Origin of the sequence: Rhodococcus sp. 06-462-5, from assembly GCF_002258315.1 — a bacterium.
Classification (GTDB): Bacteria; Actinomycetota; Actinomycetes; order Mycobacteriales; family Mycobacteriaceae; genus Rhodococcoides.
Window position 1 is genome coordinate 230,686 of the sequence record NZ_NOYD01000038.1, and the last position, 57,671, is coordinate 288,356.

Here is a 57,671-nt window from a genome sequence, read left to right on the forward strand (position 1 = left end):
ATCGAGGAAGCAGCGGGGGTGCTCAAGCATCGCAAGCGCAAGGAAAAGGCCGTCCGCAAGCTCGATGCGATGCAGGCCAACCTGGCGCGGTTGACCGACCTCACGACCGAATTGCGTCGCCAACTCAAGCCTCTCGGTAGGCAGGCCGAGGTTGCGCGTCGCGCACAGACCGTCCAGGCCGACCTGCGCGACGCCCGGTTGCGACTGGTGGCCGACGACCTGGTGGCCAGGCGCGAGGAGTTCGCGAACCAGACCCAGGACGAGGAAGCGGCGCGCGAGCAGTACGCGATGGTGCAGGACGCCCTCGAAGCCGGCTCGGTGGCACTCGGCGAACACGAGCAGGCCGTAGCTCGGCTGACTCCGAGTGCCGAGGCGGCCGGGCAGACGTGGTTTCGTCTGTCGGCCCTGGCCGAACGCGTGAACGCGACGGTTCGCATCGCGCACGAACGAGCTCGACATCTCGACGCCGTGCAATCCACAGGTCGGGGACAAGACCCGGACGAGCTCGAAGCGCAGGCCGAGCGGGTCGCCGAGGAAGAGATGGAACTCGTCGAAGCCGTGGAGATGGCCCGCGAAACCCTCGAGGCCGCACGAGAGCAGCTGGCCGAGCGCGAGGCTGCGGCGTCGGCCGCCGAGCGTGCCCACCTCGCCGCAGTGCGCGCGGTGGCCGACCGCCGCGAAGGGTTCGCGCGCTTGTCCGGCCGCGTCGACACCTTCCGAACCAAGGTCGAGTCGATCGACGCCGAGGTGGCGCGCTTGTCGGTGGCCATCGACGAGGCCCGAGAGCGGGGCGAATCTGCTCAGCGTGAGTTCGAGAGTGTGCAGGATCAGATCGGCACCCTCGATGCGAGTGAACTGAGCCTCGACACCCACTACGAACGAGCGGTCGCCGCGCTGCGACATGCCGACGCTCGAGTGACCGAACTGCAGGCCGAAGAACGCATCGCGGGCAAGAAGGTGGCGTCGTTCGAGGCGAGGATCGAAGCGCTCACGATGGGTCTCGAACGCAAGGACGGTGCCGGGTGGCTGGTGGAGAACCAGCAGGACGGTCTGTCGGGACTGCTCGCGGGCCATCTCACGGTCGTGCCGGGATACGAGATCGCGGTGGCAGTGGCCATGGGTCCGGCCGCCGATGCCGCACACGCCGAATCGTTCGATGCTGCGCGTGATGCCGTGCTGGCGCTGCGTGCCGCCGACGGTGGCCGCGCGGCCATCGTGCACGGCAATGTCGTTGCAGCGCAATCCGTTCCACGTCCCGAACTCCCGAGTGGCGCTCGATGGGTGCTGGACCTGATCGAGTATCCGGACCGATTGGCCGGGGCCATGACGGCCCTGCTCGACGGTGTGGTCGCCGTCGACTCGCTCGACGCTGCCCACCGTCTGGTCTCCGATTCCGGTGAACTGCGTGCAGTGACCAAGGACGGCGACGTCGTCGAAGCCGGTTGGGTCACCGGCGGCTCGGACCGTCGCCCGAGCACCCTCGAGGTGCAGTCGGCCATCGACACGTCGACGGTGGAGTTGGCGGCGGCAGTGCGCCGCGCGGAGGAGCTCGACGCGGCGTTGGCAGGCGCGTTGGAAGAACAACGGGATCGGCGCGAATCGGCCGAGCAAGCGCTCGCAGCGCTCAACGAATCCGACGCCGCGATGGCCGCGGTGTACGAGCAGTTGGGCCGATTGGGGCAACTGGCGCGTTCGGCTCATGCGGAGTCGGCGCGACTGACGACGCAGCGTAGCTCCGCCGAGGCCAGTCGAGAGGAAGCGATTGCGCGGCTTGCCGAGCTCGAGGAAAACCTGCGAACGGCCGAGGACGAGCAATCCGGTTTCGCGGGCGACGGTGAGAGCGGTGACGCTGCGACCACCATGGAACGGGAGATGGCGGCAGCGGCGTTGACCGAAGTGCGCGCAGTGGAGGTCGAAGCGCGGCTGAACGTGAGGACCGCCGAAGAGCGCGCACAGTCCCTGCGAGGCCGGGCAGATTCGCTTCGACGGGCGGCGCGAGCAGAGCGTGAGGCCAGGGCGCGAGCCGAGCGGGAGAGCGCAGCGCGTCGGCATGCGGCCGCAATCGCGGCGGCAGTCGGAGAATCGGGCGAAGAAGTCGCCGCGCGGTTGGCCACGGTTGTGGCGGCCGCTGCACGTAGACGCGACGAGCTTTCTGCCGAACGAGCAACGCGCACAATCGAACTCGACAAGGTCAAAGAGCAGGTTCGAGCCCTGCAGGGTCAGCTGGCGTCGATCACCGACGCCGTGCACCGGGACGAAGTGGCCCGTGCACAGGCAGCGCTGCGGATCGAACAACTCGAGACGACGATTCTCGAGCAGCACGGCATCGGCCTCGACGATCTGGTGGCCGAGTACGGGCCCGATGTGGCGCTGCCGCCCACCGAACTCGAGATGGCCGAGTACGAGGCGGCCAAGGAGCGGGGTGAGCAGGTGGTGGCACCGGCCCCGATGCCGTTCGACCGCGCCACTCAGGAGCAGCGCGCCAAACGCGCCGAGCGTGACCTCGCCACACTCGGCAAGGTGAACCCGCTCGCCCTCGAAGAGTTCGCGGCCCTCGAGGAGCGCTACAACTTCCTGTCGACCCAGCTCGAAGACGTCAAATCCGCGCGCAAGGATCTGCTCGGCGTGGTCGCCGACGTCGACGAACGGATCCTGCAGGTCTTCACCGAGGCCTGGCTCGACGTCGAGCGAGAATTCACCGGGGTGTTCGCCAAGCTCTTCCCCGGCGGTGAAGGACGACTGATCCTGACCGACCCGTCGGACATGCTCACCACCGGAATCGAGGTCGAGGCACGCCCGCCCGGCAAGAAGGTCAAGCGGCTCTCGCTGCTCTCCGGAGGCGAGAAATCGCTGACCGCGGTGGCCATGCTGGTGGCCATCTTCCGCGCCCGACCGTCACCGTTCTACGTCATGGACGAGGTCGAGGCCGCACTGGACGACACCAATCTGCGTCGACTGATCGGACTGTTCGAGCAGCTCCGCGAGAAGTCGCAGCTGATCGTGATCACGCACCAGAAGCCGACGATGGAAGTGGCCGACGCGCTGTACGGCGTCAGCATGCGCGGCGACGGCATCACCACGGTCATCTCGCAGCGGCTGAACCGAGAACGCGTCGCGGTGGACGCGACCGAGCCGGACGCAACCGAGTCGGAGGCGGCACCTGTCGCCGAACCCGACACCGCCTCCTGAGTTCGTCCTTACGGAGCTACTGCTTCGGGTAGAGCTGCTCGGCGTAGGACGGTCCGTAGTATTCCCGCAGTTCCTCCACCGTCTCGGGAGCCTGCGGAATCAGCGCCTTCGTCAGCGTGGCGACATCGGGGAGAGCGTCGGCGTCCCACGTCTCGGGCTGCCACAGCTTGGATCGCATGAATGCCTTCGCGCAGTGATGGAACACCTCCTCGATGTCGACGACCAGGCACATGATCGGGCGATGACCCTTGACCCGGAGCTCGTCGAAGAACGGGGCCTCGGTGACCAGAGATGCTCGACCGTTGATGCGGAGGGTGTCGCCGCGGCCGGGGACGAAGAAGTTCAGCCCGACGAACGGGTTCTCGAGGATGTTGCGATAGCCGTCCATCCGGCGGTTGCCCGGCCGCTCGGCGAGAGCGATCGTGGCGTCGTCGAGGACGTGCACCAGACTGCCGGCCGGATCGCCCTTGGGCGAGACGTCGCATCGCCCGCTCGCGTCGGAGGTCCCGAGGAGGCAGAACGGTGAGGCAGCAAGCCACTGCACGTCCAGAGGGTGCAGGGTGCATCGGTCCTTGTTGGCGGCTCGGAAGCTCGGCTCTCCGAACATCTCGGTCAGTTCGGCGGCGTCGCGCACCGTGGTCCACTCCATGACCGTGAATGCTATCGACACGGGCTACCGGGCGGGAAGCGCATTTTCACAGTCGATGCACCACCGGTGACGATCGGCCGCGATCGCCTGAGAGGATGTTCGTTGTGAGTAACCAAGCGTGGATCATCGTCGCGGCGATCGCTGCCGTCCTGCTCGTCGTCCTCGTCGTCGGGTTGGTGCTTTCCCGTCGCCGGAGAGTGTCCCTCAAGTCGGACGAGGCAGCGCGAATCGAGGACGCGGCCACCAAGGACAGATCCGGTGGCTACACCGCGGGCAGCGGTTTCTCGTTCAGTCAGGGAACGGCGACAGCCGAGCCCGTGATCCCCAAGGCCCCCAAGCCGGCCGAGCCGATCGCTGATGTCCCCGTCGAGTCCACCCCGGTCGAGCCGCCGCCGGTGGTTCCCACGGCCGAACCGGTCGAAACGGAGTCGGTCTGGACCGAGCCGGAAGTGCTCGAACCCGAGGCCCCGGCCACCGATGTCACCGTCGCCGAGCCTGTTGCGCCCGAGCCCCCGGTAGCCGACACAGTCGCTCCTGCGCCTCGCCGCTTGGACACCATCGACCCCACCGAGGGACGGCTCGACCGTCTCCGTGGCCGGCTCGCACGATCTCAGTCCGCGGTGGGCAAGAGCCTGCTGGGCCTGCTCGGCGGCGGTGACCTGGACGAGGATTCGTGGGAAGAGGTCGAGGACACTCTGCTGATCGCCGATATCGGTTCGGCGACCACCGCGGAGATCATGCGGACGCTGCGTGAGCAGATGGCGGCCCGCAGTATTCGCACCGAGGCCGACGCCCGGGCCCTGCTGCGCGAGATTCTCGTGGCGCAGCTGCACCCCGAGTTCGACCGGTCGATTCGTGCACTGCCACACGACGGCGCGCCCGCCGTGTTGTTGGTGGTGGGAGTCAACGGCACCGGCAAGACCACGACCACGGGCAAACTGGCTCGCGTGCTGGTCGCGGACGGGCGGCGGGTGTTGCTCGGTGCCGCCGACACGTTCCGCGCTGCTGCGGCCGATCAGCTGCAGACCTGGGCCGAGCGAGTGGGTGCCGAGGTGGTTCGCGGCAAGGAGGCAGCGGATCCCGCCGCTGTCGCCTTCGACGCGGTGAGCAAGGGGATCGAGAACGGCGTCGACGTGGTTCTGATCGACACCGCGGGACGATTGCACACCAAATCGGGTCTGATGGACGAACTGAGCAAGGTCAAGCGTGTCATCGAGAAGCGGGCCCACGTCGACGACGTTCTGCTCGTTCTCGACGCAACCGTGGGCCAGAACGGTCTGACACAGGCCCGTGTCTTCGCCGAGATCGTGAACATCACGGGAGTCGTGCTGACCAAGCTCGACGGAACCGCGAAGGGTGGCATCGTATTTCAGGTGCAGCGTGAACTCGGAGTGCCCGTCAAGCTCGTCGGTCTCGGCGAAGGCGCCGACGATCTGGCACCGTTCGAGCCCGGGGCTTTCGTCGACGCTCTGCTGGGCTGATGGCGATTCTCGGGTAGTTCGTAAACCGGGGCAAAAGCAAAACGCCAGCACGAAACCTTTTTGCAACAGAATTCGGTCATGCGTTCACATGTCCGAAACACGCGAGTGTCACGGATGAAACCTCGTGAAACCACTCTTCTTGCGTAACGGCGCGCCAACCGGTGTGCAGGAGAATGGAGGGTGTACGTGAGTCCCGAGGATATGTTGGCCAACTCCGGCAACGCCGCGTGGATGCTGATGGCAGCATCGCTGGTACTGCTGATGACGCCGGGCTTGGCGTTCTTCTACGGCGGTATGTCGCAGTCGAAGTCCGTGTTGAACATGATGATGATGTCGTTCGGAGCAATGGCCGTCGTCTCGATCATCTACTTCCTGTGGGGCTGGTCGATGTCCTACGGCACCCAGGACATCGGCGGCGTCTTCGCCAACCCGTTCGAGTTCTTCGGACTCAAGGATTCGATCACCGATGCGGACGGCAACTACATCGCCGGCGCATGGGGTTACGCCAACGTCATCGACGTGGCATTCCAGGTCACCTTCGCCATCATCACGGTGGCACTGATCAGCGGCTCGATCGCTGGCCGCGTCAAGTACGGCACCTGGCTCGCCTTCTCCGGCATCTGGGTCACCCTGGCCTACTTCCCGCTGGCCCACATGGTCTGGGGCGGCGGACTGCTCTCCGGATCCGAGAACGGCCTTGCGGCAATGATCTTCGGCACCACCGACGACGGTGAAGGTGGACTCGTCGCCAACGTCGCACCGATCGACTTCGCCGGTGGCACGGTGGTGCACATCAACGCCGGTATCGCGGGCCTGATTCTGGCGATCATCATCGGCAAGCGTGCCGGCTTCGGCAAGGTCGCGTACCGCCCGCACAACCTTCCGTTCGTCATGCTCGGCGCAGCTCTGCTGTGGTTCGGCTGGTTCGGGTTCAACGCCGGTTCCGCTTTCGCAGCAGACGGCATCGCCGGTGTGGCGTGGGTCAACACCACCGCAGCCACGGCAGCCGCAATCGTGGGCTGGCTCATCACCGAGCGCATTCGCGACGGACACGCCACCAGCCTCGGCGCTGCCTCGGGCATCGTTGCAGGTCTGGTCGCCATCACCCCGGCCGCGGGCGCACTCACGCCGGTCGGTGCCATGATCCTCGGCGTCATCGCCGGTGTGCTCTCCGCGCTGGCTGTCGGCCTGAAGTTCAAGTTCGGCTACGACGACTCGCTCGACGTCGTGGGCGTTCACCTGGTCGCAGGCCTGTGGGGAACGATCGGAATCGGCTTCCTCGCATCCGAGACCGGCCTGTTCTACGGCGGTGACTACAAGCAGCTCGTCGTGCAGATCGTCATCGCACTGTTCGCGCTGATCTTCACCGCCATCGTCACGGCGGTCATCGCGTTCGCGCTCAAGCCTCTCGGCTGGCGTGTGTCGGACGAGGAGGAGGCGAACGGCATCGACGAAGCCGAGCACGCCGAGACTGCATATGATTTCGCCTGACAAGGTAGAGATAGACGTGAACGCTGCACCGTACGACAACGGGCACTCGAGGTCTTGTGAAGGGAAGCAAAAATGAAGCTGATCACGGCAATCGTCAAACCGTTCACCCTGGAGGACGTCAAGACGGGGCTGGAGCAGGCCGGCGTACTCGGAATGACAGTCAGTGAAGTTCAGGGTTACGGCCGCCAGAAGGGCCACACCGAGGTGTACCGAGGTGCCGAGTACTCGGTCGACTTCGTTCCGAAGGTCCGTGTCGAGGTAGTCGTCGACGACGCCGCTGTGGAGAAGGTCGTCGAGGTCATCGTCGAGGCTGCACGCACCGGCAAGATCGGTGACGGCAAGGTCTGGGTTTCCCCGGTCGACTCGGTCATCCGAGTCCGCACCGGAGAACGTGGCGCTGATGCACTCTGACCCCAAAGGGTCTCGGGCCGTGGGCCCCGGTTCTGGCGCGAAAGCGTCAGGATCGGGGCCTTCGGTCTCCACGGGCTCCGCATCGAAGGGCACGAGCGATGCTGCAGCAGATCTCGCTCGGGCCAGAAAACAACTACTCGACGGCGGAACACGCAATCGTCGCCTCGATGCACCCTCGCTCCGGCAGGCTCTGGTCGATCTCCACGAGTTCTGGCTGACCACCAAAGGCGCCGAGCTCGGGATCAAACCGGACTCCGGCTTCGCGATCGTCGCCGTCGGCGGTCTCGCTCGTCGTGAACTGCTGCCGTATTCGGATCTGGACCTGATCCTGTTGCACGACGATCTCGAACCACGGATCGTCTCCGATGTCGCCGACAAGCTCTGGTACCCACTGTGGGACGCGCACATCAAGCTCGACCACAGCGTGCGAACGGTGCCGCAGGCCCTGCAGGTCGCGGCAGCCGACATGACGGCATCTCTCGGAATGCTCGAGGCGCGTCACATCGCAGGCGACGTCGAACTGAGCAATCTTCTCATCGGCGGCGTACGTCGCCAGTGGCGCAACGGTATTCGAGGGCGTTTCGACGAGTTGATCGAGCAGACCCGCGGACGCTGGTCGCGCAGCGGTGAGATCGCACACCGCGCCGAACCCGATCTCAAGAGCGGCCGTGGGGGACTGCGCGACGTCCAGTTGCTCGACGCCCTCTCCATCGCGCAATTGACCGACGGTATGCCCGGGCTCGGACCCGAATCGCCCGGTGGCGGTCTGGCGTTCGCACACGGACGCCTGTTGGACGTGCGTACCGAACTGCACCGCGTCGCCGGTCGAGCACGGGATCAACTGCGGGCACAGGACGCCGACGAGATCGGTGCCGCGCTGCGAATAGGTGACCGCTTCGATCTCGCTCGCGTACTGAGCGATTCGGCCCGCACCATCAGCTACTCGGTCGACGTCGGGCTGCGTACCGCCGGCAATTCGCTTCCGAGACGCGGCCTTTCGAGACTGCGTCGAGTCCCGGTCAGACGGCCGCTCGACGAGGGCGTCGTCGAACACGGCGGCGAGGTCGTTCTCGCGCGCGACGCTCGACCGAACAAGGATCCAGGCCTGATCATGCGCGTGGCCGCCGCCTCGGCGCAGACCGGCATGCCGATGTCCGCCTCGACCCTGAACCGCCTGTCCGACAGTGCGCCCGAGCTTCGCGAACCGTGGCCCAAGGAAGCCCTCAACGATCTGCTCGTGTTGCTCGGATCGGGTCGCAAAGCGATCGCGGCAATCGAAGCGCTCGACCGAACCGGACTGTGGGGCAGGCTCATTCCGGAGTGGGGCGCGGTACGCGATCTACCGCCACGAGATGCCGTGCACACGTGGACGGTCGATCGGCATCTGGTCGAAACCGCCGCCTACGCAAGCGCATTGACCACTCGAGTTGCGCGTCCGGACCTGTTGGTGCTCGGCGCGCTGATCCACGACATCGGCAAAGGGCGCGGCGGCGACCACAGCGTCGTCGGAGCCGATCTGGCCATCCAGATCGGCAACAGGCTCGGACTGTGGCCCTCCGACGTGGCACTGCTGACGGCAATGGTCAGATACCACCTGCTGCTGCCGGAAACCGCCACCAGACGCGACCTCGACGACCCCGCAACCGTGCAGACCGTCGTCGACGCACTCGGTGCCGACACCATTCTGCTCGAGCTGCTTCACGCACTGGCAGAGGCGGATTCGCTCGCCACCGGGCCCGGGGTGTGGGGTGACTGGAAGGCTTCGCTCATCCGCGAGCTCGTGCGTCGCTGCAGATTGGTGATGGCCGGGGAGAGTCTGCCCTCCCCGGATCCACTCGACCCGGCGCATATCGAACTCGCCGCGCGGGGAGGCGTCCACGTCGACATCGCGCCGACCGACGGGCTGCACACCTTCGTCGTCACCGTCATTGCCCCCGACACACCCGGGCTGCTCTCCGACGCCGCGGGGGTCCTCGCACTCCATTCGCTGCGCGTGCTCTCGGCCTCCCTCGGAAGTCACGAGGGGTCGGCGATCAACTCGTTCGACGTCGCGCCGCTCTTCGGGTCCCCGCCGCAGGCCGGTCTGCTGCGGCAGGAAATCATCCGCGCCCAGGCAGGCGAACTCGACCTCGTGGCCGTGCTCGACGCCAAGGAGCGTGACGCCAGAGCCGAAACCGTCGAGGACGACTCGGAGGATTCGGCAGTCCCGGTTCTTTACGCCCAAGCTCCGCCTCGGGTGCTCTGGTTCGACGACAACGAACCAGGTCAGGTTGTGCTCGAACTACGAGCAGAGGACCGGCTCGGTCTGCTCTGCCGATTGGCCAGTGCAATCGAACAGCAGGGACTCGACATCCGGTGGGCACGCGTGTCGACCCTCGGCAGCTCGGTGGTCGACTCCTTCTGCATCGACCTGGCGGGAGCAGACAGCAGGGCGGTGCGCGAGGACCTCGAGCGAGCGATCCTCGCGGTCGTACCTGCCCCGGAACCGCCCAAGCCCCCGGAAAAGCCGGAAGGCACCTGACCGCGAGTCGGAATGCGACAGCAGACCGACTCGCGCTGGTGACTTCTCACGAACTTCCGGCCGATGGGACTGCCGCCGATGCCGATTTGTTACATTCGTCCCCAACGCAGAAACGACACTCTCCGCCGTTCCTGCAAGCTCCACACTGCTCGAACCACGTCGTTCCTGCAGGCTCCACACTGCTCGAACCACGTCGTTCCTGCAGGCTCCACACTGCTCGAACCACGTCGTTCCTGCAGGCTCCACTCCTGGTCATTCGAGAGGCACGAACTGTGGGATCCCACCGACGGTCGACCGTCCACATACCGACCGACATCGCAGCGCGTCCCACGCGCGGCAGGCACCGCGCCGTACCGGACAACTCCGACCTCGGTCGGCGGGCGGCGACCATCGTTGCCGCGACCGGAGCGATCGTCGTCGGCGCAACGTCGATGGGTGCCGGCACCGCTGCGGCCGCGCCGGTCCCGGAGGCACCCGCAGCCGGACTCCCGTTCGCCGTACCGGAGGGCCTGCTGCCCGCAGGATTCGAACTGCCCCAGTTCGAGCTCCCGCAGTTCCTACCCCCACAGTTCGCACCCCCGCCTGCGCCGTCACAGCCCGCACCGCCCGAGGCCGCGCCTGCCGAAGCGGCGCCTGCTGCAGAAACCGCACCGGCACCGACCTCCGACCCACTGGCCGCATTCGGAGTCACCGATCCCGGTGCCGCCGCCCAGCAATGGCTCGACGACGTCGGCCTGGGGCAGTTGGGTACGGAGTCTCCACTGGAGAGCCTGCGCTCGCTGAAGAAGGGCACAGTGCAGCCCGTGGCAGGAGTGTTGACGTCCAACTTCGGCTCGCGATGGGGCACCCAGCACAGCGGCCTCGACATCGCGGCACCCATCGGAACGCCCATCTACGCCGCTGCCGATGGCACCGTGTCCGACGCAGGACCGGCATCCGGCTTCGGTCTCTGGGTCAAGGTGCGGCACGACGACGGCACCGAGACGGTCTACGGACACGTCAACGACTTCTCCGTTCATCCCGGCCAGCGCGTGTCGGCCGGTGAGCAGATCGCCACCGTCGGTAACCGTGGCCAGTCGACAGGCCCACACCTGCACTTCGAGGTGCACGATCCCTCCGGCGTCAAGGTCGACCCCGCGCAGTGGCTCGCGACCCGGGGTGTGGCAGTGACGTGGAACGATTCCGCGCGCAACGCCTGACCGGTCGGCATCGACCCGTTCGACACGACAGTCGAACGCCCCAGCGACGGCGCGGCGTGCTGCCGCTAGTCTGGTGACCGTGCCGGATTCGGCTCGTTTTCGGTGATCGGCTAGCTCAGGAGTGCAATCGGTGTTCGAATCCCTTTCCGACAGGTTGACCGGGACTCTCAAGGACCTGCGTGGCAAAGGTCGACTGTCCGGCGCGGATATCGACGCCACGGCCCGTGAGATCCGTCTGGCCCTGCTCGAAGCGGACGTGGCACTGCCCGTCGTACGTGAGTTCATCAATCGCATCAAGGTCCGGGCCAAGGGTGCCGAGGTTTCGGGCGCGCTCAACCCGGCCCAGCAGGTAGTCAAGATCGTCAACGAGGAACTGGTCGGCATCCTCGGCGGCGAGACTCGCAGGCTCGTCTTCGCCAAGAACCCGCCCACGGTGATCATGCTCGCCGGTCTGCAGGGTTCGGGTAAGACGACGTTGGCGGGCAAGCTCGCGAAATGGCTCAAGGGTCAGGGCCATACCCCACTGCTCGTCGCGTGTGACCTCCAGCGTCCCGGTGCCGTGAGCCAGTTGCAGATCGTGGGCGAGCGCGCCGGTGCCGCCGTCTTCGCGCCGCACCCGGGCACGTCCATCGGCGGCGGCGACAATGCACTCGGAGTCTCGGCAGCGGATCCCGTCGAGGTTGCCCGTGCCGGTATCGCCGAGGCCCGCAGCAAGCAGTACGACGTGGTCATCGTCGACACCGCAGGCCGCCTCGGCATCGACAGCGAGCTGATGAGTCAGGCCGCGGGAATTCGCGACGCGGTCGAGCCGGACGAGACATTGTTCGTTCTCGATGCGATGGTCGGTCAGGACGCCGTCAGCACGGCCGAGGCGTTCCGTGACGGCGTCGGCTTCACCGGTGTCGTTCTCACCAAGCTCGACGGTGATGCTCGCGGCGGCGCTGCGCTCAGTGTCCGCGAGGTCACCGGCCAGCCGATCATGTTCGCGTCGACCGGTGAGAAGCTCGAGGACTTCGACGTCTTCCACCCCGATCGCATGGCCAGCCGCATCCTCGGCATGGGCGACGTGCTGAGCCTCATCGAGCAGGCCGAGCAGCACTTCGATGCCGAGCAGGCCGAGGCGACGGCCAACAAGATCGGCTCGGGGCAACTCACACTCGACGACTTCCTCGAGCAGATGATGGCCGTCCGCAAGATGGGTCCGATCGGAAACCTGCTGGGCATGTTGCCCGGTGCCGGCCAGATGAAAGAACTCGCCAACGTCGACGAGAAGCAACTCGATCGCGTTCAGGCGATCATCCGGGGCATGACGCCGCAGGAACGTACCGACCCGAAGATCATCAACGCGTCCCGACGGTTGCGTATCGCGAACGGTTCGGGCGTGAAGGTCTCCGACGTCAATCAGCTGGTCGACCGGTTCTTCGAGGCTCGAAAGATGATGTCGGCCATGGCCGGTCGGATGGGCATGCCGGGCGCACGCAAGCAGGTGCGGAACAACAAGAAGGGCAAGAAAGGCAAGAAGGGCGCTCGCGGTCCGACGCAGCCGAAGATCCGCGGTGGTTTCCCCGGCATGCCGGGCGGAATGCCCGCGGGCATGCCCGACCTGTCGTCCATGCCCAAGGGCCTCGACCAGTTGCCGCCAGGACTCGAGGGCATCGATCTCTCGCAGCTTAAACTGCCCAAGAAGTAAGCGCGCGCACGTGTCGGCGATGCGGGTGCGGGGCCGCGGACTGCCGGACGGGACGGAGATCGACCTCTGGATCGAGGGCGGCGTTCTGTCGACCGAGCCCGTTGCGGATGCGGAATTCGTCCACGACGGCGGTTGGATCGTGCCCGGTCTGGTCGACGCCCACTGCCATGTCGGAATCGAATACGGCGGGGGACACACCGATCTGATCGGGTCGTTCCGTCAGGCCGAGACCGAGCGTGGCGTTGGCGCTCTGCTACTGCGAGACGCCGGGTCACCGGTCGACACGCGCGCGCTGGACGAGTACGAGTATCTTCCTCGCATCATCCGAGCGGGCCGCCACATCGCATCACCCAAGCGATACATCCCGGGTCTGGCGATCGACATCGAGGACGAATCGCAACTGCCCGAGGCGGTGGCTCAGCAGGCGCGATTCGGCGACGGCTGGGTCAAGCTCGTCGGCGACTGGATCGACCGTTCGGTGGGAGATCTCAGACCGCTGTGGAACGACTCGATCCTCGTCGACGCCATCGCCGCTGCCCACGCCGAGGGCGCGCGGGTGACTGCCCACGTGTTCGGCGAGGATGCCCTGCCCGGACTGATCGCGGCGGGAATCGACTGCATCGAACACGGCACCGGCCTGACCGACGAGACCATCGAGATGATGGTCGATCACGGCACCGCGCTGGTGCCGACGCTGATCAACATCGAGACGTTCCCCGGTATCGCCGATTCCGCCACCCGGTATCCGGTCTACGCCCGGCACATGCGGGCGCTGCACGAACGCGTCGCCGATACGGTCGGACGAGCTCACGACGCAGGGATTCCCATCTACGCGGGTACCGACGCCGGTGGTTCGATCGCGCACGGCCGAATCGCCGACGAGGTCGCCGCACTCGCTGCCGTCGGACTGTCGCCGACCGACGCACTCGGTGCTGCCTGTTGGGACGCCCGGTCGTGGCTGGGTCGGCAGGGGCTCGAGCACGGCGCGCCCGCAGATCTCGTCGTCTACTCCGACGATCCGCGAGGGGGCCCGGATGTGCTGTCCGATCCGGATCTGGTGATCCTGCGCGGACGCGTGACCGACCGGCGCGGCCGCACGACGAGTGGATCGGTGGGCCGAGGGTGACCGATCCGAGAAGCGATGCAGGACAGCCCGATCCGAACCGACCCAGCTGGGCCGGAATGGCACCGATGAATCACGTTCAGCAGCAGGGATCGGGGTTGTCCGAAACCTACTGGCGGGCCGAGCAGGCCGCGCTCGAACGCAGAAGCGGTCAACGGTGGGGAATACCGGCCGCGGCGTTGGTGCTGGGGCTCAACCTGGCGGGATTTCTAGTACTCGGGCTCGTCGTGACGTCGGATGCCTCGGCCGTCTTCGTGGTGGGCATCATGATTCCGAGCCTGCTCGCTGCGGGACTGGCAGTGGCGATCTCGATGACTCGGGGCAACGGCCCCGTCGTCGACTTCGGCCTCCCCAGGTCCACCCCCGAATTCCTCGGTCATCTTCGATCCGGGTTGGCGTGGGGTGGCGTCGCGGTGGTCGGTGGCCTCCTGCTGGCGCTGATTCTGTTGTCCGGGATCGAGTTGGACGACCAGACGCCGCTCGGCGACGTCACAGACATGACCGTCGGCTGGAAAATCGCGCTGGCCGTGTGGATCTGGCTCGGTGCGCCGATCTGCGAGGAAACGATGTTCCGCGGCATGCTGTGGGGAGCACTCGAGAAGCGCACCCGCCCGATGCCCCTGGCCTGGTTGGGCAATCGTTGGGTCGTCCTGGCGATCACCGCGGTGTTGTTCGCGATCTGGCACCGGGAGTGGTGGCGCTTCGTGGTGCTGCTGTGGGGAGGTTTCGCGATCGGCATCGCACGAATGCGCTCCGGTTCGATCGTCGCGTCGACCACGGCGCACTCGGTGAACAACACCCTCCCTGCCCTGGTGGTTCTGCTCGCGTGACAGGAGTGCTTCTGCAGGCCCGATTCACCGATCGTGCCGCCCGTCTGGCACAATGAACAGCTGTTCGCCCGTCTTCCGGTTACGTACCGCGCGGCGGTCACAACAACCCTCAACGCAAAACCGGGCTCGCATGCCGTGCGAACCGCTGAATTGCGCCGTGACCAACTTTCGAAAGGCTCCACCAGAACATGGCTGTCAAGATCAAGCTCATGCGTATCGGCAAGATCCGCACCCCGCACTACCGCGTCGTCATCTCCGATGCCCGCACCCGTCGTAACGGCCGTGCGATCGAGACCATCGGCACGTACGAGCCCAAGCAGGACCCCAGCATCATCGAGATCAACTCCGAGCGGGCTCAGTACTGGTTGGGCGTCGGCGCACAGCCGACCGAGCCTGTCGAGGCACTGCTCAAGATCACCGGTGACTGGCAGAAGTTCAAGGGCCTCCCCGGCGCCGAGGGAACCCTCCGCGTTGCCGAGCCCAAGCCGTCCAAGCTCGACCTGTTCAACGCCGCGCTGGCGCAGGCCGATTCCGAGCCCCAGGGCGAGGCCACCACCGCCAAGAAGAAGAAGGCTCCGAAGGCCGACGACGCCGCTGCGGAGACCACCGACGCTGCAGCAACCGAGACGGCAGACGCGCCGGCCGCCGAGGCTGCTGAGAAGTGAGTGCCGTTGTCGCCGATGCCGTCGAACATCTCGTTCGCGGCATCGTCGCCAATCCCGATGACGTTCGCGTCGAGATGATCACCGGCCGTCGTGGCCGCACCGTGGAAGTCCACGTGCACCCCGACGATCTGGGCAAGGTAATCGGACGTGGCGGTCGTACGGCTACGGCGCTGCGCACGCTCGTCTCGGGAATCGGTGGCCGCGGCATCCGCGTCGACGTGGTCGACACGGACGCCTAGGTCACACATCCATCATGGAGCTGGTCATCGGCCGTGTCGCGAAGTCGCACGGCATCAAAGGCGAAGTCGTCGTCGAGGTTCGCACCGACAACCCCGACGACCGCTTCGCCGAAGGAACCGTTCTCTCGGGACGTAAGCCCCGATCGAACGCGGAACCGGCCTCGTACACAGTGGGTGCCGTCCGGGAACACTCCGGGCGGCTTCTGCTGCGTCTGAACGGTATCGACGACAAGACGGCCGCCGACCAACTACGCGGCATTCTGTTCGTCGTCGAATCCAACGACCTTCCGCCGTCCGACGACCCGGACGAGTACTACGACCACGAACTCGAAGGCCTCACGGTGAACCTGGCCGACGGCACCGTCGTGGGAACGGTCCGTGAAGTCCTCCACTCGGCAGCGGGGGAGCTGCTTTCCATCACGCCGAGCGCCGGTTTCGGCGAAGCTACCCGCGCCGAAATTCTCGTGCCGTTCGTCGCGGCCATCGTGACGTCGGTGTCGTTGGCCGACAAGACGATCGAGATCGATCCGCCCGAGGGTCTGCTGGATCCGGAGTAGATCGTGCGCCTCGACGTCGTCACCATCTTTCCCGAATACCTCACCCCGCTCCGAACTGCGTTGCTGGGCAAAGCAATCGACCGCGGCCTCGTCTCGGTCGAGGTTCATGATCTGCGGTCGTGGACTCACGACGTGCACAAGGCCGTCGACGATTCGCCCTACGGCGGCGGGCCCGGAATGGTCATGAAGCCGACAGTGTGGGGAGACGCGCTCGACGACGTGCTGACAGACGATTCTCTCCTCGTCGTCCCGACTCCGGCCGGGGTGCCGTTCACCCAGCGGACAGCCGAGCGATGGTCCTCCGAGAAGCATCTCGTGTTCGCCTGCGGCCGATACGAAGGCATCGATCAACGCGTGTTCGACGACGCCGCACGCCGGGTCCGGGTCGAGGAGGTCAGCATCGGCGATTACGTGCTCATCGGCGGCGAAGCTGCCGTCCTCGTCATGGCCGAGGCCGTGGTTCGACTGATGCCGGGGGTTCTCGGCAATCAGCAATCGCACCAGGAGGATTCGTTCTCCGACGGACTGCTCGAAGGGCCGAGCTACACCCGCCCCGCACAGTGGCGCGATCTCGATGTTCCGCCGGTGCTTCTCTCGGGTGATCACGCGAAGATCGCTGCGTGGCGTCGAGAGCAATCACTGGACAGGACCGCCGAGCGTCGTCCGGACCTGTTGCAGGACTGACCAATTCAGCTGACGGTGCCGTCGGGGAAGAGCATCGAAACGAAGCCGGTGAGAGTGTCCCTGGCATGCAGTGCGCTCGCGTCGTCGCTGACGTCGACGACGGCGGTGTCCGGATAGCGTTCCATGTCGTCTGCGTAGAAGATGTCCTCGCGTGACGACAGAGCCAGAACATAGCGGTTGTCGACACCGATCGTGCCCGTGGACAGGTGTACCCACCGATCGGACACGCAGCACATCCAGCCCTGCTTCACAGCGTGGACGCTCTCGCCGGGCAAACCGTCGACGATCCCGAAATGTTGTTTGTAGCCGTCCGCGGCAATCGGTGCCGACCGCCGCAGCATTCCGATCACGATGTCCGTCGAGGCGGTCGTCAGACCGCCGCTGCCGTTGAGCAACCCCGCGTAGTAACCGACCAGGTCGCTGGGCGTGGTCTCGGTGTTGTACCACTGGTCGTCGCCGGGAGCTGTGGTGCTCGTCAAGCCGTAGCGAGCCGCCACCGTGCGCACGATCTCGGACGAGCCGTAGCGGTACCAGAGGGTGTACGCGGCGTTGTCGTCGGACAATTCGAGCATGCTGGTCATGGTGGCCAGGTCGTCGGCCGAGACCGGACGGTTCTCCGATTGCGCTCGGAACAACACCTCGTCGGCGATGAAGAGTTTGGACACCGACGCGGTTTCGACCTGAACATCGGCGTTGCTGCTGTAGTACGAGCCTGTCCGACGATCCAGCAGCGCGAAATCGACATCGGCGCCACGGGCCTGGGCCGACGCGATCGCCATCGGGATACGAGCTTCGAGGGCAACGCCGTCGACCTTCTTCATGTCGGGAAATGGCGATGCCGACGTCTCGGCGGTCTCCTTCGAGGCGGAGTCACCGATCTGATCGTCGGGAGGAACCGAGCACCCGGCCAACAACAGGGAAGCGCAGGCTGCAGCCAGGAATCGAGACACCCTGACCATCCGCGTATCTCTCCCACACGTTGAACCGCTGACCGACATGTCCCACAGTAGCGGTAGGGTCCATCGCCGTGACCACTGCTCTGAAATCTGTGAACAAGCGCATAGCCGAAGAACTCGACGTTCGTGAAGAACAGGTTCGTGCCGCCGTGGAACTGCTCGACGGCGGGTCGACGGTCCCGTTCATCGCGCGCTACCGCAAGGAAGTCACCGGCACCCTCGACGACACTCAACTGCGTCAGCTCGACGAGCGGCTGAGGTACCTGCGCGAGCTCGACGAACGCAGAGACGCCGTCATCGAGTCCATCCGCTCGCAGGGCAAGCTCGACGACGCACTCGAGCAGTCGTTGATGCTGGCCGACACCAAGGCGCGGGTCGAGGACATCTACCTGCCGTTCAAGCCCAAGCGTCGGACCAAGGCTCAGATCGCGCGTGAGGCCGGGCACGAGCCCGTCGCCGACGCCCTGTTCTCCGACCCCACCACCGACCCGGCCCAGTTCGACCAGGAGCAACTCGACGGCGCTCGGGCGATTCTCGTCGAGCGTTTCGCCGAGGACGCCGACCTGGTGGGTGAACTGCGCGAGCTGATGTGGACGTCCGGCAAGCTCGTCGCGTCCGTCCGCAAGGGCAAGGAAGAGGAGGGTGCCAAGTTCTCCGATTACTTCGAGTTCTCGGAACCGTTCACCAGCCTGCCTTCGCACCGAATCCTCGCCACGCTCCGAGGCGAGAAGGAAGAAATACTCTCGCTCGGCTTCGAGCCCGAGCGTGACGAACCGACCCCCGGGGTGCCGAGCGTCTACGAGGGTCGGATCGCCACCAAGTTCGGGATCGCGAATCGCGGACGGCCCGCCGACAAGTGGCTGCTCGATACCGTCCGATGGGCGTGGCGCACCAAGATGTTGGTGACCGTCTCCCTCGACACCCGCATGCGACTACGCCAATCCGCCGAGAAGGACGCCGTCGACGTGTTCGCGAGCAACCTCAAGGACCTGCTCCTCGCTGCGCCGGCGGGCAACCGCACCACGATGGGCCTGGACCCGGGCTTTCGCACCGGCACCAAGGTCGCCATCGTCGACGCCACCGGAAAGGTCGTCGACTTCGACACCATCTACCCGCACAAACCGCAGGGCAAGTGGGATCAGGCGGTGGCCACCCTCGCCGGCCTTGCCGCCAAGCACAAGGTCGAACTGATCGCCATCGGCAACGGCACCGCATCGCGTGAAACCGACTCGCTGGCAGCGGAATTGATCGCCAAGTTCCCTGCCGCCAACCTGACCAAGGTGGTGGTGTCCGAGGCCGGAGCGTCGGTGTACTCCGCCTCCGCGTACGCCTCGAGCGAGCTGCCCGAGCTGGATGTGTCGATCCGTGGTGCCGTCTCGATCGCCCGTAGGTTGCAGGATCCGCTCGCCGAGCTGGTCAAGATCGATCCCAAGTCGATCGGCGTCGGGCAGTACCAGCACGACATTTCCGAAACTCTGCTGGCCCGATCACTCGGTGCCGTCGTCGAAGACGCGGTGAACGCGGTCGGCGTCGACGTCAACACCGCGTCGGTACCGTTGCTCTCGCGGGTCTCCGGTATCGCCGGCTCTCTTGCCGAGAGCATCGTGGCGCACCGCGACCAGAACGGTCCGTTCTCCAGCCGCAGCACACTCAAGGAAGTCCCGCGCCTGGGCCCCAAAGCTTTCGAGCAGTGTGCCGGATTCCTCCGCATCTCCGGGGGAGAGGATCCGCTGGACCGGTCGAGCGTGCACCCGGAGGCCTATCCCGTCGTGCGGCGCATCGTCGGCAAGGCCGGCGTCGGGGTGCGGGAGGTCATCGGCAACACGACACTGCTGCGCTCACTCGACCCAGCCGAATTCGCCGACGAGCGATTCGGTCTGCCCACCGTCACCGACATCATCTCCGAACTCGAGAAGCCGGGACGCGACCCTCGTCCCGAGTTCAAGACCGCGACCTTCGCCGCCGGTATCGAGAAGGTCGCCGACCTGAAGCCGGGCATGACGCTCGAGGGAGTCGTGACCAATGTGGCGGCGTTCGGGGCGTTCGTCGACGTCGGTGTGCACCAGGACGGGCTCGTGCACGTCTCGGCGATGTCGCACAACTTCGTCAAGGACCCGCGTGAAGTCGTCAAGTCCGGCGACGTCGTACGCGTCAAGGTGATGGAGGTCGACATCCCCCGTCAGCGCATCGGCCTGAGTCTGCGGCTGGACGACGAACCCGGTGCGGCAGGCGGCAAGGACGCCCGCGGACAGCAGGGTGACCGGCCTCGAGGCCAGGGACGGGCCGCGGGCGCGAATCAGGCAGGCCGCGGGCGAGACGCACGCCCGCAACGGGATCGTCGAACGGCCGGGGGCGCTGGTGCCGTGGCACCGGCTGCCGGTTCCATGGCCGACGCGTTGCGGAAGGCGGGATTCGGAAAATAGCGAACGGTTCCTCGGTCGATGCTGCCCTGGGTGGTCCCGGACGCGAATAGGGTGAAACGCGATCATCGGTCGTTCGGCAGGAAGGACGTGAGGCACACGTGAGGTGGTTGCAGCACGGGGTCATCGATCACGGCCGCCTGCCGCTGCTGTGTTTCCTGCTGGGGCTGTTGGCGGGATTTCTACTGATCCGCCTCAGCGTCAGGATGATTCGCGCAGACGTGAAATGGTGGCCGGGAAACATCACGCCCGGGGGTCAGCACATCCACCACGTCGTGTTCGGAATCGTGCTGATGCTGCTGGCGGGGATCGGCTTGATCGCGGTGTACGTCGACGGTTCCGAGTCGGTCGGCGCGGCGTTGGCGGCGATCTTCGGCATCGGCGCGGCTCTCGTCCTCGACGAGTTCGCGTTGATCTTCTATCTCCGTGATGTCTACTGGTCCGAACAGGGCCGCACGTCGGTGGACGCCGTGTTCGCGGCAGTGGCGTTCACCGGCCTGCTGCTGCTCGGCTTCCACCCCCTGGAGTTGCTCAGCCCGGCCGATTTCCGGGCCGATCCCGACCCGTGGGTGCGTGGCACCCTGGCGGTGTTGGCCCTGGCCAATCTCGCGCTCGGTGTCATCGTTCTGCTCAAGGGCAAGATCTGGACCGGACTCCTCGGGCTGTTCGTCCTGCCGATCCTCGTTCTGGCCGCAGTGCGGTTGAGCAGGCCGAGCGCACCGTGGGCGAGGTGGCGCTACACCACCAGGCCGAAGAAGATGGAACGCGCTCTGCGCCGAGAGAAGCGGTGGCGACGGCCGATCATCCGGGCCAAGATCTATCTCCAGGACGCGATCGCAGGCAAGCCGAGCATCGTGCATGCACGTGAGGCCACCGAGCACGAATTGGCGCGGACGGTCCTACCTGCGCCGATGGCGAGCGAGACGGTTGCAGGCCGAGAAGCGCCGATTTCGTCGAACGCCTGATGGTCTGGCACAATGGTCGGGTTGCCTCTAGCAGGCACGGACCTCACTCGGAGTACGAACCAGTCGAGCCGTTGCATCAGCGAGCCGCTCGGTTCCTCTACTCATGCGCAGAACGCAAGGATGGCACAACCGATGAACACTCTGGACTTTCTCGACAATCAGTCGCTGCGTAGCGACATCCCCGATTTCCGCCCCGGCGACACGCTGAACGTGCACGTCAAGGTCATCGAAGGCTCGAAGGAGCGCATTCAGATCTTCAAGGGCGTCGTCATCCGACGTCAGGGCGGTGGCGTTCGCGAAACGTTCACGGTCCGCAAGGTCTCGTTCGGCGTCGGCGTCGAACGCACCTTCCCGGTGCACAGCCCCAACATCGCGCAGTTCGAGGTCCTGACCCGTGGTGACGTCCGTCGCGCCAAGCTCTACTACCTCCGCGATCTGCGTGGCAAGGCCGCCAAGATCAAGGAAAAGCGCTGACCGGTTCCGCCCGGACACATCAGTTCACACCATGCCGCGTTGCCCGTCAGGGCGACGCGGCATCGTGCTTTTCGTCCACGCTCGTCCCGCGTTTCTCCCGGCCGACGAGCGGATCGACAGCCGCGAACCGCCCATGCGCAGACCGTCCGGCCGTGCGGGCGACGGTTCCGGCTAACCTGATCACGTGACGCAGTCCCCACAGGATCCAACCGACGAGCCCGACGACGAGTCTTCACGGAAGAAGCGTCGGGAACGCAAGCCCCGATCGTTCTGGCGTGAGCTTCCCATTCTCATTCTGGTAGCGCTGGTACTGAGTTTCCTGCTCCAGACGTTCGTTGCCCGGGTGTATCTGATCCCGTCCGAATCGATGGAGCCGACCCTGCACGGCTGCACCGGCTGCACCGGTGACCGCATCGTGGTGGAGAAGATCGGATACCGGTTCGGCGACCCCGAGCCCGGCGACATCGTCGTCTTCCGCGGTCCCGATTCGTGGAACGACGAATTCGTGTCACAGCGGTCCGACAATGCGGTGATTCGCGGGGCACAGGAAGTCGGCTCTCTGATCGGCGTTGTCGCTCCTGACGAGAACGATCTGGTCAAGCGCGTCATCGCCGTCGGCGGTCAGACCGTCGAATGCTGCGACGACCAGGGTCGAGTTCTCGTCGACGGTCAGCCGTTGGACGAGCCGTACATTCAGATGGACTTTCCGTTCACTCCGGGCACGATGACGTGCGACACCGAGCTGAAGTCCGGACGTTGCTTCGACCCCGTCACGGTGCCGGAAGGCAACGTCTGGGTCATGGGTGACAACAGGAGCAACTCGCGAGATTCTCGGTATCACGTCACCGACGAGTTCACCGGAACCGTTCCCCTCGACAACGTGATCGGTAAGGCCGTGTTCATCGCGCTGCCGCCGTCACGAACCGGCATCCTGGATTCTCCCGACATCCAGGGTCGATGACGGCAACCCCCCGACGTGCGCCGCGTGCGCGCGCAACATTGACTCGGTCGTCGTGGCCACCGCGTCCGATCATCCGACGAGCGGCCGGCTTGCGGACGATGGAATCGGCGCTCGAGCGCGGCGGTCTCGGACCGGTCGCGGGAGTCGACGAAGCGGGAAGAGGAGCGTGCGCCGGTCCGCTGACCGTTGCAGCGTGTGTTCTCGGTGCGCGGGCTCATGCATCTCTCGCGGACCTCGACGACTCGAAGAAGTTGACCGAGCGACGGCGCGAGGAACTCTTTCCCAAGATCCAGAGGCTGGCACTGGCGTGGAGCGTGGTGTCGATCGACGCGGCGGAGGTCGACCGCATCGGAGTCCACGTGGCGAACATCGAAGGAATGCGACGCGCGGTCGCCGGGCTCGGCATGACCCCGGGTTATGTACTCACCGACGGCTTTCGGGTACCCGGTCTTCCGGTTCCGTCGTTACCGGTGATCGGCGGCGACGCCACCGCAGCGTGCATCGCTGCGGCGAGCGTGCTGGCGAAGGTCTCCCGGGATCGATTGATGGTGCAGCTGGACGAGACCATTCCCGGCTACGGATTCGCCGTGCACAAGGGGTACAGCACGCGCGCGCATTCCGCCGCGATGACCGCTCTCGGGCCCAGCAGCGAACATCGAATGTCCTACGCAAATGTCGCAGCGGCGGCCGCAGGGCTCTCTCGTGATTTGTCTGAGGGTCGTTCCGCAGGCTCCACTCCCGGGGTCGACGCCGTGGGGCGAATGGACTGCCGCGACGCAGGTGCGCGATGATTGCTGTTCACGCGCGACTGGAGGATGAAAGAGACCGATGAGTGCCGAAGATCTCGAAAAGTACGAAACCGAGATGGAGCTCTCGCTGTATCGCGAGTACCGGGACATCGTGGGTCAGTTCAACTACGTCGTCGAAACCGAGCGACGGTTCTATCTGGCGAACTCTGTCGAACTCATTCCGCACAACGCCGACGGTGAAATCTACTTCGAATTGCGAATGTCCGACTCGTGGGTGTGGGACATGTATCGCCCCGCCCGTTTCGTCAAGCATGTCCGGGTGATCACCTTCAAGGACGTCAACATCGAAGAGTTGGACAAACCAGATCTTCGTCTGCCGGAATAGCTCTCCTCGTCCGGTGCGGACTCGCTGACGCTCCCGAGCATCGGACGCGAGTGAACGCGCCACACCCGGCGTCGGAGCGGCGGGCTGCGAACCGCCTGATTCGATGCGATCGTCGAAGCTCCGGTTGTATTGCCCCACGAAAAGCTGGACACCCGGCCAAATCGGTCCGCATGTTCTGTTTCCGTGCTCGATGTCGCGGAAATTCGTTCTCGGTCCAACGGTGCACGTGGGTCGTCACCGTGAAACCGGTTGCGCAACAACGCTATTCGATTTCATCGATTACTCACTCCAAAAGCTGATCAATTTCTGCACCGATATTCGTCGATTCGACACGGTGCGAAACACCTGCAGTTCTTTGCGTGAATACGAGAATGGGTGGTAGAACTTGAATATCACATCCCCCAGACGTGTAAGAGGTACGAGATGGCACGCAAGACACTTGTGCAGATGATCGACGATGTAGACGGATCGGTCATCAAAGACGGCCAAGGTGAATCCATCGAATTCGGCATCGGTGGAAACCAGTACCGCATCGATTTGAATCTCAAGCATGCCAACGAATTGCACGAACAGTTGGCATTCTGGATCGAGCATGCCGAGAAGATTTCCGGACGCCGCACCCGTAAGGGCGGCGCTGCGGCAGCACCGGTTCGGGGCAAGGTCGATCTGCAGGACATTCGAGCGTGGGCACGCGAGAACGGCCACGAGGTCAGTGCCCGTGGTCGCATCAGCCAGGATGTGCAGGCGGCCTACGAGGCTGCTCACTGACCTTCCTCGCCAACGAGACCTGAAGTCTCGGCACCGCCGTGTTCCGTATCGGTACTGTCGTTTTTCGTACCGCCACACCGCATCAGCTCCGTCCGAATTCGGACGGAGCTTTTTGCGTATCGGGGCTGCACTCACCCGGTTGCTCGGACACCCTCGAGCCCTAGCAAAGCGGTCCGACACAGCGGACGAACGGCCGGTGATAATCGGACCGTCGATCCACAGTCGAGTAGTTGTCCACAGGGCAATCTTCCACCTGCGCTTTCTTCGCTTCTTCCCTTTCGGGTCGTGCCACCGTCGATACGACCGAATCGGCCGTAATGCGCGGTCGGAGAGTGGAGGAATGGCGGACATGGCAACCAACCAGGAACTCGGTGCCCGCGGTGAGGAACTTGCGGTGCGTCATCTAGAGGACATCGGCCTCGAGGTGATCGAGCGGAACTGGCGGCACCGATCCGGTGAACTCGACATCATTGCGCGCGACGGCGACACGGTGGTGTTCGTCGAAGTGAAGACTCGATCGGGAATCGGATACGGAACGCCAGCCGAAGCGGTGACGTACACGAAGCAAACTCGAATCAGAGGGCTCGCGCTGCGGTGGCTTTCTCTGCAGCAGGGGCCGTGGGTGCAGATCAGGTTCGACGTGATCGCAATAGTGGTCGGTCGCCACGACGACCCGGTCATCACGCACGTTCGGTCCGCGTTCTGATGCCACTCGGACGAGCCCACTCGGTGGCGGTCAACGGGGTCGACGGCGTGCTGGTGGAAATCGAAGCAGATATCGGGCAGGGCCTGCCCGGTACGCATCTGGTCGGGTTGCCCGACACTGCTCTCAACGAATCACGTGATCGGGTCAAAGCAGCGGTGAAGAACTCGGGTGGCACGTGGCCGGACAGCCGGGTGATTCTCGCGCTGTCGCCGGCAACGTTGCCCAAGGGCGGATCGGTGTACGACCTGGCCCTCGCATTGTCGGTTCTCGATGCCGCGAAGGCGATTCCGCGCGGATGTCTTTCCGAGACCGTCTTTCTGGGTGAATTGGCACTCGATGGCAGGCTGCGTGCAGTTCGTGGAGTCCTGCCCGGGGTGCTCGCGGTCAAGAAGGCGGGTTGGCAGCGGGTGATCGTTCCGCTGCAGTGTCTGCCCGAAGCGGGTCTGGTGGACGGAATCGAGGTGTTGGGCGCAGGTTCGCTCGGGGACGTGGTGGCGTGGCTTCGTGGTGAGCAGGCCCTCGAATCACCCATTCCGACCGAATGGCACGAGGAGGTCTACCCGGATCTCAGTGATGTGGCCGGACAGGCCGACGCGCGATGGGCCCTGGAGGTCGCCGCGGCAGGCGCACATCACATCATGCTGACCGGGCCACCGGGAATCGGAAAAACTATGCTCGCGCAACGTCTTCCGGGAATTCTCCCGCCGCTGACCGAATCGGAAGCGCTCGAAGTGACAGCGATCCACTCGGTGGCGGGCCTGTTGACCACGGCGCGGCCTCTGATCACGTCGCCGCCGTTCATCGCGCCACACCATTCGACTTCGGTGAGCGCCTTGGTCGGGGGCGGAACCGGAATGGCCAAACCGGGAGCGGTCAGCCGCGCACACCGCGGAGTTCTGTTTCTGGACGAATGCGCCGAGATGAGCGTTCGGGTACTCGAGGCCTTGCGTACTCCGTTGGAGGACGGCGAGATTCGCATTGCTCGGCGCGACGGTGTGGCCAGGTATCCGGCCAGATTTCAGTTGGTTCTCGCCGCCAATCCGTGCCCGTGTGCGCCTGCGCGGCAGGTCGACTGCGTCTGCCCGCCCACAGCGCGACGCAAGTATCTCGGCAAGCTGTCCGGGCCGTTGCTGGACCGTGTCGATCTGCGCATTCAGATGATGGGTGTCGCGACGGGCGCACTGGTCGACGAGGTGGGGGAGGGCACGAGTGAGATTCGCGCGCGCGTGACCGGGGCCAGGGACGCCGCTGCGGAGCGGTGGCGGGAGTTTGGGTGGAGGACCAATGCGGAGGTTCCGGGACCCGCTCTGCGGCAACGATTTCGATTGGCGCGCTCGACGCTCGCTCCGGTCGAGCGTGCGTTGCGCAACGGATCGCTCACCGCACGCGGCGCAGACCGCGCCATTCGGGTGGCGTGGACGCTGAACGATCTCGCCGGTGGCTCGGTCCCCGGTGCCGACGAGGTCGGAGCCGCGTTGGACTTCCGGGACAGGGGAGTGGCATGACACACGACACACGCCGACTCGCTTGGGCGTACCTCTCTCGGGTGGCGCAGGGCCCGCATCGACCGGTGGTCGATCACGCCGCAGCGCACGGTCCCGAATCGACGGCAGAAGCAGTGCGAGCCGGTGGGTTGGGGGAGCGGCTCGCAGTTCGCGCCCACATCGACACTGCGGCAGCGGACCTCGATCACATCGGTGCGCTCGGTGGCCGGTTGATCACGCCGGACGACGACGAGTGGCCGGCGTGGCGCTTCCTCGGATTCGACGGACCGGGTATGACCGCAGGGGTGGACACCTGTGCGCCGATTGCGTTGTGGGCGCTGGGAACTCGGCCGGTGGCAACGATCACCGAGCGGTCGGTGTCCATCGTCGGGACTCGCGCATCGAGTCCCTACGGTGATCATGTGACGGCGGAGATATCCTCCGATCTGGCGCTCGACGGCTGGACCATCATCTCGGGAGCGGCGTTCGGTATCGATGCCGCGGCACATCGAGCGGCTCTCGGAGTCGAGGGGACGACGATGGCGGTACTCGCCTGTGGCGTCGATCGTGCGTATCCAGCGGGCCACTCGCGGCTACTGCGGCAGATCGCTGCTCACGGTCTGGTTCTCAGCGAGTACGCGCCGGGCACGACCCCGGCGAAGCATCGCTTCCTCGCTCGCAACAGGCTCGTCGCGGCACTCGGATCGGCTGTGGTGGTCGTCGAGGCCGGGTGGCGCAGCGGTGCGCGCAACACGGCGGCGTGGGCAGCGAAACTCGGTCGGCCGGTGCTGGCGGTCCCGGGGCCGGTCACCTCGCCCACGTCCACGGGTTGTCACCGCATGATCCGGGACGGCGAGGCCGTGCTGGTGTCGAGCTCTCACGACGTGGTCGCCGAGGCGGGCGCACTCGGGTCGCTGGAGGAGTCTCGGCCCGAGCTCTTTCGCGAGACCGATGCGCTCTCGGACACCGCCCTGTTGATCTACGACGCGTTGCCGGCGACCGGATCACTGTCGAGTCGAGAGTTGTCCGAGCACTCCGGTGTGCCGCTGAGCAAGGTGCGCGCATCCCTGCCGGTCTTGGAGATGGACGGATTCGTGGCCAGCGACGAGACCGGATGGTTCCGCGTGGTGCGTGGATGAGCGCACCACGACTTCGAGCCCGAACGGTAGGGTGTTAGGTAATGCTTAGTCGATGCATCGGGTATCGGCGTCGTTCGCTCGAAGAGGGGTCCGAAGTGCCACGCAAGAAAACCACCCTGTCCGTCCTGCGCACCGAGGCGCTCACCCCGCACATGCACCGGGTCTACCTGGGTGGGGCCGACTTCGACGACTTCGATGCAATCGACGAGACCGATGCCTACGTCAAGTTGTTCTTCGGCACCGATGACGAACCGATCATGCGCACGTACACCGTTCGCTCGGTCGACACCGCCGCGCGGGAGATCGCCATCGACTTCGTGGTGCACGGAGACGAGGGAGTCGCCGGGCCGTGGGCCACTCGGGCGAAGCCGGGAGACGAGATGTCGTTCTTCGGCCCGTCCGGTGGGTACGCCCCGCGCCCCGATGCGGACTGGCACTTGTTCGCCGGCGACGAATCGGCGATTCCGGCGATCTCGGCTGCCGTCGAGGCGCTCCCGGAAGACGCCGTCGCCAAGGTTTTCATCGAAGTCGCCGACCGGCACGACGAGATCTACATGGAGACTCTCGCCGTCGTGGATGTGACCTGGGTCCACCGGGGTGCGTCCTCGAACGAGGTCGGCGACGACCGGGCCGGAGACAACGCGCCGCTGATCGCGGCGGTGAAGGAAACGGAATGGCTTCCGGGGCAAGCGCAGGTCTTCGTGCACGGAGAAGCGCAGGCCGTCATGCACAACATCCGGCCCTACATCCGTAAGGAGCGCGGAGTCGGAGCCGAGTGGGCCTCGATCTCGGGCTATTGGCGTCGCGGCCGGACCGAGGAGACATTCCGAGTGTGGAAGCGCGAACTCGCACAGGCCGAATCCGGTGTCGACGCCTGATCCGGCGACAACCCACCTCGGACGGCGTGTCCGGTTGTCGCTGAGCCTGCCAGCGCCCAAGCTGAGCCGGTGACCGATTCGCTGCCGCCGCACCTCGACATTCACGTCGAGGAGTTCGCCGAGCACCTGCGACTCGGTCGAGAGCGATCGGAGCACACCATCCGGGCCTACGTCTCCGATGCTCGTTCGTTGCTCGCGCACTTCGCTGAGTCCTCACCGGATGCGACGATCGCCGACCTCGACCTCCGTGCGGTGCGTTCGTGGCTGGCCGCGCACTCGGCCGCCGGCTCGGCCAGAACGTCGATGGCGAGACGAACCTCGTCGGCGAGGACCTTCGGGAAGTGGCTCGAACGCGTGGGAGCGGTGACGGCAGCGCCGGCGGAACGCCTGGCCGGACCCGCCGGCCACCGCACGCTGCCCGGTGTTCTTCGCCACAGCCAGGCGGCGCACGCGTTGGCCGCCGCCGAATCCGGTGCCGCCGAGCTCGATCCCATCGCGCTACGGGACAGGCTCATCGTCGAATTGCTCTACGCAACCGGGGTGCGCGTCGGAGAGCTGTGCGGACTCGACGTCGACGATGTGGACACCGATCGCCGCCTGATTCGAGTGATCGGCAAGGGCAACAAGGAACGCTCGGCTCCGTACGGTGCACCGGCAGCGCATGCGGTCGAGAACTGGCTGGTCAGCGGCAGACCCGAACTGGCCGGTGATCGATCCGGTGCGGCGTTGCTGTTGGGACGTCGAGGTGGACGGCTCGATCAACGGCAGGCCAGAACGGCGGTACACGCGGTACTCGAGACCGTTCCCGGTGGTCCCAGCCTCGGCCCGCACGGCCTACGGCATACCGCGGCAACTCACCTGCTCGAAGGAGGAGCCGATCTGAGGGTGGTGCAGGAGCTGCTCGGCCACGCCTCGCTGGCGACCACTCAGATCTACACACACGTCTCGGTCGAACGGCTACGAGCCGTGCACGATCAAGCTCATCCCCGAGCGTGAGCCGAGCGTCGGCGGCACAACGTTTGGTAGCGTCGTGTCCGACTGACTACACCGAATACGGGGGACCGTGGACCGCGACCGACCGCAAGGTACTTCGGAGACGTGGTCCATGCATGTCCGCAACGGCTCTGCTGCCGATCGTCGGAATCCCGCTGGTCGTTCGGACAGCGCACGCGACGACAGCAACGGGCCCGTATCGTCGGATCCGATGTCCACTCCCCGCTCGACGCCTCGGCAGCCGCCACCCTGGCAGACACCCGACTCGGGCGACCGGCAACCCCTGCCACCGCGGTACAACCCGCCGGTGCCGCTCGAGCCCGGGCCGCCGGCCGTCCAGCAGGACCGGTACCTGCCGGTGCCGCCGCACACCGAGGATCCTCGGACGCAGCCCGATCGATGGTCGCCGCAACCGTGGTCGGGGGCACCCAACGCCTATCGACCCAACAGCCAGGATCTGGGCGCGGATTCGTTGCTCAAGCGTCCCAAGCGAGTGGCCAACTCGGGTTGGCGGCGAGGGGTGCACCGGCTCACCGGCGGGGTCATCAACCCTGGCGAATCGACGGCGGAAGAGCGGTACCGAAACCAGGTCGAACGAATTCGGCAGCCGGTGCTCGGCGATTACCGGATCGCGTTCCTGTCACTCAAGGGTGGCGTCGGCAAGACGACCACCACTCTCGGTCTCGGCTCGACGTTCGCGTCGCTGCGCGGAGATTGCGTCATCGCGGTGGACGCGAACCCCGACTTCGGCACCCTGGGGGAGCGAGTTCCACGTCAGACGTCGTCGACCGTGCGTGATCTGCTGGCCGCCGCACCGCACATTCGTCGCTACTCCGACATCCGCGAGCACACCTCGCAGGCACCGAGTCGACTCGAGGTGCTGGCCGGCGAGCGCGACCCCGCCGCATCGGAGATGTTCGGTGAGGAGGACTACCGCGCCGTCATCGACATGCTGCAGGTGTACTACAACCTGATCCTTACCGACTGCGGTACCGGGATCATGCACTCGGCGATGAACGGGGTGCTGCAACTGGCGAACGCGCTGGTACTGGTCAGCTCGCCAGCGGTCGACGGTGCTCGCAGCGCTGCAGCGACGCTGGACTGGCTCGAGCTGCACGGCTACGGCCATCTTGTCGAGCGCACCGTGGTGGTGATCAGCTCGGTCCGCCCGGGTTCGTCGGCGGTGGACATGAACCTGCTGCAGCAGCACTTCCTCGAGCGCTGTCGCGCCGTGCTGGTGGTTCCGTTCGACGAGCACCTCGCCGAGGGAGCCGTGGTCGATCTGGATCAGTTGCGTCCCCAGACTCGAAGCGCGTTCATCGAACTCGCCGCCATGGTGGCCGACGACTTTCCCGCGGCGTCCGGCAGACACTCCGGCCAACAGCGCTGACGATCACCTACCTTTGTCGTCGAGTGGTTTCAACCTGATCGGACTCGCGCGCACCAACGCCGTGGGATCGAGATAGTCGCGGCCACGTCGTATGCCCCAGTGAAGGCACGTCGACGAGCAGCTCTCGTGCCCCGACACCAACGAACCCAGCACGGTCCCTCGCCGAACCCGCGCGCCCGGGGCAATCGAGGCCAGCACCGGTTCGTACGTCGATCTCAGTCCGCCCGGATGATCAACGGATACGACGGGCTTGCCCGCGACCGACCCGGCGAACACCACGGTGCCGTCGGCGACGGCCAGTACCGACTGGCCCTCGCGGGCGGCGAGGTCGACACCACGGTGGCCCGGTAGCCAATTCTGCTCGGGACGGTCGAAGGGGGTGACGACCTGCGGCCTCGGCTGCAGCGGCCAGGCGAATGCGCCTTGCTGCGCCGATGCGACCGGCGTCGAGAGCGCTACCGTGGTCGCGAGGCACACCGCGAGTGCGCGGCTCGGGAGAGAGATGTTCACCCGTCGACCATCTCCTGGATTCGACCGACCGGACGAACCCTGAGGGGATTTGTGGACAAGGAATTTCTTTGTCCACAGGCCCCGGAAACTCTTGACAGTCGGGCCTGGTTATGACGAGGGCGGTGGCAGGTCTACACTCGTCACTTGCGGCCTGTGCGTGCACGGGTCGACTTCGCGCGTCCGCTTCCATCGCATCGTCTGCTCCGAGCAGAATCACCGATACGAGAACCGGTTGTCGGCGGTCCTGAGATCTCCGTGATGTCAGGTCCGGCAACTTCAGCGGGCGCCAGGGCAGAGGTCACCGACACTCTGCGTCAACCGCACCATCGAAAGAGAGTTCTTCAGCCATGGCTGTAGTAACAATGAAGCAGCTGCTCGACAGCGGCACACACTTCGGACACCAGACCCGTCGCTGGAACCCGAAGATGAAGCGATTCATCTTCACCGACCGCAACGGCATCTACATCATCGACTTGCAGCAGACTCTGACCTTCATCGACAAGGCCTACGAGTTCGTCAAGGAGACCGTCGCCCACAACGGCACGGTTCTGTTCGTCGGTACCAAGAAGCAGGCACAGGAGTCCATCGCCGCTGAGGCAACCCGCGTGGGCATGCCCTACGTGAACCAGCGCTGGCTCGGTGGCATGCTCACCAACTTCCAGACGGTGCACAAGCGTCTGCTCCGCCTCAAGGAGCTCGAGGCCATGGAGCAGACCGGTGGCTTCGAGGGACGCACCAAGAAGGAAATCCTCATGCTCACGCGTGAGATGACCAAGCTCGACCGCACCCTCGGTGGCATCCGGGACATGTCCAAGGTCCCGTCGGCCATCTGGATCGTCGACACCAACAAGGAGCATCTCGCGGTTGCCGAGGCGCGCAAGTTGAACATCCCGGTCATCGCGATCCTCGACACCAACTGCGATCCCGACGTGGTCGACTACCCGATCCCGGGTAACGACGACGCGATCCGTTCCGCTGCGCTGCTGACCAAGGTCGTCGCATCCGCAGTCGCCGAGGGCGTGCAGGCTCGCGCGGGTCAGAACACTGCATCCGACGCCAAGCCCGAGGTCGGCGCAGGCGAGCCCCTCGCCGAGTGGGAGCTCGAGCAGCTCGCTCAGGCGTCACCGGCAGCCGACGCCCCCGCAGCAGATGCTCCGGCAGCCGAGGCTCCCGCAGCCGATGCCCCGGCAGCAGAAGAAGCACCGGCAGCAGAAGAAGCCCCGGCCGCTCAGGCTTGATCGAATTCGGTCCCGGTTCACCCTCAGGGGTGGGCCGGGGCCGCTTCGGTATGTCAGGGTTGTGGTCGGTCCGGCTCCGTTGTGGGCCCGTCGATCACGCCCTGAGAACAGCATTTTTCGTCAACGCCCGTACCCAGACTTTTGAGGAGGCTCGCCCACGATGGCGAACTACACTGCCGCCGACGTCAAGCGGCTCCGTGAGCTCACCGGCTCCGGAATGATGGACTGCAAGAACGCACTCGCCGAGAACGACGGCGACTACGACAAGGCCGTCGAGTACCTGCGTATCAAGGGTGCCAAGGACGTCGGCAAGCGCGCCGAGCGCAACACCGCCGAAGGCCTCGTCGCCGCCGAGGGTGGAGTGCTCGTGGAGATCAACTCCGAAACCGACTTCGTGGCCAAGAACGACGAGTTCCAGACGTTCGCCGCGTCCGTTGCGGCCACGGCTGCAGCAGGCAAGCCGGCCGACGTCGACGCCCTCAAGGCGCTCGACCTGAACGGCAAGACAGTCGAAACGGCTCTGAACGAGCTGTCGGCCAAGATCGGCGAGAAGCTCGAGCTGCGTCGCGTCGTGTCCTACGACGGAAACACCGCGACGTACCTGCACAAGCGCAGCGCGGACCTGCCGCCTGCAGTCGGCGTGCTGGTCGAGTACACCGGTGACGGCGATGCCGCGGGCGATGCTGCGCGCGCTGCTGCGATGCAGATCGCGGCCCTCAAGGCCAAGTACGTCACGCGCGAGGAGGTCCCCGAGGACCTGGTTGCCGCCGAGCGTCGCATCGCCGAGGAGACCGCTCGCGAAGAAGGCAAGCCGGAGCAGGCACTGCCGAAGATCGTCGAAGGTCGCGTCAACGGATTCTTCAAGGACGTCGTTCTCACCGAGCAGAAGTCGGTGCAGGACGGCAACAAGACCGTCAAGGCCATTCTCGACGAGGCCGGCGTGACCATCACGCGCTTCTCGCGGTTCGAGGTCGGTGCCAGCTAGTCTGCGCACCGGTTCGGTCGAGGCGATGCCGTTCATTCGATTCCATCGAGTGGGCGGCATCGCTCGTGCGCGGGGCAGGTGGGTGTGCATGCCGGAGCCCTGTCCACCACCCGGGCCTCGATAGGGCAGGATGATCCAAGAGGAAACCGTAGTGTTCGACGAGTACCGAGGAGAGCTATGACCGATCCGGCCCCTGACCGTCCCGGGTTCCGACGCGTGATGCTCAAACTGGGTGGGGAGATGTTCGGAGGCGGCCAGGTCGGTCTCGATCCGGATGTCGTGAACAATGTTGCCGAACAGATCGCCGAGGTGGTGGCCACCGGGGTTCAGGTCGCCGTGGTGATCGGCGGTGGCAATTTCTTCCGTGGTGCCGAACTGCAGCAGCGCGGTATGGACAGGTCTCGCTCGGACTACATGGGCATGCTCGGTACCGTCATGAATTGTCTTGCGCTGCAGGACTTCCTGGAGAAGCAAGGCGTTGCCACCAGGGTGCAGACGGCAATCACGATGGGCCAGGTCGCCGAGCCGTACCTTCCGCTCCGCGCTCGACGGCACCTGGAGAAGGGCCGCGTGGTGATCTTCGGAGCCGGCATGGGCATGCCGTACTTCTCCACCGACACCACCGCTGCGCAGCGTGCACTGGAAATCGGTGCCGAGGTGTTGTTGATGGCCAAGGCAGTGGACGGCGTGTACTCGGCCGATCCGCGCCTCGACCCCGACGCGACGATGTTCGACACCATCACGCACCGCGAGGCCATCGAACAGGGACTCAAGGTTGCCGACGCAACGGCCTTCAGTCTGTGCATGGACAATCAGATGCCAATGCTGGTGTTCAATTTGCTGATTCAAGGAAATATTGCTCGCGCTGTGTCCGGTGAGAAGATCGGCACGCTGGTCACGTCGTGATCGTTGCCGACGGTGACGTGAGCGAATCGAAGACGAAGACGATGGAGGACAGATCGTGATTGACGAAGCTCTCTTCGACGCCGAAGAGAAGATGGAAAAGGCCGTATCGGTTGCACGTGACGATCTGTCCTCGATTCGCACCGGACGTGCCAACCCCGGAATGTTCTCCCGCATCGTCATCGAGTACTACGGTGCTCCGACGCCGATCACTCAGTTGGCCAGTATCAGCGTCCCCGAAGCGCGCCTGGTGGTCATCAAGCCGTACGAGTCCAATCAGCTCGGACCCATCGAAACCGCTATTCGCAACTCCGACCTCGGTGTCAATCCCACCAACGACGGCAACCTCATTCGGATCGGAGTTCCCCAGCTCACCGAGGAACGTCGTCGCGAATTCGTCAAGCAGGCCAAGGGCAAGGGCGAGGACGCAAAGGTGTCGATTCGCAACGTCCGCCGAAAGACCATGGAAGAGCTCAAGCGAATCCAGAAGGACGGCGAAGCAGGCGAGGACGAGGTCGTCCGCGCCGAGAACGATCTGGACAAGACCACTGCGAAGTACACCGCCTCCGTGGACGATCTCGTCAAGCGCAAAGAGGGCGAGCTGATGGAGGTCTGACTCGACCTCGACAGCTGCTTTTCACGACGGACGACGATGAATTTCGAGGAGATGACGACAGTGGTGGGACCGGATCGGCAGGAGGGCAGCGGTACGCCCGCTGCCTCGTCCGGGGTCGCTGCCGCGAAGTCCGCCGGGAAAGCCGGCCGCAATCTGCCTGCCGCGATCGGCGTCGGCGGCAGTTTGGGTATCGGGTTGATTCTCGTGCTCGTGTTCGTCCCGCTGGTGTGGATCGGTGTCGTTGCGATTGCGTTGGCCGTCGCGACGTACGAGGTGTCCAAGCGCCTGCGTGAGGGCGGTGTGCTGGTTCCGCGCATCCCCCTGATTCTCGGCGGTCAGGCCATGATCTGGCTGGGCTGGCCGTTCGGTGCCGTCGGAGTACTCAGCGCCGCTGTGGGCACCGTCGTGGTGTGCATGGTGTGGCTGCTGCTGCGGCAAGGTTTCGGTACCGCACCCAAGAACTATCTCGAAGAGCTCTCCGTGACCGTCCTGGTGGCCTGTTGGCTGCCTCTGTTGGCCTCGTTCACCGTGCTGATGGTGCTGCAGGACAACGGCGCAGGCCGCATCCTGGTGTTCGTGATCGGCGTCGTGTGCTCGGATATCGGCGGCTACATCGCGGGTGTGTTGTTCGGAAAACACCCGATGGCACCGGCTATCAGCCCGAAGAAGTCCTGGGAGGGGCTCGTCGGGTCTCTCATCTTCTGCATCATCGGATGTCTACTGACCGTCACGCTCATTCTCGAGGCCAATTCGCTGATCGGCATCCTTCTCGGAGTGGTGCTGGTGGTGACCGGCACGTTGGGCGATCTGATCGAGTCGCAGGTCAAGCGTGATCTCCGCATCAAGGACATGGGCACGTTGTTGCCCGGCCACGGCGGCATCATGGACAGGCTCGATTCGCTGTTGCCCTCGGCTTTCGTGGCATGGCTCGTCTTCACCGTGCTCCTCTGAGCGGACTGCTCTCAGGCGTGCGCAGTGATCTCACCGGGGTGATTCCCAGCCCGAACATCTGGAATTGGCCGCACCTGTACGAGGCGGAGAACCGCGCTCAGGACGTCGACGGTGCTCTGTTCGACGCGATGAGGTCCGTCGCGGACTGGACAGCGAAGACGATCGTCGACGTGGGCTGCGGAAGCGGTTTCCATCTTCCGATATTCGCGGCCGACGCCGAACGGGTACTGGGCATCGAGCCGCACGAACCACTCGCTGACGCTGCGAGAACGCGAGTTGCGGACCTGCCGAACGTCGAGGTGAGGACCGCGCGGGCGGACTCGCTCCCGATCGGCGCCGGCACCGTGGACGTCGTCCATGCCCGCACCGCGTACTTCTTCGGACCGGGCTGCGGGCCGGGAATCGTCGACGCCATGCGAGTACTCCGGCCGGGAGGAGCGTTGGTCGTCGTGGATCTGGATGCAACCGCGTCGCCGTACGGGGACTGGATGCGGGCCGATCTACCGCACTACGACCCGGCGACGGTCGAGGCGTTCTTCGAGGCACAGGGTTTTGCGCTCACCCGGGTCGACACGAGATGGTCGTTTCCGAATCGACGCATGCTGCGCGATGTGCTGGGAATCGAGTTCGGACCACGCGTGGCGCGCGATGCCATGAAGTCGGTGGACGGAGTCTCGTTCGACGTCCGGTATCGAGTTCACGTTCGATACAAGCCGACCGGAATCGAGCTGCGCTAGCGAGCCCGTGGGACTGGGGGCGACGCAGCTCGACTGCGGCGATGTCAGGAGGCGGCGGAAATCCCGAAGATCTCGGCAAGTTCGTTGATCTTGAGTGCTTTCGCCAGACGAGGCAGGTCGCTTCCGTCCTTGACGTGCGCTCCGTCGGCGCCGAGGGCATCGATGACGTCACGGGCCCACGAGACGTCCGTGGGTGACGGGGCGAGCTCGCGGTTGACGATGGCAGCCTGCTCCGAATGCATGCACAACTTGCCCGTCATGCCCATCGACAGGGTCAGGGCGGCATCGCGTCCGAGGATGCTGTCGTTGGCCGTCAGCGTCGGTCCGTCGATCGGTCCCGGAATGCGCGCTGCGCGCGAGGAGACGACGAGGCGCGAACGGGGGTACGCCATTGCCAGGGGGTCGTCACTCATGCCGGTGTCGCGGCGGAAGTCCCCGCTGCCGAAGGCGAGACGGAACGTCGAATCTGCGCGAGCGATCTCGGTTGCGGCTTCGAGGCCCATCGCCGACTCCACCAGCGCCAGGATCGGGGTGCCGGGTGCCAGGCGAGCAGCTGTGGCCTCGACCTGGCCGCCGCTCTCGGTCTTGGCGAGCATGACACCGACCAGTCCGGGCAGGCCGGACAACGCGGCCAGATCATCGGCCCAGTACGGGGTCGTTGCGTCGTTGATGCGGACCCATGCAGAGTTGCCTTCGCCGAGCCACCGCACGACGGCCTCGCGCGCGGCCGGCTTCTTGGCCGGAGCGACTGCGTCTTCGATGTCGAGGATGACGGCATCGACTCCCGACGCGACGGCGTCGCCGAAGGTTTCGGGCTTGGTGGCCGGTACGAGCAGCCAGGACCGTGCGCGGTCGGGGGCAACGCCGGATGCCACGGGTGTCTCCATGAAAGTTGTCACGTCATGCTCCTCGAGTGAAGTGGGGCACCACCGAGCCTGATCGATTCAGTCGATCAGCGCCACCTTCTGTGCATAGTGTTCACGATCCGTGCCGCTACTTCTTCTTCGCTGCGCGTCGGACCTGAAGGATTCGAGCTCCGCCGACCATCGCCATCACCAGTGCGCCTGCGATCGCGGCCAGCAGCATGCTGATGCCCAGTGGCAGATCGAGCTGCCAGACGAAGATCTGCACGGTGACGGAGTCGAGATTCTGCACGATGAACACGAGCAGAACGACCAGGACCACCGCTCCGACCACCAGGCCGGTCCACAGCGCAGCGGTGCGTGTGTGGGCGATGTCGGTCGCGCTGCTTGCCTGAGGCTCCGGGGCGAACTCCGGATCCGGCGCGGAACGACCGTCCGTATCCGGGGTCGTGATGGGAGCGAGGTCACCCGAGGCACTGTGGTCGCCGGGGTGAACCGCGCCTGATGTGTCCAGCGATGTCTCGTGACTGTCGTCAGCTCTGGTGGCCATGTCGATGATCCTTCCGCACGTGAAGGCCGAATGCACGCGCATCCGGCCACGACCTCGATACCCATCGGGTAACGGACGGAAACCGGCGCGAATAGGACTGCGAGGCAAACAGGTGGACAATGGAGGTATGAGTGAGGCCGCCGACGCAACGAACACTTCGACCGAGCAGAAGAGGCCGAATCTCCCCCTGGTTTTCACCGCCCCACGTCGCGGTATGCCGTCACGCCACCTGGCCGATCTGGACAGAGAGGGATTGCGCGAGGCCGTGAAGGCACTCGGTCTTCCCGCGTTCCGTGCCGATCAACTGGCTCGGCACTACTACGGCCGCCTCGAAGCCGACACCACGAAGATGACGGATCTTCCCGCCGAGGCGCGCGAGAAGGTCGGTGCCGACCTCTTTCCGACCCTGCTCACCCCCATCAAGCATCTGGCGTGTGATGACGGTGACACCCGCAAGACCCTGTGGAAAGCCAACGACGGAACTCTGCTCGAGAGCGTCCTGATGCGCTACCCGGACCGCGCGACGCTGTGCATCTCGAGCCAGGCCGGCTGCGGAATGGCCTGCCCGTTCTGTGCCACCGGCCAGGCCGGCCTGACCCGGAACCTGTCGACGGCCGAGATCGTGGACCAGGTGCGTTCGGCGGCAGCGGACATGCGCGACGGGGTGGTTCCCGGCGGTGAGGGTCGTCTGTCGAACGTGGTGTTCATGGGGATGGGCGAGCCCCTGGCCAATTACAAACGCGTCGTCGCGGCAGTGCGCAAGATCGTCTCGCCTGCACCCGACGGACTCGGCCTCTCGCAGCGCTCGGTGACGGTGTCGACGGTCGGTCTGGCACCGGCCATTCGGAAGCTGGCCGACGAAGGACTGTCGGTGACCTTGGCGGTATCGCTGCACACACCCGACGACGAACTCCGCGACACGTTGGTTCCGGTGAACAATCGCTGGTCGGTTGCCGAGGTGCTGTCCGCAGCGCGGTATTACGCCGACCAGACGGGACGACGGGTGTCCATCGAATACGCGATGATCCGAGACGTCAACGATCAGCCGTGGCGGGCCGACATGCTGGGAAAGAAGCTGCACAAGGCACTCGGATCCCGAGTCCACGTGAACCTGATTCCACTCAATCCGACTCCGGGCAGCGAGTGGGACGCCAGCCCGAAGCCGGTGGAGCGAGAATTCGTTCGACGGGTGATTGCCCAGGGTGTTTCGTGCACCGTCCGCGACACCCGCGGTCAGGAAATCGCCGCGGCGTGCGGTCAGCTGGCAGCCGAGAACTGAATCGGTTGCTAGCGGGGCTTGCGGCGGACGATCACGTCTCGTACGACGAGCCCGACCAGCGTGGCAGCGAATCCGATCAACCACAGATCCTCGACCTTGCCGGTGTGGTTGCCGATCATCATGAACAGCAGGAACGCGGCGACGACAAGGGCGGCCACGCGCATCGCACGGTTCGATTCACCACTCCAACCCCACTCGGCGGACGGCACGTCCGGCACCTCGTTGCGGGTGTCGACGACCCGGTCGTACGAAGCGGATTCCAGTTCGGTATTTGCCACCGGTCGGTCCTCTCGGGTGATGAATTCTCGAAGTCGTCCTTCACGAGGCGTCGAGCCTGCCGCGTTCGGACAATATTGGCATACGACCGCCCGTCGTAGCCATCAGGGTTGGGTGCTCACCCGGCGCGACTGCCGACTTCGGTGAGAGACTGCGGCGGTGACGTCCGAGCGCCTTCCGCATCCGCTGACCCAGTTTCCGCTGAGCTACCCCCGAGACATGGTGGGGTACGGCCGCACGCCGCCGCACGCGCAGTGGCCGGGTGAGGCCAACATCGCGGTCCAGTTCGTCCTCAACTACGAGGAGGGTGCGGAGAACAACGTCCTCGACGGTGACACCAAATCCGAGACGTTCCTGTCGGAAATGATCGGGGCACAAGCTTTTCCGAATCGTCACATGAGCATGGAGTCGCTGTACGAGTACGGCTCGAGAGCCGGCGTGTGGCGGGTGCTGAGGGCCTTCGAGAAGCGAGACCTGCCCCTGACGGTGTTCGCCGTGGCGAAGGCCATGGAACGAAACCCGGAAGTGGTTGCCGCACTGGCCGAATTGGGTCACGAGATCGCCTGTCACGGACTGCGGTGGCTGTCCTATCAACAGATCGACGAGAACGTCGAGCGCGAGCACATGGCCGAGGCCGTGGCCATCCTCGAGGGCCTCACCGGCTCGGCCCCGCTCGGGTGGTACACCGGACGTGACTCTCCGAACACCCGGTCGCTCGTCGTCGAGCACGGCGGATTCGTGTACGACTCGGACTCCTACGCCGACGATCTGCCGTACTGGGAGAAGGTCACTCGTGGCTCCGAAGTGGTCGATCATCTGGTGGTGCCGTACACCCTCGACACCAACGACATGAGATTCGCTTCGCCGGGCGGCTTCTCGACCGGGGACGAGTTCTACGCGCATCTGCGGGACGCGTTCGACGTGCTCTACGCCGAGGGGGAGAACGGCAGCCCCAAGATGCTCTCGGTCGGACTGCATTGCAGGCTGGTCGGCAGGCCGGCGCGCATCGCCGCCCTCGAGCGTTTCCTCGATCACGTGCAGTCTCACGACAAGGTGTGGGTCGCAAAACGAATCGACATCGCCGAGCACTGGCGCGCGGTGCACCCACCCGTCTCCTGATCGGGGGAGTCCCCCGTCAGTGCGGCGACCGGCACTCCGTTTGCAACGCAGTCAGGTAGCGGTCGGTGAACACGGCCTGGACCCGCCTGCCCACCGGACCGCCGAGCCTGGTGTACCAGCGGCCCGGGTTCGAGAACGCGGTGATGTGCGCGGAGACGGTCCCGTCCTCGGGGGAGTAGTCGACGTGGAACAACTCCTCGCCGGATTCGGGATGGCCGTCGAGTGTGCCGTAGGCGAAGCCCTGACGGTTGGCCTCGTCGATGACGTAGACGACCCGGCACGGGATGCGGACGGGCCCGAGCGCGAGAACCACCACGGCGTCGGGGACGGCGTGGTCGTCACTGGAGTGGACCTTCAGTCCGGTGCCGCGATGCATGTCCCAGCGCATCAGCGCGTCGGCTGCGGCCACGAAGTCCTCGACTCCGGATCCGATGACCCGCGACTTCTCGACGTGGTGGTAGCCGGCCGGGAGCCTGCCGCTCGTTGCCCCTACATCGGCGTAGTTGAACGATGCCGCGCGATACTTCGAGACGTCCATGGCCTCCAGCGTGCCAGCTACGGCGACGCATAGGGGTTTCTCAGCCTCGGTAGGCAACAATGGACCGGTGCCAGACCATCGTGAGCGAACGACCTCCTCGGATCGTCCCGAGCCGATTCGCGTGTTGCTGTTGGGGAGCACCGGCTCGATCGGAACCCAAGCGCTCGACGTCATCGCCGCCGACCCCGACCGTTTCGTCGTCGTCGGCCTTGCAGCGGGCGGCGGAAACATCGACCTTCTTCGCCGTCAGATCGCCGAGACCGGTGTTCGGCGGGTTGCCGTGGCCGACCCCGCCGCTGCCGCCGAACTCGACTTCCCCGGGGTGCTGAGCGGGCCACGTGCGGTGACCGAACTCGTCGAGTCGACGCAGGCCGACGTGGTGCTCAACGCGCTGGTGGGCTCGCTCGGTCTCGAACCGACGTTGGCGGCGCTGAAGACCGGAGCTCGGCTGGCGTTGGCCAACAAGGAATCACTGGTGGCAGGCGGCGAACTCGTGCTCGCTGCCGCCGCGCCAGGTCAGATCGTTCCGGTGGACTCGGAGCACTCGGCGTTGGCGCAGTGCCTGCGCAGTGGCCACCGAAGCGAGGTGGATCGACTGATCCTCACCGCATCGGGTGGACCGTTCCGGGGCTGGAGCGAAGCCGAACTGAAGTCGGTGACCCCTGCCCAGGCAGCAGCTCATCCCACCTGGTCGATGGGCCCGATGAACACGTTGAACTCGGCAACCCTGGTCAACAAGGGCCTCGAGCTGATCGAGGCGCACCTGCTGTTCGGGGTGCCCTACGAGAAGATCGACGTCACGGTGCACCGGCAATCCATCGTCCATTCGATGGTCACGTTCGTGGACGGCTCCACCATTGCCCAGGCCAGCCCGCCGGACATGAAGCTGCCCATCGGGCTCGCGCTCGGGTGGCCGGATCGAGTGCCCGACGTTGCGCGTGCTCTCGACTTCACTGCAGCGTTCTCCTGGGACTTCGAACCACTCGACGATCGAGTGTTCCCTGCCGTGCAGCTGGCCCGCGAGGCCGGAATCATGGGCGGGTGCATGACAGCGGTGTACAACGCGTCCAACGAGATCGCCGCCGACGCGTTCCTGGCCGGCCGCATCGAATTTCCCGAGATCGTGCACACGGTCCGGGCGGTTCTGAGCGACGGCGGCGGGGACTGGTCGGCGGTGCCGACTACCGTGGACGACGTCCTCGCGGCGGATTCCTGGGCTCGCGCACATGCGCGTGAGCTCCTGAAACAGAAGGGCCTTTAGACTCACATGCTGTTCGCTCTGGGTGTTGTGCTGTTCGCCGTCGGCATCGGTGTGTCGATCGCGCTGCACGAGGCGGGACACATGTGGACCGCGAAAGCTCTCGGCATGAAGGTCCGCCGCTACTACATCGGTTTCGGCCCCAAGATCTTCTCCTTCCGACGCGGCGAGACCGAATACGGGCTCAAGGCGATCCCGGCCGGCGGCTTCTGCGACATCGCCGGAATGACGGCGATCGACGAACTCGCACCCGACGAAGTCGAGCGGGCGATGTACCGCCAGAAGACGTGGAAGCGCATCGTCGTCATGGTCGGCGGTATCGCGATGAACTTCGTGCTCGGCATCGTGCTGGTCTACGCGTTGGTACTCGGATGGGGTACGCCCGATCGGGTGACGCCGCCGACCGTTCAGGTCAGTGAGGTGGTGTGTATCGCGCCGACCCAGACCGAGGACGGCGAACTCGCGCCGTGCTCGGGAGCGAGCCCGGCTCAGCAGGCAGGGCTCCGCAAGGGCGACGTGGTCACCGCAGTGAACGGTGAACCGGCACAGTACTGGTCCGAGGTCGTCGAGGCCGTGCAGGCGTCGTCGGGATCGGTCGATCTGACGGTCGAACGGGATGGAGCGTCGATCGATCTGACGATTCCCGTGACCGAGGTGCAGCGCTACGTCACCGACCCGGACACCGGAGCGAAGGAGTCGACGACGGTCGGCGCGGTCGGAGTCAGCGGCTCCACGATTGCCCCTCCTCCCATCAGGTACAACCCGATCGAGGCGGTCCCCGAGACGTTCGCCTTCACCGGAGAGATCTTCGTTCAGACCGGTAAAGCCCTCGTGCAGCTGCCGACGAAGGTGGAGGCCCTGTGGGACTCGATCTTCGGAGGCGAGCGTGGTCTCGATACCCCGATGAGTGTGGTCGGTGCCAGCGTCATCGGGGGTCAGGCTGCGGAGAACGACAATTGGGCGACCTTCGTGGGATTGCTCGCGTCCCTGAATTTCTTCCTCGGCGCGTTCAACATCGTGCCCCTGCTCCCGCTCGACGGTGGCCACATCGCAGTGACCATCTACGAGCGCATCCGCAACATCTTCCGCAACCGCCGTGGTCTGCCGGACGGTGCCCCGGTTGACTACATGAAACTGATGCCCGTCACCTACGTGGTCATCGTCGTTTTCATCGGGTTCTCCTTGTTGACGCTCACGGCGGACATCGTCAACCCCATTCAGCTGTACTAGATAGACTCGACAGTCGTAGCTAGGAAAGAAGGCCACTGTGACCGTGTCAGTCGGATTGGGAATGCCGGCACCGCCGGTACCCGTACTCGCGCCGCGTCGAAAGACCAGGCAGCTCCAGGTCGGGTCGGTGGGAGTGGGCAGCGACAGCCCCATCTCGGTGCAGTCGATGTGCACCACCAAAACCCATGACATCAATGCCACGCTGCAGCAGATCGCTGAGCTGACGGCGTCGGGTTGCGACATCGTCCGTGTGGCATGCCCCACACAGGACGACGCGGATGCGCTGTCGATCATTGCCAGGAAGAGTCAGATCCCGGTGATCGCCGACATCCACTTCCAGCCCAAGTACATCTTCGCCGCGATCGACGCAGGCTGTGCCGCGGTGCGCGTCAACCCGGGCAACATCAAGGAATTCGACGGACGCGTCAAGGAGGTCGCCAAGGCGGCCGGCGACGCGAACATCCCGATCCGCATCGGCGTCAACGCCGGATCGCTCGACCCTCGGCTGATGAAGAAGTACGGCAAGGCGACGCCGGAGGCGCTCGTGGAGTCCGCGCTGTGGGAGGCGGGCCTGTTCGAGGAACACGGATTCGGGGACATCAAGATCTCGGTCAAGCACAACGATCCGGTCGTCATGGTCGCCGCCTACGAGCAGTTGGCCGCGCAGTGCGACTACCCGCTGCACCTCGGTGTCACCGAGGCAGGCCCCGCCTTTCAGGGCACCATCAAATCCTCGGTGGCGTTCGGTGCGCTGCTGTCCAGGGGAATCGGCGACACCATCCGCGTCTCCCTGTCGGCACCGCCCGCCGAGGAGATCAAGGTGGGCAACCAGATTCTGCAGTCGCTCAATCTGCGTCCTCGCAAGCTCGAAATCGTCTCCTGCCCGTCGTGTGGGCGTGCGCAGGTGGACGTGTACACCCTCGCCGACGAGGTCACCGCAGGCCTGGAGGGCATGGAGATTCCGCTTCGCGTCGCCGTCATGGGCTGCGTCGTCAACGGTCCGGGCGAGGCGCGCGACGCCGACCTCGGCGTGGCGTCGGGCAACGGCAAGGGCCAGATCTTCGTCAAGGGCAAGGTCATCAAGACCGTGCCCGAGGCGCAGATCGTGGAGACCTTGATCGAGGAAGCAATGCGCATCGCCGAGGAATACGACAAGGATGAGACTGCAGACGGTGGCGCACCGGTCGTGACCGTCAGCTGAGCAGGTTCGACCGATTCGGTGTCCGGTTTGCCGCTCTGTCACCGGCGGAACGGGTTCTCTGGAATGATTCGGTACACGCTCGGTCGGTGTGTATGCGGTAGGTGGGTCAGGAGGTCGGTAGGTGCTCAAGCTCCTCGGTGCGAAGCCTCTCGGTAATCGAGACGTTGCGCATGTCCTGCGGGTGCTCGACGCCGACCCGGTCGCCACCTGCATGGTCGCCGCCAGGGTGCAGGAATCCGGGCTGGATCCGAGGTCGTTCCACGGGGAGATGTGGAGCAGAGGCGGACCGGACGAGTCGCTGTGTTTCTACGGTGCCAACCTCGTCCCGCTGCTCGGATCGAGTGACGATCTGCGGTCGTTCGCCGATCGTGCGTGCCGCGGCCCACGGCTGTGTTCGTCACTGGTCGGTCGAGCCGAACTGACACTGCCGCTGTGGGAGATGCTCGAGACCGACTGGGGCCCTGCCCGCGAGGTTCGCGGTGAGCAGCCGCTGCTGGCCACGTCGGTTCGATCGTCGATCACGCCCGATCCGCACGTACGCCTCGTTCGTCCCGAGGAACTGGACGTGTATCTGACTGCGGCAGTGGCCATGTTCATCGAGGAGGTCGGCGTCGACCCGAGACAGAACGACGGCGGCCGTGGATACCGGCGACGGATCTCGAGTCTGATTGCCGCGCAGCGTGCGTGGGCTCGATTCGAGGACGGTCGGGTGGTGTTCAAGGCCGAGATCGGATCGCAGTCGGCGACCGTGGGGCAGATCCAGGGAGTATGGGTTCATCCCGATCGGCGTGGGCACGGTCTCGGTGCGGCCGGTACCGCGGCGGTGGTGAACGCCGTGGTCCGCCAGGGCCGCACCGCCAGCCTGTACGTCAACAGTTTCAACTACGTCGCCCGGCGCGCATACGCGAAGATCGGCCTGACCCAGGTGGCGACCTTCACGACGGTGCTCCTCGACTAGTTCGAGCCTCGCTCGATCGGGTTGCGGCGAACCGCGATTCGTTGCCGCAGCCGGAGGCAGCGCCCTATTACGATGGGGCGCAATGAGATCACGTGGTGCAACCGAAGTGCGGTATCGAGTCGGAGCGGTATCGGTGGTCGCAGCCGTCATTGCTGCCGCCCTCACCGGATGTACCCCCAAGCCCGACGGCCCGGAGCCGGCCGCCCAGGCATTTCTCGCCGCGTTCGAGGCCAACGACATCGCCGCCGCGGCTGCGGACACCGACAAGCCCGACGCCGCGGCCACGGCACTGACCGAGGCGTGGACCAATCTCCAGGCCGAGGCGCTGGATGCCGAGACGACGTCGGTGCAGGTCCAGGGGGACACGGCCACGGTCGGCTACACCTACACGTGGCAGCTGCCGAAGGATCGGGTGTGGACCTACGACGGTCAGCTGAACATGGGCCGCAGCCAGGGTGAGTGGGTGGTGCGCTGGACGGCGTCGGACATCCATCCCAAGCTCGGCGACACCCAGACGATGTCCTTGAGGTCCACCGCGGCACCGCGCGCACGGGTCAACGAGCGCTCCGGCACCGACGTGCTGGTGCCAGGGGTGGTGCACCGAATCAAGTTCGACGCGGCGAATGCGAACAACGTTGTGGCCTCGGCGACGGCACTGTCGACGTTGCTGACGCCCTTCGATGCGTCCATCACTGCGCAGTCCATCGTCGAATCCGCCACCTCGGTCGACGGCGACTACCCGGTGGTCCTGCTTCGAGACAGTGACTACCAGCCGATCTCGGCCGCGCTGACCGAGATCCCGGGAGTCACCGCGTCCGACGAATCGGATCTGGTGTCCACCGACCCCACGTTCGCGCCGGACCTGGTGGGCCAGGTCAAGAAGGCCGTCATCGACGAGGTCGACGGCAAGGCGGGGTGGAGCGTGGTGACCACGAACCGCAACGGCGTCGACATCGATGTCCTCACCGACACCCCGCCGGAGCCCTCCCCGTCGTTCTCGATCAGTCTCGATCGCAACATTCAGGTCGCGGCACAGCGAGCGGTGAACGCGCGCACCGAGCAGGCGATGACAGTGGTCATCCAGCCGTCGACCGGTGCCATCCTGGCAGTGGCACAGAACCCGGCAGCCGATCGGGACGGGCCGGTCGCGTCGGCCGGTCTGTACCCACCCGGATCGACGTTCAAGATCATCACCGCCGGTGCCGCCATCTCGAGCGGACTCGCGACTCCGGGCAGTACTGTTCCGTGTCCGGGTCGCATCGTGATCGGCGAGCGCAGCGTGCCCAACTACAACGAGTTCGCACTGGGTGACGTGACGATGAGTACCGCGTTCACTCGATCGTGCAACACCTCGTTCGCCAAGCTGGCCAGCGAGATGGCACCCGACGCATTGACCGTCGCGGCCTCCCAGTTCGGTGTCGGCCCGGACTACGACGTCGTCGGATTGCCGACCGACTCGGGTTCGGTGCCACCGGCCGACGAGCTCGTCCAGCGCACCGAGGACGGCTTCGGCCAGGGCCGGGTGGTCGTGTCGACATTCGGGATGGCACTGGCCGCCGCGACGGTGGCTCATGGCTCGACGCCGGTGCCGAACCTCCTGGTCGGACGCGACACCGTGATCGACGGAGACCACCCGCCGATCGAACCGGCGATGGTCGACGGACTTCGCGGGATGATGCGTTCGGTGGTCACCAGCGGAACGGCCGAACGCATCGCAGACCAGGGCGAGGTCTACGGAAAGACCGGCGAAGCAGAGGTCGACGGCGGTTCGCACTCGTGGTTCGTCGGCTACCGCGGAGACATCGCCTTCGCCACCCTCGTGGTGCGCGGCGGCAGCTCGGACAACGCGGTCGCGGTGACCCGTGAGATGTTCGAGCAACTGCCCCCCGGGTACTGACCGCGCTGCGACGCGAGGCTCAGGAAGGCAGCACGCCGAGTCGGCGGCACGCCACCACGGCTTCGTATCGGGTGTGCGAATCGGTTTTGCGCATCACGCTGCGCAGGTACGACTTGACCGTCTCGGCACCGATCGACAGGCGCGCAGCGACCTCGATGTTGGTGCAGCCCAAGGCAACCTGCGAGATCACGTCGATCTCGCGTGGTGTCAACGACTGCGACATCTCGTGGGCCCGTGGGTCGTGGGGTATTTCCTGCCCGAGCGACGCGGCCACGCGCGCTGCGACTGCGTCGAGTCTGCGCCGGATCGATGCGTCACCGATCGACCGGGCCAGATCGGACAGTTCCTCGTGAACGCTGCGCAGCTCGGCCGTACGCGAGGCATCCGAGTCGAGCGGCGAGCGGATGGTCGCCAGCAGACGGATCCTGCGGTCGACCTCGTCACGCACGGAGATCTCCTGGCCGAGCCGCCGGGCTGCGGTCGTCATGATGTCGCCGACACGGTCTCCTAATGGGCCGCGTTCGCGCAGTGCCGCGTACATCACTATTCGCGCGACTCCGGCCACGACCACCGGTACTGCCAGTATCGATTTGAGACCCTCGCCGAGCACCGGTCGATCGAAGTGATGGGTGATCGACATCGACGCGCCGTAATCGCTCACGGCCGCGGGCCTACGCTGTTCCATGACCCGTCCGCCGAGGCCGGATCTGGGTGGGATGGCGAGTCCGTCCAGGCCGCGGGTTCTGGTTCCGTGGAACTCGCTCAGGTACAGGGTCTCCGAGGAGACCTCGCCGCCGAACACGACGGGCACGTCGGACATCGCTGCCACCTGGCGCAGCTCGGCGCGCAGGGCATCACCGTCACGGGGCCGCAACAGACTCGAATGGACCACGATGCTTCCTTTCTCGTGTCGGTTGCACGAGCGACGAACGTGATCCAGATCATATCCGCACCGGCATGCACTGTTTCGACTGGTACGGGCACTGCGCTGAGGCTCGTGCTCCGATACGAGCCGACTACTCTGGAGGCCATGTCTGTGACCACCGAGAGCAAGCCCCGTCAGCCACTCGTACCAGGCGTCGTATCGCCCGTCCTTTCGGTGCCCAAGTCGATCGAGCGCCCCGAATACGCGTGGAAGTCGACCGTGGCCGAGGGTAGTGAGCCCTGGGTTCAGACCCCCGAGGTCATCGAGAAGATGCGGGTGGCGTCGAAGATCGCCGCCAGGGCGCTGCAGGAAGCGGGCCGGGCGGTGGCACCGGGCGTCACCACCGACGAGCTGGACCGCATTGCCCACGAGTACATGATCGATCACGGCGCATACCCGTCCACGTTGGGCTACAAGGGGTTCCCGAAATCCTGCTGCACCTCCCTCAACGAGGTCATCTGCCACGGCATCCCGGATTCCACGGTGATCCAGGACGGTGACATCGTCAACATCGACGTCACCGCGTACATCGACGGCGTCCACGGAGACACCAATGCAACCTTCTTGGCCGGCGACGTCTCCGAGGAAGCTCGCCTGCTGGTAGAGCGCACCCACGAGGCCACCATGCGTGCCATCAAGGCGGTCAAGCCGGGTCGCGCGCTGAACGTGATCGGCCGCGTCATCGAGTCGTATGCGCACCGGTTCGGCTACGGCGTGGTGGAGGATTTCACCGGCCACGGCATCGGTACCACCTTCCACAACGGTCTCGTCGTGCTGCACTACGACCAGCCTTCGGTGGACACCGTCATCGAGCCGGGAATGACGTTCACGATCGAACCGATGATCAACCTCGGCACGATCAACGCCGAGATGTGGGACGACGGCTGGACGGTGGTCACGCACGACAAGAAGTGGACCGCGCAGTTCGAGCACACCCTGGTGGTCACCGAGACGGGCAGCGAGATTCTGACTCTGCCGTGAGCGGAGCCTGCGGAGTGAATAGAAAACCAATGCCGTGAGTCCGACTGGTGCGCTGCTCGTCGCCGGGACCACTTCGGATGCGGGCAAGAGTGTTTTGGTCGCCGGGCTGTGCCGGATGCTGGCGCGGCGTGGCGTACGGGTGGCTCCGTTCAAGGCGCAGAACATGTCCAACAATTCGGTGGTCACGCTCGACGGCGGCGAGATCGGGCGGGCGCAGGCAATGCAGGCGGCGGCCTGTGGCCTCGAGCCGAGTGTGCGTTTCAATCCGGTGTTGCTGAAACCGGGCAGTGACCGGACCTCGCAGTTGGTGGTGCGGGGGCGGGCCGTGGCGCAGGTGAGTGCGAGCAACTACATCGAGCATCGGCAGTCGTTGCGCGCCGTCGTGGCGGACGAGTTGGCCTCTCTGCGTGCAGAATTCGACGTGGTGATCTGCGAGGGCGCGGGCTCGCCCGCCGAGATCAACCTGCGCGCCACGGACTTGGCCAACATGGGGTTGGCCACGGCGGCATCCCTGCCGGTGATCGTGGTGGGGGATATCGATCGCGGGGGAGTGCTGGCCCATCTGTTCGGCACCGTGGCCGTGCTGTCTCCGCAGGATCAGGCGCTTGTCGCCGGGTTCGTGATCAACAAGTTCCGCGGTGATCCTGCTCTGCTGGCGCCCGGTCTCGACCAGCTGCGTGCGTTGACGGGTCGGCCGACCTACGGTGTCGTCCCCTTCGCCGACGGCTTGTGGATGGACGCCGAGGATTCACTCGGAACCGTCCCCGATGCTCCGGTGGGGCGGCCGCGTCCACCGCTCGGCTCGCAGTGGTTGCGCGTAGCGGCGGTGCGTTTGCCGAGAATCTCCAACACCACCGATGTCGAGGCGTTGGCCTGCGAGCCCGGGGTGTCGGTGCACTGGGTCACCGAACCGTCCCGGCTCGAGGACGTCGATCTGGTGGTCGTTCCGGGCAGCAAGTCCACCGTGTCGGATCTCGAGTGGCTGCGGCGCAGCGGTCTTGCCGATGCGATAGCCGCACGCGGGGCTGCGGGACTTCCGGTTCTGGGGATCTGCGGTGGGTATCAGATGCTGGGTCGGACGATCGACGACACCGTCGAATCCGGAGCCGGTTCTGTCCAGGGGCTCGGTCTCCTCGATCTCTCGGTCGAGTTCGCGGCCGACAAAGTGCTCGCGCAGGTGGCGGGGCGATCGAACCAGTTCGGCTCGAATTGCGTGTTGGGCTACGAAATTCACCACGGTCGGGTTGCGCGGAACGGTGACGACGCGCTTCTTGCTACTGCGTCGGGCATCCCGGAGGGCAGCGTGCGCGGGACTGTCGTGGGAACCCACTGGCACGGCCTGCTCGAGTCCGATGATTTCCGGCGATCGTTCCTCACCTGGGTGGCAGGCAAATCCGGCCGTTCCGGTTTCGTGGTGGCCCCCGCCACATCGGTCGCTGCGTTGCGTGAGCAGCAGTTGGACCTGCTGGCGGATCTGGTGGAAGACAACCTCGACGTCGACGCCGTGCTCGACCTCATCGAGCACGGCGTCGATCCTGCGACGAAAAAGATTGTCACGCAGTTGCTTTGAGAAGACCGAACCAGCTGGCCACAGACAGCACCGCGGTGATGATCAAGGGGATCACCACGAGCAGAAGTATGCGCGGGGTGTCGGTGAAGAAGCTGCCGATGTTCGGCCACCACCGTTGCCAGGTCACGAGTATCGATCCACCGCCGAAGAATACGAGCGCACCGAGGCCTAGGCCGAACAGGCCGTTGATGCGGTACCGCCGAAAGACGACGCCGACGAAGGCCCCGATGCCGCCGAGGAGCAGCATGACGGCAACGAGTGCGGCCCACTGTACCAGCGGATTGTCTGTCGCGTACCGAGCGATGCCGAACATTCTGAGCTTCAGGCCGAATCCATTCGTGGCCGCTTCGATCACGGACAGCGCGTAGACGATCGTGCCGAATGCAATCGACTGGCAGACACCTACCAACGCTGTGGCGGTGAGGAATTCGCGGCGAGTGATGCTGAGCCCCAGGGCATAGGGAAAGCACTGAGTGATCGCGGTGATGTAGAACGCCATGGCGAATCCGTAGATCGAGAAGACGCTACCGGTGAAGTTGTATTCGGAGTCTGTGGTCGGGATGACCAGAAATATGCCGAAGGTGATCACGAAGGCGATCGCGAGAACCACCATCGGCCATACGAATGTCGTTGCCCACGAGGTGTTGTGGATGCGAGCAACGTTCAGTATCCGTTTCATGACAACGCCTCCTCGGCGGTGGTGCGTTCGATGATCAGCTGTTGCAGTGGAACGGCTTCGATGGTGAGTCCTGCGGTTGCGCCGTCGGATCTCTGCTGCGCGGTCAGACGGCCGTCGATGGTCGTGCGCGCGCTGGCACCGAGTGCGGTGCGGTGCAACGTACGGTGTTCCGCCGCGAACGAGTCGACGGCGCCCGTCGGTCCGGTGATCTCGAACGCGCTCTCGCGCAGATCGTCCGATTCGTCGTCGAGCACAATCTTGCCCTTGTCGATGAGAATCACGTGTTCGATCAGATCGCTGACCTCGTCGATGAGGTGGGTGGACAGGATCACCGTCCTGGGGTTCTCGGAGTAGTCGGCCAGCAGTCTGTCGTAGAACCGGTGTCGCGAGACTGCGTCGAGTCCGAGGTACGGCTCGTCGAAGAAGGTCAGTGGTGCCCGTGACGCGAGTCCGATGACGATGCCCAGAGCCGACGTCATTCCGCGGGAGAGCTTCTTGATCTTGCGGCCGAGGGGCAGGTCGAAGTCGCGCAGCAGATCGGCGGCGAAGTCACCGTCCCAGTGCGGAAGGATGTGCGAGGCATGCGAAACGGCGTGCTTGACCTTCAGGTCGTCGGGGTACTTCTGACTTTCTTTGACGAAGCACACATGACTCAGCGCGAACGGGTTCTCCCACGGCCGCTGTCCGAACACCGAGATCTCACCCGCGCTCTGGTGCATCTGGGCGGTCATCATCTGCATGACGGTGGTCTTGCCTGCGCCGTTGCGGCCGAGAAAGCCGTAGATCTTGTTCTGCTCGATCTCGAAGCTCACGTCGTCGACAGCGGTGAACGATCCGAACTTCTTCGTGAGGTGGGTGGCCTTCGCGATCACGCGGCCATCGTCGCCGATCGAATCGAATTCATGGACGCTCATCGCGCTGCCTCCCAGTTGTCGAGCATTGTCTTGAGTTCGTCGACGGTCATGCCGAGCTTGCGCGCCTCGGTGACGAGTGGGTCGATGTACTGGCGAGCGAAGTGGTCTCGGCGACGGAATCGAAGAGCGTCGCGAGCCCCGGTGGTGACGAACATTCCGATTCCTCGTTTCTTGTAGACGACGCCGTCCGCAACGAGCTTGGCAAGTCCCTTACCTGCGGTGGCCGGGTTGATTCGATGGAACGCGGCCAGTTCGTTGGTCGAGGGAACCTGTTCTTCCTCTGCCAGGGAGCCGTCGATGATGGAGTTCTCGACCATCTCGGCGATCTGGAGGAAGATCGGCCTGCCCTCGTCCATCAGAACCACCGCCGATGCGTCGAGGTTAGTCGCCTCGCTGGTTCATTACTCATGTAACTAACCATAGAACCGATGTGTGGTCGACGCAAGAGGCAGTACCGTCGTCTCCATGGAGTTCACGCATGTGAGTGCTGCGGGTGGGCAATGTTCGGTTCGGGTCGCAGGCCCGGACAGCAGGCACGCCGTTCTCTTGCTTCCCGATGCAGGCGATCCGGTGGATGTGTACGACGCCGTCAGTGAACGGCTGCACAACTCGGATCTGAAAACCGTTGCGCTGGAAAGCATCGACGGCGTCAGCGACGACGCGATCCTGACTGTTCTCGACGAGCTGAAGCTGTCGTGGGTGCATCTCGTCGGCAGCGGCGCGGGTGCGGAGTCGGCTTGGACGTTGGCTGCCAAGACCTTCGGGCGCTTCGCCAGTCTGATCGCGGTGAACCGTTGCCACCCCGCGATCGCCGACGAGCAGGGCACCGTGCGCGCCGCGGACTGCCCCCCGGTCGAGTTGCCGACGACACTGGTCGTCGGGTCCTCACTGGGCCGCGCATCCGCCGACGCGAGCGGCCGGTTCGTCTACTCGGACTTCCGCGTGGTCCAACTCGACGGCAGCGCGAATGTCGTCGCCGACGAGCCGGCCGCGCTGGCAACGGAAATCGTGCTCCGCACCAGCCCCTGGTAAACGGAACTACAGGTCGAGTCCCAGCAGAGCGTTCTCGACCACCTCGGGCAGGCCCGGGTGAATCCAGTACTGGCCACGGGCCATGTCCTGGGCGGACAGGCCGAAGCTCATCGCTTGGATGATGGGCTGAATCAGCGTCGGGGCCTGAGCGCCGATGATGTGCGCGCCGAGGATCTTCCCGGTGCCCTTCTCGGCGATGATCTTGCACAGACCTTCGCTGTCTTCCATCGCCCAGCCGTAGGCGACGTCTCCGTAGTTCTGGACCTTGACGGTGATGTCCAGGCCGGCGTCACGGGCCTGTTCCTCGGTCATACCCACCTCGGCGATCTGTGGATCGGTGAACACTGCCGCGGGAACGAATCGGTGGTCGTTGGTGCGCAGCGCGGCGGTGTCGCCGTTCCACGCGTCGTGCAGCAGGTTGTGCTGGACCACTCGTGCTTCCTGGTTGGCCACATGCTTGAGCTGGTAGGGCGACGAGACGTCGCCGAGCGCGAACACGCCCTCGGCGGTGGTGCGGCCGAACTCGTCCACCACGATGCGGCCCTCGTCGTCCATGTCGATGCCTGCCGTGTCGAGATCCAGTCGATCGCCGTTCGGCTCGCGGCCCACGGCCACGAGGAAGGCATCGCCGAGAACCCTGGTGCCGTCGGCCAATTCGACGCCGTGCAGCGCGCCCTCGGTGACGGCGCGGGTCTCACCGGAGTCGAGATGGACGTCCCACTTGGCGCGGGCGAGATCGGTGAATCGCTTGGAAATGTCGGCGTCCAGTGCGCGGAGCAAGGTGTCCTTGCGGGCGACGATCGACACCTTCGAGCCGAGTGCGGAGAACACGTGCGCGAATTCCGCTGCGATGTACCCGGATCCGAGAATCACCAGATGCTCGGGAAGCTCCGGCAGCCGCATCACGTCACTGTTGGTGTGGTAGCTGACACCCGAATCGGCAATGGACTGCGGCACCACCGGCCGTGATCCGGCCGCGATGACGACCTGGTCTGCGGTGATGACGGTGCCGGTGCCCGTGTCGATCGTGCGGGGGCCTACGAACGTCGCATGGCCCTCGAACAATGTGACATTCGGGCTGCCTTCGGCGCGGTAGCGCTTGCCGCCTTCGGAGATGGGGTCGATGCGGCCGAAGACGCGGTCGACGATGTCCGGCCAGCGCACCGCGTCCACATGGGCGTCGACACCGTATTTGGCGGAATCACGCACCGTACGGGCGACTTCGGCGGCGTAGACGAACATCTTCGTGGGAATGCAGCCGACGTTGAGGCAGGTGCCGCCGAATGTCGAGTTCTCCTCGAGCAGAGCGATCTTCTTGTCCTCGAAGCGCGAATCGGCGATGGAGTTGCCCGATCCGGAGCCGATGATCGCGACGTCGAAATGCTCGGTCATGAAATGTGCCCGCTCTCGGTGTGGTCCTTGCCCGACGCGTGGTCGGTGCCCTCGCTTCGATGCAACCATTCGATCCACTCGTCCATTTCCTCGAAGGCCCGCGAGCGCGGAGCCTCGGTGGACAGGAACACGTCGTGACGGGCTCCCTCGATGGGCACGATCGTGGTGCGGTCGCCCAGGCAGCCGGCCCAGCGGGCGATCTGGCGAACGTCCAGTACGGCGTCTGCGGCGTCGACGGCGGAGCTGTACCGGCGGGAGAAGTGCGTCACTTTCGAGCGCAGAATCAGTGCGGGGATGCCGATGTCGAGGCCGCGATGGAGTTCGGCGTGACCGCGGCGGACGGCGCGGATCCATCCGAAGGTGATGGGGAAGCCGGCGAGTGGCTTCCAATCGAGGTCGTAGTCCCATTCGCCGTTCTCGGACGCCGCGAGCGACAGACCGTAGGTGTCGAGGCCGCCGCCGGGGACCTGCGCCTTGGACCGGAATCGGCCGATGACGTCGATCGCTGCGGTGCCGACGCTGCGAATGGCGGGTGGACCCTGCAGGTCGAACCAGGGGCTGTTGAGCACCACGCCTGCCAGGCCGAGGCCGGCGGACCCGCCTTCTCGGCGGTTGAGGCGGTTCAGCCAGAGCGGCAGCACGAGCCCGCCCGTCGAGTGCGCCATGAGCAGCACCGGGGCACCGGAGCGTTCGGCGCGGACCAGGGCCAGAGCTTCGTTCAGCTCGGTGTCGTACATCGCCAGGTCGGTCACGAAGTGCGCGGTCTGACCCTCACGGCGCGAGCGTCCGCATTTACGCAGGTCCAGTGCGTAGAAGGCGTACCCCATGGCGGCGAAGTGTTCGGCGATGTGTCGCTGGAAGAAGTAGTCGGTGAAACCGTGGACGTAGATCACCGCGCGCTCGAAGTTCGCAGCGCCCGACGGTTGGTACCGCACGAGAGTGGCCTCGACCTGCCCCTCGCCGTCCGGATCGTCACCGAGTGGAATGGTCGTCTGTTCGTAGCCGTCGCCGAGGACATCGGGCACCCAGGTAGTCACAGATCACAACTGTAGTGGGCGCCGCCGGCGGCGTCCGAGGAGCACAATCGAGACCGGGTTGACGTGGTGTCCGATGGGGTAGGCCCAGCTAGTAACCTGACCGCACCGGGTGAGTAGCCCCTCTACAACAGAGTTCTTCGGTCGATGCCGCCACCGGCCGAGATCTCGACAGACAAGGAAGTCGATTCTCCAGTGTCCAAAGATGAGCAGGGTAAGCGGATCAAGACCGACGTCGTTCTGGTCGGTGCCGGAATCATGAGCGCCACCCTCGGTGCGCTGCTCCGTCAGCTCGAGCCGAACTGGTCGATCGACGTCTACGAGCGGCTCGACGCGGCCGCGGCCGAGAGCAGCGACGCGTGGAACAACGCGGGCACCGGCCACTCGGCACTGTGCGAGCTGAACTACACGCCGCAGAACAAGGACGGCAGCGTCGATATCGCCAAGGCGCTCAACGTCAACGAGCAGTTCCAGGTGTCGCGGCAGTTCTGGGCCCACGGCATCGAGACCGGTGTTCTCTCCGACGCCAAGAACTTCATCAACCCCATTCCGCACGTGAGCTTCGTGCACGGGGCCGAGAACGTGAAGTACCTCCGGGCGCGCTACGAGGCGCTCGTGGGCAACCCACTGTTCGCAGGCATGGAGTACATCGACTCCAAGGACGAGTTCTCGGCGCGACTGCCGTTGATGGCCAAGGGCCGTGACTTCTCGGATCCGGTGGCGCTGAACTGGAGCCAGGAGGGCACCGACGTCGACTTCGGTGCGCTCACCAAGCAGCTGCTGAACTACCTGTCGTCCGCGGGCGGCACCGTGCACTTCGGCCACGATGTGCGCAACATCACCAAGCAGTCCGACGGCACCTGGGACGTCAAGGTCGCCAACCAGCGCACCGGCGCGAAGAAGACCGTCAACGCCAAGTTCGTGTTCGTCGGTGCAGGCGGCGGCGCACTGCACCTGCTGCAGAAGTCCGGGATCGCGGAGATCAAGGGATTCGGCGGCTTCCCGGTCAGCGGCGAGTGGTTGCGATGCACCGATCCG

General features: G+C 65.3%; 56 protein-coding genes (2 of these 56 only partly in view). 43 read left to right on the forward strand and 13 right to left on the reverse strand.

What is annotated here, in order from left to right:
- Positions 1–3,189, forward strand: partial view of a chromosome segregation protein SMC gene (smc, locus tag CH251_RS18335; protein WP_094614372.1) — the 3' portion only. It extends 480 nt beyond the left edge of the window; only the last 3,189 of its 3,669 coding nucleotides appear in the window; its start codon lies beyond the left edge, outside the window; its stop codon occupies positions 3,187–3,189.
- A 16-nt stretch (positions 3,190–3,205) separates the two neighbouring features.
- Here the strand turns inward: smc and CH251_RS18340 are convergent, their stop codons facing one another.
- The gene (locus tag CH251_RS18340) at positions 3,206–3,838 is read right to left on the reverse strand and encodes an MSMEG_1061 family FMN-dependent PPOX-type flavoprotein (protein WP_094614520.1); all 633 of its coding nucleotides are present in this window, start codon (positions 3,836–3,838) and stop codon (positions 3,206–3,208) included.
- Between the two features lie 104 nt (positions 3,839–3,942).
- Between CH251_RS18340 and ftsY the strand changes: the two genes are divergently transcribed.
- The 12 genes from ftsY to trmD all read left to right on the forward strand — a co-directional run bounded on the left by ftsY (position 3,943) and on the right by trmD (position 16,729).
- Positions 3,943–5,319, forward strand: coding sequence for a signal recognition particle-docking protein FtsY (ftsY, locus tag CH251_RS18345; RefSeq protein WP_094614521.1), 1,377 nt, complete (start codon positions 3,943–3,945; stop codon positions 5,317–5,319).
- A 201-nt stretch (positions 5,320–5,520) separates the two neighbouring features.
- Positions 5,521–6,810 carry an ammonium transporter gene (locus tag CH251_RS18350; RefSeq protein ID WP_170946067.1) on the forward strand — a complete coding sequence of 430 codons (1,290 nt, stop codon included), beginning with the start codon at positions 5,521–5,523 and terminating at the stop codon, positions 6,808–6,810.
- A gap of 72 nt (positions 6,811–6,882) precedes the next feature.
- Complete coding sequence (locus CH251_RS18355; RefSeq protein ID WP_019664269.1) at positions 6,883–7,221, forward strand: P-II family nitrogen regulator; 339 nt, start codon at positions 6,883–6,885, stop codon at positions 7,219–7,221.
- Positions 7,211–9,742, forward strand: a complete 2,532-nt coding sequence (locus CH251_RS18360; RefSeq protein ID WP_094614522.1) for a [protein-PII] uridylyltransferase — start codon at positions 7,211–7,213, stop codon at positions 9,740–9,742. Before CH251_RS18355 ends, CH251_RS18360 begins: the two co-directional genes overlap by 11 nt.
- A gap of 272 nt (positions 9,743–10,014) precedes the next feature.
- Complete coding sequence (locus tag CH251_RS18365) at positions 10,015–10,941, forward strand: M23 family metallopeptidase (RefSeq protein ID WP_094614373.1); 927 nt, start codon at positions 10,015–10,017, stop codon at positions 10,939–10,941.
- A gap of 130 nt (positions 10,942–11,071) precedes the next feature.
- Entirely contained in the window at positions 11,072–12,631 is a 1,560-nt protein-coding gene (gene ffh, locus CH251_RS18370) for a signal recognition particle protein (protein ID WP_094614523.1), read from the forward strand.
- 19 nt (positions 12,632–12,650) lie between these two features.
- The gene (locus tag CH251_RS18375; RefSeq protein WP_179273416.1) at positions 12,651–13,757 is read left to right on the forward strand and encodes an amidohydrolase family protein; all 1,107 of its coding nucleotides are present in this window, start codon (positions 12,651–12,653) and stop codon (positions 13,755–13,757) included.
- The gene (locus CH251_RS18380; protein ID WP_179273382.1) at positions 13,754–14,584 is read left to right on the forward strand and encodes a type II CAAX endopeptidase family protein; all 831 of its coding nucleotides are present in this window, start codon (positions 13,754–13,756) and stop codon (positions 14,582–14,584) included. The genes CH251_RS18375 and CH251_RS18380 overlap by 4 nt, the downstream gene beginning before the upstream one ends.
- Positions 14,585–14,772: 188 nt before the next feature.
- Positions 14,773–15,249, forward strand: coding sequence for a 30S ribosomal protein S16 (gene rpsP, locus CH251_RS18385; protein WP_094614375.1), 477 nt, complete (start codon positions 14,773–14,775; stop codon positions 15,247–15,249).
- Positions 15,246–15,488, forward strand: coding sequence for an RNA-binding protein (locus tag CH251_RS18390; protein ID WP_094614376.1), 243 nt, complete (start codon positions 15,246–15,248; stop codon positions 15,486–15,488). The genes rpsP and CH251_RS18390 overlap by 4 nt, the downstream gene beginning before the upstream one ends.
- 14 nt (positions 15,489–15,502) lie before the next feature.
- Entirely contained in the window at positions 15,503–16,045 is a 543-nt protein-coding gene (gene rimM / locus CH251_RS18395) for a ribosome maturation factor RimM (RefSeq protein ID WP_094614377.1), read from the forward strand.
- Between the two features lie 3 nt (positions 16,046–16,048).
- On the forward strand, positions 16,049–16,729 hold the full coding sequence (gene trmD, locus CH251_RS18400; protein WP_094614378.1) for a tRNA (guanosine(37)-N1)-methyltransferase TrmD: 681 nt from the start codon (positions 16,049–16,051) through the stop codon (positions 16,727–16,729).
- Positions 16,730–16,734: 5 nt separating this feature from the next.
- On the opposite strand, the gene CH251_RS18405 is transcribed toward trmD, so the two are convergent.
- Complete coding sequence (locus CH251_RS18405; protein WP_094614379.1) at positions 16,735–17,688, reverse strand: serine hydrolase; 954 nt, start codon at positions 17,686–17,688, stop codon at positions 16,735–16,737.
- Positions 17,689–17,756: 68 nt separating this feature from the next.
- Between CH251_RS18405 and CH251_RS18410 the strand changes: the two genes are divergently transcribed.
- From CH251_RS18410 to CH251_RS18470, 13 genes are all read left to right on the forward strand, one after another.
- A complete protein-coding gene (locus CH251_RS18410) occupies positions 17,757–20,108 on the forward strand; it encodes a Tex family protein (RefSeq protein ID WP_094614380.1) in 2,352 nt (783 codons plus the stop codon).
- A gap of 107 nt (positions 20,109–20,215) precedes the next feature.
- Positions 20,216–21,070 (forward strand): hypothetical protein, encoded by an 855-nt coding sequence (locus tag CH251_RS18415; RefSeq protein WP_094614525.1) that lies wholly within the window; start codon positions 20,216–20,218, stop codon positions 21,068–21,070.
- A 132-nt stretch (positions 21,071–21,202) separates the two neighbouring features.
- A complete protein-coding gene (gene rplS, locus CH251_RS18420) occupies positions 21,203–21,544 on the forward strand; it encodes a 50S ribosomal protein L19 (protein ID WP_027496692.1) in 342 nt (113 codons plus the stop codon).
- Between the two features lie 184 nt (positions 21,545–21,728).
- Positions 21,729–22,505, forward strand: a complete 777-nt coding sequence (lepB, locus tag CH251_RS18425; protein WP_094614381.1) for a signal peptidase I — start codon at positions 21,729–21,731, stop codon at positions 22,503–22,505.
- On the forward strand, positions 22,502–23,296 hold the full coding sequence (locus tag CH251_RS18430) for a ribonuclease HII (protein WP_094614382.1): 795 nt from the start codon (positions 22,502–22,504) through the stop codon (positions 23,294–23,296). The genes lepB and CH251_RS18430 overlap by 4 nt, the downstream gene beginning before the upstream one ends.
- 37 nt (positions 23,297–23,333) lie before the next feature.
- Positions 23,334–23,639 carry a DUF2469 domain-containing protein gene (locus CH251_RS18435; protein WP_008717288.1) on the forward strand — a complete coding sequence of 102 codons (306 nt, stop codon included), beginning with the start codon at positions 23,334–23,336 and terminating at the stop codon, positions 23,637–23,639.
- A gap of 423 nt (positions 23,640–24,062) precedes the next feature.
- Positions 24,063–24,407, forward strand: coding sequence for an Lsr2 family protein (locus CH251_RS18440; RefSeq protein WP_037189646.1), 345 nt, complete (start codon positions 24,063–24,065; stop codon positions 24,405–24,407).
- A 349-nt stretch (positions 24,408–24,756) separates the two neighbouring features.
- A complete protein-coding gene (locus CH251_RS18445; protein ID WP_094614526.1) occupies positions 24,757–25,113 on the forward strand; it encodes a YraN family protein in 357 nt (118 codons plus the stop codon).
- Positions 25,113–26,618: a YifB family Mg chelatase-like AAA ATPase gene (locus tag CH251_RS18450; RefSeq protein ID WP_094614383.1), complete on the forward strand. Its 1,506-nt coding sequence runs from the start codon at positions 25,113–25,115 to the stop codon at positions 26,616–26,618. The genes CH251_RS18445 and CH251_RS18450 overlap by 1 nt, the downstream gene beginning before the upstream one ends.
- Positions 26,615–27,736 (forward strand): DNA-processing protein DprA, encoded by a 1,122-nt coding sequence (dprA, locus tag CH251_RS18455; RefSeq protein WP_094614384.1) that lies wholly within the window; start codon positions 26,615–26,617, stop codon positions 27,734–27,736. The genes CH251_RS18450 and dprA overlap by 4 nt, the downstream gene beginning before the upstream one ends.
- Positions 27,737–27,831: 95 nt before the next feature.
- The gene (locus CH251_RS18460) at positions 27,832–28,614 is read left to right on the forward strand and encodes a siderophore-interacting protein (protein ID WP_094614385.1); all 783 of its coding nucleotides are present in this window, start codon (positions 27,832–27,834) and stop codon (positions 28,612–28,614) included.
- Between the two features lie 69 nt (positions 28,615–28,683).
- Positions 28,684–29,610 carry a tyrosine recombinase XerC gene (locus CH251_RS18465; protein ID WP_094614386.1) on the forward strand — a complete coding sequence of 309 codons (927 nt, stop codon included), beginning with the start codon at positions 28,684–28,686 and terminating at the stop codon, positions 29,608–29,610.
- A 208-nt stretch (positions 29,611–29,818) separates the two neighbouring features.
- Complete coding sequence (locus tag CH251_RS18470; RefSeq protein WP_306436817.1) at positions 29,819–30,997, forward strand: MinD/ParA family protein; 1,179 nt, start codon at positions 29,819–29,821, stop codon at positions 30,995–30,997.
- A gap of 3 nt (positions 30,998–31,000) precedes the next feature.
- Here CH251_RS18470 and CH251_RS18475 read toward each other — a convergent pair whose 3' ends face one another.
- The gene (locus CH251_RS18475) at positions 31,001–31,507 is read right to left on the reverse strand and encodes a M23 family metallopeptidase (protein ID WP_094614387.1); all 507 of its coding nucleotides are present in this window, start codon (positions 31,505–31,507) and stop codon (positions 31,001–31,003) included.
- Between the two features lie 347 nt (positions 31,508–31,854).
- Here CH251_RS18475 and rpsB point away from each other — a divergent pair, with 347 nt between their 5' ends.
- From rpsB to CH251_RS18505, 6 genes are all read left to right on the forward strand, one after another.
- Positions 31,855–32,745 (forward strand): 30S ribosomal protein S2, encoded by an 891-nt coding sequence (gene rpsB, locus CH251_RS18480; protein ID WP_094614388.1) that lies wholly within the window; start codon positions 31,855–31,857, stop codon positions 32,743–32,745.
- Between the two features lie 160 nt (positions 32,746–32,905).
- On the forward strand, positions 32,906–33,730 hold the full coding sequence (gene tsf / locus CH251_RS18485; RefSeq protein WP_094614389.1) for a translation elongation factor Ts: 825 nt from the start codon (positions 32,906–32,908) through the stop codon (positions 33,728–33,730).
- A 177-nt stretch (positions 33,731–33,907) separates the two neighbouring features.
- Positions 33,908–34,636, forward strand: coding sequence for a UMP kinase (gene pyrH / locus CH251_RS18490; protein WP_032397808.1), 729 nt, complete (start codon positions 33,908–33,910; stop codon positions 34,634–34,636).
- 55 nt (positions 34,637–34,691) lie between these two features.
- Entirely contained in the window at positions 34,692–35,249 is a 558-nt protein-coding gene (frr, locus tag CH251_RS18495) for a ribosome recycling factor (RefSeq protein ID WP_094614390.1), read from the forward strand.
- Positions 35,250–35,285: 36 nt separating this feature from the next.
- Entirely contained in the window at positions 35,286–36,200 is a 915-nt protein-coding gene (locus CH251_RS18500) for a phosphatidate cytidylyltransferase (protein WP_094614391.1), read from the forward strand.
- Complete coding sequence (locus CH251_RS18505) at positions 36,173–36,937, forward strand: class I SAM-dependent methyltransferase (protein ID WP_094614392.1); 765 nt, start codon at positions 36,173–36,175, stop codon at positions 36,935–36,937. Before CH251_RS18500 ends, CH251_RS18505 begins: the two co-directional genes overlap by 28 nt.
- Positions 36,938–36,981: 44 nt before the next feature.
- On the opposite strand, the gene CH251_RS18510 is transcribed toward CH251_RS18505, so the two are convergent.
- Together CH251_RS18510 and CH251_RS18515 are read right to left on the reverse strand one after the other, a co-directional pair.
- Entirely contained in the window at positions 36,982–37,824 is an 843-nt protein-coding gene (locus CH251_RS18510) for a CoA ester lyase (protein ID WP_037189633.1), read from the reverse strand.
- A gap of 106 nt (positions 37,825–37,930) precedes the next feature.
- Positions 37,931–38,350 (reverse strand): lipopolysaccharide assembly LapA domain-containing protein, encoded by a 420-nt coding sequence (locus CH251_RS18515; protein WP_094614528.1) that lies wholly within the window; start codon positions 38,348–38,350, stop codon positions 37,931–37,933.
- A gap of 127 nt (positions 38,351–38,477) precedes the next feature.
- Here CH251_RS18515 and rlmN point away from each other — a divergent pair, with 127 nt between their 5' ends.
- On the forward strand, positions 38,478–39,629 hold the full coding sequence (gene rlmN / locus CH251_RS18520; protein WP_094614393.1) for a 23S rRNA (adenine(2503)-C(2))-methyltransferase RlmN: 1,152 nt from the start codon (positions 38,478–38,480) through the stop codon (positions 39,627–39,629).
- Positions 39,630–39,637: 8 nt separating this feature from the next.
- Here the strand turns inward: rlmN and CH251_RS18525 are convergent, their stop codons facing one another.
- A complete protein-coding gene (locus CH251_RS18525) occupies positions 39,638–39,907 on the reverse strand; it encodes a DUF2631 domain-containing protein (protein WP_094614394.1) in 270 nt (89 codons plus the stop codon).
- Positions 39,908–40,124: 217 nt separating this feature from the next.
- On the opposite strand from CH251_RS18525, the gene puuE reads away from it, so the two are divergent.
- On the forward strand, positions 40,125–41,024 hold the full coding sequence (gene puuE, locus CH251_RS18530; protein WP_179273414.1) for an allantoinase PuuE: 900 nt from the start codon (positions 40,125–40,127) through the stop codon (positions 41,022–41,024).
- Between the two features lie 16 nt (positions 41,025–41,040).
- On the opposite strand, the gene CH251_RS18535 is transcribed toward puuE, so the two are convergent.
- Entirely contained in the window at positions 41,041–41,562 is a 522-nt protein-coding gene (locus CH251_RS18535; RefSeq protein ID WP_094614530.1) for a DUF1990 family protein, read from the reverse strand.
- Positions 41,563–41,683: 121 nt separating this feature from the next.
- On the opposite strand from CH251_RS18535, the gene dxr reads away from it, so the two are divergent.
- The 5 genes from dxr (at position 41,684) to CH251_RS18560 (ending at position 48,106) form a co-directional block, all read left to right on the forward strand.
- The gene (dxr, locus tag CH251_RS18540) at positions 41,684–42,823 is read left to right on the forward strand and encodes a 1-deoxy-D-xylulose-5-phosphate reductoisomerase (RefSeq protein ID WP_094614395.1); all 1,140 of its coding nucleotides are present in this window, start codon (positions 41,684–41,686) and stop codon (positions 42,821–42,823) included.
- A gap of 6 nt (positions 42,824–42,829) precedes the next feature.
- Positions 42,830–44,050, forward strand: a complete 1,221-nt coding sequence (locus CH251_RS18545) for an RIP metalloprotease (RefSeq protein WP_094614396.1) — start codon at positions 42,830–42,832, stop codon at positions 44,048–44,050.
- Positions 44,051–44,087: 37 nt separating this feature from the next.
- Positions 44,088–45,251: a flavodoxin-dependent (E)-4-hydroxy-3-methylbut-2-enyl-diphosphate synthase gene (gene ispG, locus CH251_RS18550; protein WP_179273381.1), complete on the forward strand. Its 1,164-nt coding sequence runs from the start codon at positions 44,088–44,090 to the stop codon at positions 45,249–45,251.
- 121 nt (positions 45,252–45,372) lie between these two features.
- A complete protein-coding gene (locus CH251_RS18555) occupies positions 45,373–46,209 on the forward strand; it encodes a GNAT family N-acetyltransferase (protein WP_094614397.1) in 837 nt (278 codons plus the stop codon).
- 82 nt (positions 46,210–46,291) lie between these two features.
- Positions 46,292–48,106 (forward strand): penicillin-binding transpeptidase domain-containing protein, encoded by a 1,815-nt coding sequence (locus CH251_RS18560; RefSeq protein WP_179273380.1) that lies wholly within the window; start codon positions 46,292–46,294, stop codon positions 48,104–48,106.
- 19 nt (positions 48,107–48,125) lie between these two features.
- Here CH251_RS18560 and CH251_RS18565 read toward each other — a convergent pair whose 3' ends face one another.
- On the reverse strand, positions 48,126–48,998 hold the full coding sequence (locus tag CH251_RS18565; RefSeq protein ID WP_179273379.1) for a helix-turn-helix transcriptional regulator: 873 nt from the start codon (positions 48,996–48,998) through the stop codon (positions 48,126–48,128).
- 138 nt (positions 48,999–49,136) lie between these two features.
- On the opposite strand from CH251_RS18565, the gene map reads away from it, so the two are divergent.
- On the forward strand, positions 49,137–50,012 hold the full coding sequence (gene map, locus CH251_RS18570; RefSeq protein WP_094614532.1) for a type I methionyl aminopeptidase: 876 nt from the start codon (positions 49,137–49,139) through the stop codon (positions 50,010–50,012).
- Between the two features lie 34 nt (positions 50,013–50,046).
- Positions 50,047–51,582 carry a cobyric acid synthase gene (locus CH251_RS18575; protein WP_094614399.1) on the forward strand — a complete coding sequence of 512 codons (1,536 nt, stop codon included), beginning with the start codon at positions 50,047–50,049 and terminating at the stop codon, positions 51,580–51,582.
- Here the strand turns inward: CH251_RS18575 and CH251_RS18580 are convergent.
- Genes CH251_RS18580 through CH251_RS18590 form a run of 3 tightly spaced genes read right to left on the reverse strand, consistent with a single transcriptional unit; the run spans position 51,566 to position 53,534 of the window.
- Positions 51,566–52,261: an ABC transporter permease gene (locus CH251_RS18580; protein ID WP_094614400.1), complete on the reverse strand. Its 696-nt coding sequence runs from the start codon at positions 52,259–52,261 to the stop codon at positions 51,566–51,568. The genes CH251_RS18575 and CH251_RS18580 overlap by 17 nt on opposite strands.
- A complete protein-coding gene (locus CH251_RS18585; protein WP_094614401.1) occupies positions 52,258–53,175 on the reverse strand; it encodes an ABC transporter ATP-binding protein in 918 nt (305 codons plus the stop codon). Before CH251_RS18585 ends, CH251_RS18580 begins: the two co-directional genes overlap by 4 nt.
- Positions 53,172–53,534 carry a GntR family transcriptional regulator gene (locus CH251_RS18590; RefSeq protein ID WP_179273413.1) on the reverse strand — a complete coding sequence of 121 codons (363 nt, stop codon included), beginning with the start codon at positions 53,532–53,534 and terminating at the stop codon, positions 53,172–53,174. The genes CH251_RS18585 and CH251_RS18590 overlap by 4 nt, the downstream gene beginning before the upstream one ends.
- A gap of 106 nt (positions 53,535–53,640) precedes the next feature.
- Here CH251_RS18590 and CH251_RS18595 point away from each other — a divergent pair, with 106 nt between their 5' ends.
- Positions 53,641–54,207 carry an alpha/beta fold hydrolase gene (locus CH251_RS18595; protein ID WP_094614535.1) on the forward strand — a complete coding sequence of 189 codons (567 nt, stop codon included), beginning with the start codon at positions 53,641–53,643 and terminating at the stop codon, positions 54,205–54,207.
- 6 nt (positions 54,208–54,213) lie between these two features.
- Here CH251_RS18595 and mtr read toward each other — a convergent pair whose 3' ends face one another.
- Entirely contained in the window at positions 54,214–55,599 is a 1,386-nt protein-coding gene (gene mtr, locus CH251_RS18600; RefSeq protein ID WP_094614402.1) for a mycothione reductase, read from the reverse strand.
- On the reverse strand, positions 55,596–56,636 hold the full coding sequence (locus tag CH251_RS18605) for an alpha/beta hydrolase (RefSeq protein ID WP_179273378.1): 1,041 nt from the start codon (positions 56,634–56,636) through the stop codon (positions 55,596–55,598). The genes mtr and CH251_RS18605 overlap by 4 nt, the downstream gene beginning before the upstream one ends.
- Positions 56,637–56,780: 144 nt before the next feature.
- Between CH251_RS18605 and mqo the strand changes: the two genes are divergently transcribed.
- Positions 56,781–57,671 carry the 5' portion of a malate dehydrogenase (quinone) gene (mqo, locus tag CH251_RS18610; protein ID WP_256979157.1) on the forward strand. The gene runs 678 nt beyond the window's last position, so the window shows 891 of its 1,569 coding nt (coding positions 1–891); the start codon lies at positions 56,781–56,783; its stop codon lies off the right edge, out of view.

Coding starts and splice junctions, on each gene's coding strand:
- CH251_RS18340 (WP_094614520.1), bottom strand. CDS start 3,838: ATGGAGTGGACCACGGTGCGCGACGCCGCCGAACTGACCGAGATGTTC.
- CH251_RS18350 (WP_170946067.1), top strand. CDS start 5,521: ATGTTGGCCAACTCCGGCAACGCCGCGTGGATGCTGATGGCAGCATCG.
- CH251_RS18355 (WP_019664269.1), top strand. CDS start 6,883: ATGAAGCTGATCACGGCAATCGTCAAACCGTTCACCCTGGAGGACGTC.
- CH251_RS18360 (WP_094614522.1), top strand. CDS start 7,211: ATGCACTCTGACCCCAAAGGGTCTCGGGCCGTGGGCCCCGGTTCTGGC.
- CH251_RS18375 (WP_179273416.1), top strand. CDS start 12,651: ATGCGGGTGCGGGGCCGCGGACTGCCGGACGGGACGGAGATCGACCTC.
- rpsP (WP_094614375.1), top strand. CDS start 14,773: ATGGCTGTCAAGATCAAGCTCATGCGTATCGGCAAGATCCGCACCCCG.
- rimM (WP_094614377.1), top strand. CDS start 15,503: ATGGAGCTGGTCATCGGCCGTGTCGCGAAGTCGCACGGCATCAAAGGC.
- CH251_RS18405 (WP_094614379.1), bottom strand. CDS start 17,688: ATGGTCAGGGTGTCTCGATTCCTGGCTGCAGCCTGCGCTTCCCTGTTG.
- rplS (WP_027496692.1), top strand. CDS start 21,203: ATGAACACTCTGGACTTTCTCGACAATCAGTCGCTGCGTAGCGACATC.
- CH251_RS18430 (WP_094614382.1), top strand. CDS start 22,502: ATGACGGCAACCCCCCGACGTGCGCCGCGTGCGCGCGCAACATTGACT.
- CH251_RS18435 (WP_008717288.1), top strand. CDS start 23,334: ATGAGTGCCGAAGATCTCGAAAAGTACGAAACCGAGATGGAGCTCTCG.
- CH251_RS18440 (WP_037189646.1), top strand. CDS start 24,063: ATGGCACGCAAGACACTTGTGCAGATGATCGACGATGTAGACGGATCG.
- CH251_RS18445 (WP_094614526.1), top strand. CDS start 24,757: ATGGCAACCAACCAGGAACTCGGTGCCCGCGGTGAGGAACTTGCGGTG.
- CH251_RS18450 (WP_094614383.1), top strand. CDS start 25,113: ATGCCACTCGGACGAGCCCACTCGGTGGCGGTCAACGGGGTCGACGGC.
- dprA (WP_094614384.1), top strand. CDS start 26,615: ATGACACACGACACACGCCGACTCGCTTGGGCGTACCTCTCTCGGGTG.
- CH251_RS18470 (WP_306436817.1), top strand. CDS start 29,819: ATGTCCACTCCCCGCTCGACGCCTCGGCAGCCGCCACCCTGGCAGACA.
- rpsB (WP_094614388.1), top strand. CDS start 31,855: ATGGCTGTAGTAACAATGAAGCAGCTGCTCGACAGCGGCACACACTTC.
- tsf (WP_094614389.1), top strand. CDS start 32,906: ATGGCGAACTACACTGCCGCCGACGTCAAGCGGCTCCGTGAGCTCACC.
- pyrH (WP_032397808.1), top strand. CDS start 33,908: ATGACCGATCCGGCCCCTGACCGTCCCGGGTTCCGACGCGTGATGCTC.
- CH251_RS18500 (WP_094614391.1), top strand. CDS start 35,286: ATGAATTTCGAGGAGATGACGACAGTGGTGGGACCGGATCGGCAGGAG.
- CH251_RS18505 (WP_094614392.1), top strand. CDS start 36,173: ATGGCTCGTCTTCACCGTGCTCCTCTGAGCGGACTGCTCTCAGGCGTG.
- CH251_RS18510 (WP_037189633.1), bottom strand. CDS start 37,824: ATGGAGACACCCGTGGCATCCGGCGTTGCCCCCGACCGCGCACGGTCC.
- CH251_RS18515 (WP_094614528.1), bottom strand. CDS start 38,350: ATGGCCACCAGAGCTGACGACAGTCACGAGACATCGCTGGACACATCA.
- rlmN (WP_094614393.1), top strand. CDS start 38,478: ATGAGTGAGGCCGCCGACGCAACGAACACTTCGACCGAGCAGAAGAGG.
- puuE (WP_179273414.1), top strand. CDS start 40,125: ATGGTGGGGTACGGCCGCACGCCGCCGCACGCGCAGTGGCCGGGTGAG.
- CH251_RS18535 (WP_094614530.1), bottom strand. CDS start 41,562: ATGGACGTCTCGAAGTATCGCGCGGCATCGTTCAACTACGCCGATGTA.
- CH251_RS18545 (WP_094614396.1), top strand. CDS start 42,830: ATGCTGTTCGCTCTGGGTGTTGTGCTGTTCGCCGTCGGCATCGGTGTG.
- CH251_RS18560 (WP_179273380.1), top strand. CDS start 46,292: ATGAGATCACGTGGTGCAACCGAAGTGCGGTATCGAGTCGGAGCGGTA.
- map (WP_094614532.1), top strand. CDS start 49,137: ATGTCTGTGACCACCGAGAGCAAGCCCCGTCAGCCACTCGTACCAGGC.
- CH251_RS18580 (WP_094614400.1), bottom strand. CDS start 52,261: ATGAAACGGATACTGAACGTTGCTCGCATCCACAACACCTCGTGGGCA.
- CH251_RS18585 (WP_094614401.1), bottom strand. CDS start 53,175: ATGAGCGTCCATGAATTCGATTCGATCGGCGACGATGGCCGCGTGATC.
- CH251_RS18595 (WP_094614535.1), top strand. CDS start 53,641: ATGGAGTTCACGCATGTGAGTGCTGCGGGTGGGCAATGTTCGGTTCGG.
- mtr (WP_094614402.1), bottom strand. CDS start 55,599: ATGACCGAGCATTTCGACGTCGCGATCATCGGCTCCGGATCGGGCAAC.